Source organism: Arthrobacter sp. FW306-1B-G06A (assembly GCF_058781765.1).
Genome location: NZ_JBYSXB010000020.1, coordinates 45988 through 90760 on the forward strand (window position 1 = coordinate 45988; position 44773 = coordinate 90760).

42 protein-coding genes and 1 pseudogene are annotated in these 44773 nt (G+C 63.4%); 33 read left to right on the forward strand and 10 right to left on the reverse strand.

The window, feature by feature from the left end; translation table 11 throughout:
• Positions 1 to 92: 92 nt before the first annotated feature.
• Positions 93 to 1184 (reverse strand): polyprenyl synthetase family protein, encoded by a 1092-nt coding sequence (locus AC3WJM_RS12110; protein ID WP_059389150.1) that lies wholly within the window; start codon positions 1182 to 1184, stop codon positions 93 to 95.
• The gene (locus AC3WJM_RS12115) at positions 1181 to 1309 is read right to left on the reverse strand and encodes a hypothetical protein (protein WP_306963697.1); all 129 of its coding nucleotides are present in this window, start codon (positions 1307 to 1309) and stop codon (positions 1181 to 1183) included. Before AC3WJM_RS12115 ends, AC3WJM_RS12110 begins: the two co-directional genes overlap by 4 nt.
• An 82-nt stretch (positions 1310 to 1391) precedes the next feature.
• Here AC3WJM_RS12115 and AC3WJM_RS12120 point away from each other — a divergent pair, with 82 nt between their 5' ends.
• The 24 genes from AC3WJM_RS12120 to dnaE all read left to right on the forward strand — a co-directional run bounded on the left by AC3WJM_RS12120 (position 1392) and on the right by dnaE (position 28802).
• Positions 1392 to 1694: a hypothetical protein gene (locus tag AC3WJM_RS12120; RefSeq protein WP_306963698.1), complete on the forward strand. Its 303-nt coding sequence runs from the start codon at positions 1392 to 1394 to the stop codon at positions 1692 to 1694.
• A gap of 182 nt (positions 1695 to 1876) precedes the next feature.
• Positions 1877 to 3079: a DNA polymerase IV gene (gene dinB / locus AC3WJM_RS12125; protein WP_492271979.1), complete on the forward strand. Its 1203-nt coding sequence runs from the start codon at positions 1877 to 1879 to the stop codon at positions 3077 to 3079.
• Between the two features lie 235 nt (positions 3080 to 3314).
• Positions 3315 to 3680, forward strand: a complete 366-nt coding sequence (locus AC3WJM_RS12130; protein ID WP_059389148.1) for an SCO2097 family morphological protein — start codon at positions 3315 to 3317, stop codon at positions 3678 to 3680.
• Between the two features lie 377 nt (positions 3681 to 4057).
• A complete protein-coding gene (gene mraZ, locus AC3WJM_RS12135; protein ID WP_059389147.1) occupies positions 4058 to 4489 on the forward strand; it encodes a division/cell wall cluster transcriptional repressor MraZ in 432 nt (143 codons plus the stop codon).
• Positions 4490 to 4668: 179 nt separating this feature from the next.
• Complete coding sequence (gene rsmH / locus AC3WJM_RS12140) at positions 4669 to 5667, forward strand: 16S rRNA (cytosine(1402)-N(4))-methyltransferase RsmH (RefSeq protein WP_306963702.1); 999 nt, start codon at positions 4669 to 4671, stop codon at positions 5665 to 5667.
• Complete coding sequence (gene ftsL, locus AC3WJM_RS12145; RefSeq protein WP_492271967.1) at positions 5664 to 6329, forward strand: cell division protein FtsL; 666 nt, start codon at positions 5664 to 5666, stop codon at positions 6327 to 6329. Before rsmH ends, ftsL begins: the two co-directional genes overlap by 4 nt.
• Positions 6330 to 6383: 54 nt before the next feature.
• On the forward strand, positions 6384 to 8180 hold the full coding sequence (locus AC3WJM_RS12150; protein ID WP_492271968.1) for a peptidoglycan D,D-transpeptidase FtsI family protein: 1797 nt from the start codon (positions 6384 to 6386) through the stop codon (positions 8178 to 8180).
• 141 nt (positions 8181 to 8321) lie between these two features.
• On the forward strand, positions 8322 to 9959 hold the full coding sequence (locus AC3WJM_RS12155; RefSeq protein ID WP_492271969.1) for a UDP-N-acetylmuramoyl-L-alanyl-D-glutamate--2,6-diaminopimelate ligase: 1638 nt from the start codon (positions 8322 to 8324) through the stop codon (positions 9957 to 9959).
• Positions 9960 to 9965: 6 nt separating this feature from the next.
• Positions 9966 to 11456 carry a UDP-N-acetylmuramoyl-tripeptide--D-alanyl-D-alanine ligase gene (locus AC3WJM_RS12160; RefSeq protein WP_492271970.1) on the forward strand — a complete coding sequence of 497 codons (1491 nt, stop codon included), beginning with the start codon at positions 9966 to 9968 and terminating at the stop codon, positions 11454 to 11456.
• A complete protein-coding gene (mraY, locus tag AC3WJM_RS12165) occupies positions 11453 to 12562 on the forward strand; it encodes a phospho-N-acetylmuramoyl-pentapeptide-transferase (protein ID WP_236816883.1) in 1110 nt (369 codons plus the stop codon). The genes AC3WJM_RS12160 and mraY overlap by 4 nt, the downstream gene beginning before the upstream one ends.
• The gene (gene murD / locus AC3WJM_RS12170; RefSeq protein ID WP_306963710.1) at positions 12544 to 14145 is read left to right on the forward strand and encodes a UDP-N-acetylmuramoyl-L-alanine--D-glutamate ligase; all 1602 of its coding nucleotides are present in this window, start codon (positions 12544 to 12546) and stop codon (positions 14143 to 14145) included. Before mraY ends, murD begins: the two co-directional genes overlap by 19 nt.
• Positions 14146 to 14147: 2 nt before the next feature.
• On the forward strand, positions 14148 to 15452 hold the full coding sequence (gene ftsW / locus AC3WJM_RS12175; protein ID WP_492271971.1) for a putative lipid II flippase FtsW: 1305 nt from the start codon (positions 14148 to 14150) through the stop codon (positions 15450 to 15452).
• A gap of 6 nt (positions 15453 to 15458) precedes the next feature.
• The gene (gene murG, locus AC3WJM_RS12180; protein ID WP_306963713.1) at positions 15459 to 16565 is read left to right on the forward strand and encodes an undecaprenyldiphospho-muramoylpentapeptide beta-N-acetylglucosaminyltransferase; all 1107 of its coding nucleotides are present in this window, start codon (positions 15459 to 15461) and stop codon (positions 16563 to 16565) included.
• Positions 16562 to 17935, forward strand: coding sequence for a UDP-N-acetylmuramate--L-alanine ligase (gene murC, locus AC3WJM_RS12185; protein WP_492271972.1), 1374 nt, complete (start codon positions 16562 to 16564; stop codon positions 17933 to 17935). The genes murG and murC overlap by 4 nt, the downstream gene beginning before the upstream one ends.
• Positions 17928 to 18767 (forward strand): cell division protein FtsQ/DivIB, encoded by an 840-nt coding sequence (locus tag AC3WJM_RS12190; RefSeq protein WP_059389144.1) that lies wholly within the window; start codon positions 17928 to 17930, stop codon positions 18765 to 18767. Before murC ends, AC3WJM_RS12190 begins: the two co-directional genes overlap by 8 nt.
• A gap of 215 nt (positions 18768 to 18982) precedes the next feature.
• On the forward strand, positions 18983 to 20215 hold the full coding sequence (ftsZ, locus tag AC3WJM_RS12195) for a cell division protein FtsZ (RefSeq protein WP_284991578.1): 1233 nt from the start codon (positions 18983 to 18985) through the stop codon (positions 20213 to 20215).
• Positions 20216 to 20253: 38 nt separating this feature from the next.
• A complete protein-coding gene (locus AC3WJM_RS12200) occupies positions 20254 to 20949 on the forward strand; it encodes a purine nucleoside phosphorylase YfiH/LACC1 family protein (protein ID WP_492271973.1) in 696 nt (231 codons plus the stop codon).
• On the forward strand, positions 20942 to 21691 hold the full coding sequence (locus AC3WJM_RS12205; RefSeq protein WP_284991576.1) for a YggS family pyridoxal phosphate-dependent enzyme: 750 nt from the start codon (positions 20942 to 20944) through the stop codon (positions 21689 to 21691). The genes AC3WJM_RS12200 and AC3WJM_RS12205 overlap by 8 nt, the downstream gene beginning before the upstream one ends.
• Before the next feature lie 88 nt (positions 21692 to 21779).
• Positions 21780 to 22310 (forward strand): cell division protein SepF, encoded by a 531-nt coding sequence (locus tag AC3WJM_RS12210; protein ID WP_059389142.1) that lies wholly within the window; start codon positions 21780 to 21782, stop codon positions 22308 to 22310.
• A 102-nt stretch (positions 22311 to 22412) separates the two neighbouring features.
• Entirely contained in the window at positions 22413 to 22700 is a 288-nt protein-coding gene (locus AC3WJM_RS12215; RefSeq protein WP_284991575.1) for a YggT family protein, read from the forward strand.
• Positions 22701 to 22866: 166 nt separating this feature from the next.
• A complete protein-coding gene (locus AC3WJM_RS12220) occupies positions 22867 to 23550 on the forward strand; it encodes a DivIVA domain-containing protein (RefSeq protein ID WP_284991574.1) in 684 nt (227 codons plus the stop codon).
• Positions 23551 to 23643: 93 nt separating this feature from the next.
• On the forward strand, positions 23644 to 24264 hold the full coding sequence (gene lspA / locus AC3WJM_RS12225; protein ID WP_059389140.1) for a signal peptidase II: 621 nt from the start codon (positions 23644 to 23646) through the stop codon (positions 24262 to 24264).
• Positions 24257 to 25183, forward strand: coding sequence for an RluA family pseudouridine synthase (locus AC3WJM_RS12230; protein ID WP_307055747.1), 927 nt, complete (start codon positions 24257 to 24259; stop codon positions 25181 to 25183). The genes lspA and AC3WJM_RS12230 overlap by 8 nt, the downstream gene beginning before the upstream one ends.
• A gap of 61 nt (positions 25184 to 25244) precedes the next feature.
• A complete protein-coding gene (dnaE, locus tag AC3WJM_RS12235; RefSeq protein ID WP_492271974.1) occupies positions 25245 to 28802 on the forward strand; it encodes a DNA polymerase III subunit alpha in 3558 nt (1185 codons plus the stop codon).
• 71 nt (positions 28803 to 28873) lie between these two features.
• On the opposite strand, the gene AC3WJM_RS12240 is transcribed toward dnaE, so the two are convergent.
• Positions 28874 to 29332, reverse strand: coding sequence for a flavin reductase family protein (locus AC3WJM_RS12240; protein ID WP_113990687.1), 459 nt, complete (start codon positions 29330 to 29332; stop codon positions 28874 to 28876).
• A 158-nt stretch (positions 29333 to 29490) separates the two neighbouring features.
• Between AC3WJM_RS12240 and AC3WJM_RS12245 the strand changes: the two genes are divergently transcribed.
• The 3 genes from AC3WJM_RS12245 (at position 29491) to nrdR (ending at position 32108) form a co-directional block, all read left to right on the forward strand.
• A complete protein-coding gene (locus AC3WJM_RS12245) occupies positions 29491 to 30042 on the forward strand; it encodes a hypothetical protein (RefSeq protein WP_059389136.1) in 552 nt (183 codons plus the stop codon).
• A 9-nt stretch (positions 30043 to 30051) separates the two neighbouring features.
• Entirely contained in the window at positions 30052 to 31425 is a 1374-nt protein-coding gene (gene hisD / locus AC3WJM_RS12250; protein ID WP_492271975.1) for a histidinol dehydrogenase, read from the forward strand.
• 170 nt (positions 31426 to 31595) lie between these two features.
• Positions 31596 to 32108, forward strand: coding sequence for a transcriptional regulator NrdR (gene nrdR / locus AC3WJM_RS12255; RefSeq protein WP_084784530.1), 513 nt, complete (start codon positions 31596 to 31598; stop codon positions 32106 to 32108).
• Between the two features lie 50 nt (positions 32109 to 32158).
• Here the strand turns inward: nrdR and ppgK are convergent, their stop codons facing one another.
• Positions 32159 to 32962, reverse strand: a complete 804-nt coding sequence (ppgK, locus tag AC3WJM_RS12260) for a polyphosphate--glucose phosphotransferase (protein ID WP_492260561.1) — start codon at positions 32960 to 32962, stop codon at positions 32159 to 32161.
• Between the two features lie 72 nt (positions 32963 to 33034).
• Complete coding sequence (gene map / locus AC3WJM_RS12265) at positions 33035 to 33913, reverse strand: type I methionyl aminopeptidase (protein ID WP_059389133.1); 879 nt, start codon at positions 33911 to 33913, stop codon at positions 33035 to 33037.
• A gap of 113 nt (positions 33914 to 34026) precedes the next feature.
• On the opposite strand from map, the gene AC3WJM_RS12270 reads away from it, so the two are divergent.
• Complete coding sequence (locus AC3WJM_RS12270; RefSeq protein WP_113990679.1) at positions 34027 to 34191, forward strand: SPOR domain-containing protein; 165 nt, start codon at positions 34027 to 34029, stop codon at positions 34189 to 34191.
• Between the two features lie 12 nt (positions 34192 to 34203).
• On the opposite strand, the gene panB is transcribed toward AC3WJM_RS12270, so the two are convergent.
• Positions 34204 to 35115 (reverse strand): 3-methyl-2-oxobutanoate hydroxymethyltransferase, encoded by a 912-nt coding sequence (gene panB, locus AC3WJM_RS12275; RefSeq protein WP_284991571.1) that lies wholly within the window; start codon positions 35113 to 35115, stop codon positions 34204 to 34206.
• 190 nt (positions 35116 to 35305) lie between these two features.
• Between panB and AC3WJM_RS12280 the strand changes: the two genes are divergently transcribed.
• From AC3WJM_RS12280 to AC3WJM_RS12290, 3 genes are read left to right on the forward strand one after another with little or no spacing between them, the layout of a single operon-like run.
• Positions 35306 to 36646 carry a glutamine synthetase family protein gene (locus tag AC3WJM_RS12280; protein WP_284751784.1) on the forward strand — a complete coding sequence of 447 codons (1341 nt, stop codon included), beginning with the start codon at positions 35306 to 35308 and terminating at the stop codon, positions 36644 to 36646.
• 9 nt (positions 36647 to 36655) lie between these two features.
• Entirely contained in the window at positions 36656 to 39667 is a 3012-nt protein-coding gene (locus tag AC3WJM_RS12285) for a bifunctional [glutamine synthetase] adenylyltransferase/[glutamine synthetase]-adenylyl-L-tyrosine phosphorylase (protein WP_492271976.1), read from the forward strand.
• 50 nt (positions 39668 to 39717) lie between these two features.
• Positions 39718 to 40239, forward strand: coding sequence for a GNAT family N-acetyltransferase (locus AC3WJM_RS12290; protein ID WP_492271977.1), 522 nt, complete (start codon positions 39718 to 39720; stop codon positions 40237 to 40239).
• Between the two features lie 7 nt (positions 40240 to 40246).
• On the opposite strand, the gene AC3WJM_RS12295 is transcribed toward AC3WJM_RS12290, so the two are convergent.
• Complete coding sequence (locus AC3WJM_RS12295; RefSeq protein WP_059389129.1) at positions 40247 to 40507, reverse strand: hypothetical protein; 261 nt, start codon at positions 40505 to 40507, stop codon at positions 40247 to 40249.
• Between the two features lie 430 nt (positions 40508 to 40937).
• Between AC3WJM_RS12295 and AC3WJM_RS12300 the strand changes: the two genes are divergently transcribed.
• Positions 40938 to 41102, forward strand: coding sequence for a DUF2207 domain-containing protein (locus tag AC3WJM_RS12300; RefSeq protein WP_148667595.1), 165 nt, complete (start codon positions 40938 to 40940; stop codon positions 41100 to 41102).
• Positions 41103 to 41273: 171 nt separating this feature from the next.
• On the opposite strand, the gene glnA is transcribed toward AC3WJM_RS12300, so the two are convergent.
• Entirely contained in the window at positions 41274 to 42698 is a 1425-nt protein-coding gene (gene glnA, locus AC3WJM_RS12305) for a type I glutamate--ammonia ligase (protein ID WP_059389128.1), read from the reverse strand.
• A gap of 319 nt (positions 42699 to 43017) precedes the next feature.
• Here glnA and AC3WJM_RS12310 point away from each other — a divergent pair, with 319 nt between their 5' ends.
• Positions 43018 to 43455 carry an RDD family protein gene (locus AC3WJM_RS12310; protein WP_059389127.1) on the forward strand — a complete coding sequence of 146 codons (438 nt, stop codon included), beginning with the start codon at positions 43018 to 43020 and terminating at the stop codon, positions 43453 to 43455.
• A 66-nt stretch (positions 43456 to 43521) separates the two neighbouring features.
• On the opposite strand, the gene AC3WJM_RS12315 is transcribed toward AC3WJM_RS12310, so the two are convergent.
• Complete coding sequence (locus AC3WJM_RS12315) at positions 43522 to 44286, reverse strand: DUF4191 domain-containing protein (protein WP_059389126.1); 765 nt, start codon at positions 44284 to 44286, stop codon at positions 43522 to 43524.
• An 89-nt stretch (positions 44287 to 44375) separates the two neighbouring features.
• Positions 44376 to 44773: pseudogene (locus AC3WJM_RS12320) on the reverse strand (lipoyl synthase); the annotation flags it as partial.

Here is a 44773-nt window from a genome sequence, read left to right on the forward strand (position 1 = left end):
CCCCCCCCCCCCCCCCCCCCCCCCCCCCCCCCCCCACCACTGTATTTAAGGCAGGTATTTAGACTGCCCTTAACGCGGAATTATGAAAGAGTTCACGCGGCCCGGCTGACGGCGGCTTCGGCCAACTGCCTGAGCGCGGTGAGGGGGAGGTCCGCCAGGGGGAGGCGTTCCAAGGCCTCGAAAGCTTCGTTGCTGAGTTCCTCGATCATCGCCTCCGTGGCTTCGAGCGCTCCGCAATCCACAATGATCCGCCTGATTTCGGCGACCTCGGCCTCTCCAAGGTCCTGCCTTCCGAGCATCGTATCGATGTAGCTCGAATCATCCGCAGCGGCCTGGTTGATGGCGAATCCCACCAGGACCGTCCGTTTGCCTTCGCGGAGGTCGTCTCCCGCGGGCTTTCCAGTAGTCCCGGGATCCCCGAACACTCCCAAGACGTCGTCGCGGAGCTGGAATGCTTCACCAAGGGGCAACGCGAAAGCGGAATATCCTTGCAGGAGCTCTTCGCTGGCACCGGCCAAGGCGCCCCCAAGGGCCAAGGGGTGTTCCGTTGAGTATTTCGCCGACTTGAAACGGATGATGGACTGGGCGCGATCGACGGCCCCCGCGCGATCCCGCACCGGACCCGCGACTTCCTCGAGGATGTCCAGGTATTGGCCGGCCATGACCTCGGCGCGCATCAGGTTGAAGATCCGCCGCGCAGCCGTGCCGGAAGCGGCCCTGCTGCCGATCTCCGTGAACGCCTCCTCGCTGAACGACAAGCAGAGGTCTCCGGTGAGAATCGCGGCCGCGTGTCCGAAGCGTTCGCTGTCCAGGGCCCAGCCCTCGCCCTCATGGAGCTGGCTGAACCGCTTGTGCACACTCGGACCGCCGCGACGTGTATCAGAGCGGTCGATGATGTCATCGTGAATCAGGGCTGCGGCCTGGAAGAGTTCCAAAGCGCAGCCGGCCGTGATGATGTCGGGATGTGCGGACTCACCTCCGGCACCCCGCCACCCCCAGTAGCACATCAAGGCCCGGAGCCGTTTGCCACCGGTCACAAGGCTCGTGATTGAACCCATGAGGGGAGCGACATCTGGGGAGATGGTGGCCATCGTTTCTTGTTGCACCCCAAGGAAACCGTTGAGTTTGGCGGCGACATCGGCCACAAAACGGCTCTGCTCCGAACCCAGGCTCTCCGCGGTCACTTGATTGACCCGGCGGCCACGTTGGCACCGATGGTGAACGTGGATTTGCCCGCGGTTTCCACCACCGAGATATTCACTGTTTCATTGTCGCCACGCAGGAAGTCCTTTGATTTGATACTTCCCACGGTGCTTCCGGGGACTTCCTTGAAGCCTTGCGCCGTGAGCGCGGAGGTATAAAAGGCCACAACTGCGTCAGACGGGGACGCAATGGTGCCGACCAAGGCCACCGACGCCGGCGAGGAGTTCTTGTCGAAGCTGCTGGATTCCACAGCCGCCTTGGGCATCAAGGGAATCAGTTGCTGCGGGAATCCCGGGACCAGGGAGCCGACTGCCGCCGAAGCTCCTGAGGCAGCCGTGGACGCGGTGGCCTGTGCCGGACTTGCCGAGGCAGTGGCCGCCCCGGACGATGTTGGCGCCGCCCCTTGGGATGCCGTGCCTGCCGGGGACGACCCGCAAGCCGAGATGGTCAACGCGACGCCCGTGGCCAACAAGGCCAAGCTGACGGGTTGAGGCTTTCCAAAGAGCTTCACAGGGATTTCCTCCTGGGGACGACGCCGGATGCTGCCTCCAGTTTAGGGCGCCGGATGCGGCCACCAGTAACCAGTGCTGCGGCATAGGATTTCCTTGTGAGACCACGAGCAGAGAACAACGGGCGGGGTCCCGGACAGGAATTCGCCCCGGATCCCGCTGCCCTGCGGGAACTGAGGCGCACCAGCATCCTCCACGTGGACATGGATGCCTTCTTTGTCTCGGTGGAATTGCGCACCCGGCCTGAACTCAAGGGGAAACCCGTCATTGTCGGTTTTCCGGTGGATCGCTCCGTTGTGCTGTCCGCGTCCTACGAAGCGCGCGCGCTCGGTGTGAAGTCTGCCATGCCCATGGCCAACGCCATGCGGATGTGCCCCAACGCGGTCATCATCGAACCCCGCCATAGCCTCTACTACGATGTGTCCCGGCAATTGATGGGAATATTCGAATCGATAACGGACCTCGTGGAGCCCTTGAGCGTCGACGAGGCGTTCCTGGATGTCGGTGGCGCAATCAGGCGGCTTGGTCCGCCTCTCCAGATCGGCCATCTGATCCGGAGCCGCGTTGCCTCCGAGCTGGGGATCACTGCGTCCGTGGGAATAGCCACCAACAAGTTCGTTGCCAAAATCGCATCTACGCGCTGCAAACCCGACGGACTGCTGCTCATTGAGGAGGGGCAGACCGTAGCCTATTTGCACAGCCTGCCCGTGAACGCCTTGTGGGGAGTCGGGGCCAAGACCGCCGACGTTCTGGCCAGGCTGGGGATCCGTACCGTGGCTGACGTTGCGGCCACGCCGCTTGCTTCCTTGAAAAAGGTCCTGGGAGCTTCGGGCGAGCACGTCCACCGATTGTCGATGGGCTTGGATCCCCGGCCGGTCACGCCTATCCGGCTCGAGAAGAGCATAGGTTCCGAAGAAACGTTCGCTGTCGACACCCCGGATGACGCGCTCCTCCATCGCGAGTTGCTGAGGCTCTCCCACCGGACCGCGTCACGGCTCCGGACAGCCGGAATGCTGGCCCGGACCATCGCGCTGAAGTTGCGCTATGCCGATTTTTCGACAATCAGCCGGAGCAAGACAATGCATACGCCGGTCGATAGCGCCCAGTTGATCTATCAGGTGGCGAGCCAGTTGCTGGAGTCCTTGGGGGAGCGGCCCATGAGTGTGCGCCTTATAGGAGTCCGGGCCGAGCAGCTCGAAGCGGCGGAACACGCCTCGCTGCAGTTAAGCTTCGATCGCAGGGACGACAACTGGCGGGCGGCTGAACAGGCGCTTGACCGTGTCACCGAGCGATTCGGCAGCAAGACTGTCCTTCCGGCGACGCTTTTGGAGCCGCACGCGGAGCCCGACAGGCCGGGTTCTCCCTAGGCTTCGAAGGGCCCACGAGTGCCCTGCGGCGTGTCTTTCAGAACAGCGGCCAACAAACTATCCTAGAGATACACAGATTTAGACCGTCTGGATAAATTGCCATGTTGCGTCTGTTCCGTGAGACCGTGTTCACAAGACCCGGTCTTCGGGAACCCTTTTTTGGGTTCGTCCGTTCAAGGGAACAGAGGCAACGGCCGCGGCGTATCCAGACGCTGGCCGACTAAAGGAGGTCGCGATGCCCCTATCGGAGCACGAACAGAAGCTCCTCGAGCAACTCGAGAAGCAACTGCATGAGGACGATCCGAAGTTTGCCAATTCAATGGGCTCTGACCCCATTCGTTCATGGTCGACCAGGCACATCGTTATTGGCGTTCTAGGCACTATCGCCGGAATTCTCTTGTTGTTGGTAGGTGTGTCCTTGCAGAACATCTTCCTTGGCGTGCTGGGCTTCATCGTGATGGGCGCCGGCGTCTACTTTGCCACCCTGAGAAGGGCAGCCGGCGGGAAGTCGAAGAGCGCCAAGCCGGGCAAGTCGAAGAACTCGTTCATGAGCAACCTCGAAGAACGCTGGGACGAGCGCCGCCGCGGCGAGGAGAGCTGAGCGCTCCACCAAGGGGCTTGGCCTCCACTCGGAAGCCGAGTCCTCCACATTGCACCACCAGGCTCCGGCCTGATTGCGAAAAGACCCGAATATCGGGTCTTTTCGCATTTAACGCCGCGCTCGCACCGCGAGCGAGCCCATAGGCGCGACTCCCATGCCGCCGTCATGCACTTCCCTGCAGCGCCGCCGCAAAGTCTCCTCCACCACCAACCACCCCTGAGATCCACGTGTTTTCAGGCTCCTGCATTCGAATGTGGGGCAGAAACACGCCGGATTGCGTTGACTGTGGGGGCTTGTGGAGTAAAGTGGAGCAAGTAAGAGGGTAGTGGCGGCGTGGGGCAGGTACGGGCACCTTTACGGATGGGGGCGGTGGGCCAGTGTTTCTTGGCACGCATTCTCCCCGTCTGGACGAAAAGGGCCGGATCATCCTTCCCGCCAAGTTCCGCGAGGAACTTGCTGACGGCTTGGTGCTCACAAGGGGCCAGGAGCGTTGCATCTACGTCTTCAGCCAGCGGGAATTCGAACGTATTCACGAGTCCATGCGGGAGGCCCCCATCTCCTCCAAGCAGTCACGTGACTACATCCGGGTTTTCCTGTCCGGAGCCTCTGACGAGGTACCTGACAAGCAGGGGCGCGTGACGATTCCGCCGGCGCTCCGGAGCTACGCAGGTCTTGAGCGGGAATTGGCGGTCATTGGCGCCGGAACCCGCGCAGAGATCTGGGATGCCCAGGCTTGGGATGAGTACCTGGCCGAGAAGGAAGCCGCCTTCTCGGAGACCGACGACGACAACCTTCCCGGATTCATTTAGAAACCGGGACAGGAAGCAGCAATGCTTCTTGGACGGGATCTCCAGCCGCCCATCACATAGTTTTCCTGGCTCACCTTCCCCGGAGCCAGGCGGACGCTGCGATAGGCGCGGATGGGGATCCGGCTCAAGAAGCGACCCGCCCGACTGACAGACGAACGAATCAGCTCTGAGGAGGCCGCATGGAGGAGCACGACGCGCCAAAACCCACCTCGGAGCGACATGTACCGGTCCTGAAGGACCGGTGCATCAATTTGTTGGCACCAGGTTTTGAGGCCGCCCGCAACCGTGGCGAAACGCCCGTCGTCATCGACGCCACGCTGGGAATGGGTGGCCACTCCGAAGCGATGCTCCAGCGGTTCCCCGATCTGCATCTTGTTGGGATAGACCGGGACGAAGAGGCCTTGGCCCTCGCCGGTGAGCGCCTGCGACCCTTCGCGGCCCGCACCGACCTGGTACATGCCGTCTACGACGAAATCGAAGATGTCATCGCAGATCTCGGAATACCGGAAGTGCACGGCATCCTCATGGATCTGGGTGTGTCTTCCCTCCAATTGGACGAGCGGGAGCGCGGCTTTGCCTACTCCTACGACGCCCCGCTGGATATGCGGATGGACACGAGCCGCGGCCAGACCGCTGCCGACGTCGTCAACAACTATTCCGAAGAAGACCTGGTGCGGATTATCCGCAAGTGGGGCGAAGAGAAATTCGCCGGCAGGATCGCAAACCGCATCGTCACGGCGAGGGCGATCAAGCCCTTCGCCACCACCGGTGAACTCGTCGAGCAGATCCGCGGCGTTGTTCCTGCGGCCGCTGCGAAGTCCGGCGGGCATCCGGCAAAGCGGACTTTCCAGGCCTTGCGGATTGAAGTCAACGAGGAACTCGACGTCCTGGAGAGGGCAGTGCCTGCCGCTCTCGCGGCCTCGGCAATGGGCGGACGAGTAGTAGTGATGTCGTACCACTCACTCGAGGACAAGATCGTCAAATCGGTCTTCCAATCCCGGTCCAAGTCATCGGCCCCGCTCGGCTTCCCTGTGGAGCTGGAAGAACATAAACCCGAATTCAAGACCCTGACCAAGGGCACGGAAGTGCCCACACCTGAAGAAATCGCCGAAAACCCGCGTGCGGCATCCGCCCGCCTGCGGGCCGTGGAACGCATCAAAGCGAGGAGAACAGCATGAGCACCGCTGCCGCGAAGATCCTGCCGACCACGGTGGGGAACACCGCGCGTGCCCTGCCCACCCGGGGACCGGAACGCGACACGACCCGGAAGGCGCGGACGCCGCTCTCGCTCGTACAGAGTGTTCCCGGACGACGGCGGACTCCGTTCGTCGTCTTTTGCTTCGGCGTGCTGGCGGCAGCCCTGTTGACTGTCCTGGTGCTCAACATCTCCGTTTCCACGGCACAATACGACCTTGTGAAACTCAGGAATGACGCCGCGTCCCTGAACAAGCAGAACCAGGATCTGACACAGCAGGTCCAGAACTACCAGGCTCCCCAGAATCTTGCCGCCAAGGCCGCAGAATTGGGAATGGTAGCTTCCACTGCCACGGGACAGATCGATCTGGACAACTTGACAGTCACAGGAAAGGCCACGCCGGCAACCAAGGGACAGAATCCCGGTGCCGTCATCGCCGCCCCTGCGGTCGCAGGCCAGTCCAGCGTCACACCTTCGGCACCCGCCAAGAACGATTCACTGGACAGCCGCAAGCCCAACGGGGCCGCCGACTCCACGCCGGCCAAACCGCAGGCGCCCGCGGCTCCGGCGGCTCCCAAGCCGCCGGTTGTGGATCTCCACGGTGGTTCGGTCCCCGCTCCACAGCAGAAGGTACCAGGGCAGTAGCGTCCAGCCGACCTGATTTCAGGTAAACAGCAAGGCAAGCAGCAAGGAATCGACGTGGTGCAAAAAACCGGCAAATCGAAGAACAAGAGAACGCCGGCGGCGAAGAAGCGCCTGCGCCTCGGCCTCGGAATCATGCTGACGTTGTTGCTGGTGGTTGGGGGCAAGTTGTTCCTGGTCCAGGGACTCGACGTCGGCGGAATGGCCGAGGCTGCTTACAACAACCGGCTGACCACCACCGTCCTGCCCGCCGAACGCGGCAAGATCCTTGACGCCAACGGCACCGTGCTGGCCAGCAGCGTGATCCGCTACAACATCGTGGTCGACCAGACCGTCAACACCAACACCTCTGAGTTTTCGCGCTACAACACGCAAACCCAAGCCATCGACACGATCTCGAGGACCCAAGGGATAGCAGAACTTTCCAGCGCCCTGGGCATGGACGTCAACCAGGTAACGCAGGCAGTGACCGGCGACAAGAAATACAACATCGTGGCCAAGGAAGTGAAGCCCGATCTCGAAGACCGGATTTCCCAACTGCATATCCCCGGTATCGTCTCCGAGGGCATCAGCAAGCGCGTCTATCCAAACGGCAGCGTCGCGGGTGGCATTATCGGCTTCCTCAAAGATGGCACCACGGGCCAAGCCGGACTTGAGCAGACCCAGGACGACCTCCTGCGCGGCAAAGACGGCAAACGCGTCTTTGAGATCGGCGCCGACGGCCTCCGTATCCCCGTGGCAACCGATCTGCTGACCCCGGCCGTCAATGGCAAAGACGTCAAGCTGACGCTGAACACGGACATCCAGTACTTTGCGCAGCAGGCCATCCAGACCCAGGTCAACCAGCTCAATGCCGAGTGGGGATCGATCGTCGTCGAGGACATCAAGACCGGGAACCTCATTGCGATGGCGGACACGAATGCCCCGGATCCCAACGACCCGGGCAAAGTGGCGGCCGCGGACCGCGGCGTGCGGTCAGTGACGGCTGCCTATGAGCCTGGCTCGGTGGAAAAGATGATTACGGCGTCGGCCGCGATCAATGAAGGAAAGTCCAGCCCGCTGGACACTGTCACCATTCCGCCGGCTTTGACCATCGACGGTCAGACTTTTACCGATGCGTTCGACCATGGAACCGAGCAGAGGACCCTTGCCGGCATCCTTGGATATTCGATGAACACAGGTACCGTGATGATCGGCAGCCGCCTGAGCAAGCAACAGCGTTACGACTACCTCACCCGCTTCGGTATCGGGCAAGCTCCGGACATTGGCCTTCCCGCCGAAACCTCAGGCATCCTGGCCAAGCCCGATCAATGGGATGACCGCCAGCAATACACCGTGCTGTTCGGCCAAGGCGTTTCACAGTCCACGCTGCAGACCGTCCGGGCGTACCAAAGCATTGCCAACGACGGCGTGATGCTGCAACCGCGGCTGATCGACGGCTACGTCGGAGCCGACGGAGCCGAGGAGAAAGTGCCTGCCAAGGATTCCCAGCAAGTCGTTACCAAGGAAACCGCGCAGCAAGTGCGGGACATCCTGGAGAGCAACGTCACTATGGGCGAAGTGAAAGATGCCGCCATCGACGGATACCGGGTGGGCGCCAAGACAGGTACGTCCCAGGCACCGCGTGAAGATGGCCTCCCTGGCTTCGATGGCTACACCGCGTCGATCGTGGGCATGGCGCCGATGGACAATCCGCGCTTCATCGTGGAGGTCGTCCTCCAGCGGCCCAAGGGCAGCATTTACGGCATCACCCAAGGACCGATTTTCCGCTCGGTCATGGGCCAGGTCCTGCGTACCTACAACGTCCCGCCGTCCACCGGCACGCCGGCGCGGTTCCCCCAGTACGCCAAATAGGGCCAGCACGGCAAGTAGTTCAGTTTCGCCAAGTAAGCTTGTTGGGCATCTGTCCGGCCACATTTCGATCCAACCATGCCGTTCGCGGGAGCCCAGAGGGTTCCCGTGCGGCCAGTTTTACGAGTACCAACGGAGACCACCTTGTCAGAGCAGAATGATGCCGTATCGATCCCTACAGGGAACCCGCCGGCTACCGACAAACCCGGCTTCCGTCCAGCCGTCGTGGCGCCTGTTCCCCTGGAAGCCGTCGCCTCGTCCCTCGGAATCGCGCTGCCGCCGGACTCCGCCGACACGTTGGTGAAGGGGGTGTCCCTCAACTCGCGCACCGTGGAGCCGGGAGACTTGTACCTGGCGCTGCCCGGTGCCACGCGCCACGGGGCCGACTTTGTCAGCCAAGCGGTGGCAGCCGGTGCCGTGGCCGTCTTGACCGATGAGGACGGCGCACGTCAATTGGCCCTTGAGGATCTTGCTGTTCCCGTTCTGATCGTCGGCAATCCCCGCGCAGGCGTCGGTTCACTCGCGGCACTCGTTTATCGAAGCCAACCACTGGATGGGGTTTCGCCGACGCTTTTCGGTGTAACCGGTACGAACGGCAAGACGACGACGACGTATTTCATCAACTCCCTGCTCCGCGCCTTGGGCATGAACCCGGGATTGATCGGGACGATTGAAATTCTTGCGGGGGGTGAGGCCATCCCGAGCCTGCTGACCACGCCGGAATCAACGGATGTCCATGCCTTGCTCGCCCTCATGCGCGAACGCGGGCTGGAGGCGGCTTCCATGGAGGTCTCCTCCCATGCCCTGTCGTTCCACAGGGTCGACTCGGTGACGTTCGACGTTGCCGGCTTCACCAACCTGACACAGGACCACCTCGATCTCCACGGAAGCATGGATGAGTACTTCCGGACCAAGGCGGAGCTGTTCACCAGCGCGCGCGCACGGCGGGCCGTAGTGACCGTGGATGATCCGTGGGGGCGCCAGCTGGCCGATGAGGCGGGAATTCCCGTAACCACGCTGTCGGCCACCCCCGGGGGCGGAGCCGACTGGACGGTGGAGTCGGCCAAGCCGCGGGGGCTTGGAACGGACTTCGAATTGCGCCACCGCGACGGAACGGTCCTGCGCGTCCATACAGGATTGCCAGGGGACTTCAACGTCGCCAACGCGGCGTTGGCCACCATTATGGTGCTTGACTCCGGCATCGAGCCGTCGGCACTGCAGGCGGCTCTCGACGTGCACGATCCCTTCACCGTTTCCGTACCCGGCCGGATGCAACTGATCTCGGATGCCCCGGCTGCCGTCGTCGATTTCGCGCACAACCCGGACGCACTGGCGAGGGCCCTCAAGGCCGTGCGCCCGCAGGCCCCCGGATCCCGCGTGATCGTCGTATTCGGCGCCACAGGACAGCGCGACCAGGGCAAGCGGCCGACCATGGGCGCCATAGCCGCCCGGCTCGCCGACGTCGTGATTGTCAGCGACGACGATCCCCATGATGAAGACGCTGCTGCGATCCGTTCGGAAGTCATCGCAGGGGCCCGTGCCGCCCGCGAGTCGGAAGACCTTGACTGCGAGATCGTGGAAGCGTACCCCCGGGACGTCGCCATCCGCCAAGCCGTGGAACTGGCCACTGAGAAGGACACCATCCTGGTCGCCGGCCGCGGCCACGAGGTGTGGCAGGAAGTGAAGGGCGTCAACCTCGCCCTCGACGACCGGGTGGAACTGCGGGCGGCCTTGACAGCCAGGGGATTCAAGGTTTCCACGGACGAGCGGATAGAGTCCTAGACCGAGATGATTGCACTTACTGCGGCGGAGATCGCCGATATTACCCATGGCCGATTGGCAGCGGACCCGGGCATTGTCCCGGCGTCCGTCGTTACCGACTCCCGTGAGGCGGCCGCTGGATCGTTGTACGTGGCCAAGCCCGGAGAGAACGCCGACGGCCACGCCTATGTGGGCGCCGCCTTTGAACGCGGGGCTGTCCTGGCGCTGACCGAGCGCGACGTTTCCGACGACGACGGCCGGCCATACCCCGCCGTCGTCGTCGATGACGCCGTGCTCGCCATGGGTGCCCTGGCTGCGGAGTCCGTGCGCCGCATCCGTGCCGAACGTGCGGCCCAGGGAGAGCCCTTCACTGTCATCGGCATCACGGGCTCAGCGGGCAAGACCACCACCAAGGACCTGCTCGCGGGCATTCTTTCCCGGGCCGGTGCCACGGTGGCTCCGCAGGGTTCGTACAACGGTGAAGTCGGCGTGCCGCTCACCGTGTTCGGAGCCGATGCGGGCACCCGCTACCTGGTGATCGAAATGGGGGCAACCGGGATTGGCCACATCAAATACCTCGCCGAGATGGTCCAACCGGACATCGGCGTCGTTCTGTGCGTCGGCACCGCCCACGCCGGCGAGTTTGGTGGCGTGGAGAACATCGCGAAGGCCAAGGGCGAACTCGTAGAGGCGCTGGGGCGGGACGGAACCGCCGTCATCAACCTCGACGACGCGCGGGTCGCCGCCATGGTCTCCCGCACCCAGGCCACAGTGCTCGGAACCACCGCTACCGGCATTCCCGGCTCCGCAGTCGAGGCCCGGAACGCGGATATCGACGAAAACGGCCACCCGGAATTCGAGCTCTTCCTGCCCGACGGCGGGGCTCCCCATTCCGTCCACAGCAAGCTCATCGGTGCGCACCACATCACCAACCTGCTTGCCGCTGCGGCCGCCGCGTTCGCGGCTGGCCTCCCTGCGGCCGGGATCGCCGAGTCGCTGAGCGAGCAGTCGCCCGCCAGCCGGTGGCGGATGGAACGCACTGAGCGCGCGGACGGCGTCACCATCATCAACGACGCGTACAACGCGAATCCGGAATCCATGCGCGCAGCATTGCGCACCCTCGCCGACCTCGGGCAGGGACGCCGCACGTGGGCAGTGCTTGGCGCGATGTTGGAACTCGGCGAAGATTCCATCCGCGAACACACGGCTGTGGGTACGCAAGTGGTCCGCTTGAACATTTCCAGGCTCGTGGTGGTTGGCCGGGAAGCCCGGGCGCTGTATGTTTCCGCGATCCAGGAAGGCTCCTGGGGCGACGAGTGCATCTTCACCGAAACGGCCGACGAGGCCTACGAACTGCTGCAGGCTGAGCTCAAACCGGGCGACTTGGTGCTTTTCAAGTCCTCGAACGGGGTCGGCCTAAGGCATTTGGGGGATCGGATAGCATTACCTCCACAGACCGGTACGAGTGCGAACACCGCGGCTGCAACTGCCGCCAATGAAGGGAACGAGCTGCTGTGATTGCACTGTTGATCGGCGCGGGCGTCGCCCTCCTGGTGGCCCTGGTTGGCACGCCACTCTTCATCCGGTTCCTCGTCACCAAGGGATACGGCCAGTTCATCCGCGACGATGGACCCACCTCCCACCACACCAAGCGTGGTACCCCCACGATGGGCGGGACAGTCGTGGTGGCCGCGGTGCTCATCAGCTACGGGTTGACCCACCTGATCATGTGGATGATGAACCCGCGATCACCTGGCCCGTCCGCCTCGGGACTGCTCTTGTTGTTCCTGATGGTCGGTATGGGATTCGTTGGTTTCCTCGACGATTTCATCAAGATTTCCAAGCAGCGCAGCCTCGGACTCAACGCCAAGGCGAAGCTGATTCTCCAAGCGTTTGTCGGCATTGTCTTCGCAGTGCTCGTCCTGAACTTCCCCGACTCGCAGGGGATCACGCCGGCCTCCACGCATATTTCGCTTGTGCGGGACATTCCCTGGCTGAACTTGGCCTTCGGGGGCACCGTCCTCGGAGCCATCCTGTTCGTCATCTGGTCGAACCTGATCGTCACTGCGGCAACCAACGGCGTCAACCTGACGGACGGATTGGACGGCCTCGCGGCCGGTGCCTCCATCATGGTCTTCGGAGCCTACACACTCATGGGAATCTGGCAGAACAACCAGGCATGCGGTTCACCCCGCGAGGCGGGCAGCGGTTGCTATTCGGTCCGCGACCCGCTCGATCTGGCGCTGCTGGCAGCTATTTGCAGTGCCGCGTTAGTGGGCTTCCTCTGGTGGAACACGTCCCCGGCGAAGATCTTCATGGGCGACACCGGTTCCCTGGCAATCGGCGGTGCCGTGGCCGGCTTTGCGATCCTCTCCCGCACGGAACTTCTTTTGGGCATCATCGGCGGGCTCTTCGTCCTCATCACGCTGTCGGTCATCATCCAGGTGGGCTACTTCAAGGTCACCAAGGGTAAGCGGGTCTTCAAGATGGCCCCACTTCAGCATCATTTCGAACTCAAGGGCTGGGCCGAAATCACGGTGGTTGTCCGATTCTGGATTCTTTGTGGACTATTCGTGGCCGCAGGCCTTGGGATTTTCTATGCTGAATGGGTGGTGCTGCTGTGAGCGCAAGTCCTCAAACCAAGCCTTCTGCCAATGACCGGCTCAAGGACCTCGTCAGTTGGGATTCCGACTGGAAGGGCCTCCGTGTCGTCGTGACCGGCATCGGTGTGTCCGGATTCGCGGCCGCCGATACCTTGATCGAACTGGGCGCACGCGTGGTGGTTGTCGACGCGGCGACGAGCGCCAAGGCCCTCGCGCAGGCGGACACCTTGAAGATCGTCGGCGCAGCCGACGTCCTCCTCGGCCAAGATGCAGTCAAAACGCTGCCCCGGGTGGACGGTGAAAAGGCCGAGCTCGTCGTGACGTCGCCGGGCTGGCGCCCGGACCAGTCCCTCCTGGCAGCTGCCAAAAGGGCCCACGTACCGGTGTGGGGCGACGTCGAACTCGCTTGGCGGGTGCGCGAACGCCAGGGCCGCAAGACGGCGGACTGGCTCACCATCACGGGTACGAACGGCAAGACCACCACGGTGGGCATGACCGAGGCGATGCTGCAGGCAGCGGGGCTCAAGGCAATCGCCGTGGGGAATGTAGGCACGCCCATCCTGGACGCACTCCGTGACCCAGTGGAGTACGACGCCTTCGCTGTTGAGCTTTCCAGCTTCCAATTGCACTGGATCGAGTCGCTTTCCCCGGTGGCGAGCGTCTGCCTCAATGTCGCCGAGGACCACGTCGACTGGCACGGCTCCTACGAGTCCTACCTCGCGGACAAGGCAAAAATCTTCGAGAACACGCAGAAGGCGTGTATCTACAACGCCGAGCAGATCGAGACCGAACGCATGGTGGAAAACGCCGACGTGGTCGAAGGTTGCCGGGCGATCGGTTTCACCACCCTGACTCCGGCGGTCAGCATGCTCGGCGTCGTCGAGGGCTTGCTCGTGGACCGCGCGTTCATCGAAGAGCGCAAGAGTTCGGCAGAGGAACTCGCGTCCCTGGCGGACCTGGGCCCGGCCGCGCCGCGACACATGGTTGCGAACGCGCTGGCCGCCGCCGCGCTGGTGCGCGCCTATGGCGTCGAACCGGCCGCAGTGCGGGAGGGCCTCAGGAACTATCTCCCTGGAGACCACCGCATCCAGCCTGTGGCCAAGCAGAACGGCGTGCTCTGGGTCAACGACTCCAAGGCGACCAATCCGCACGCAGCTTCTGCTGCCCTGTCGGCGTTCGACAAGGTCGTCTGGATCGCCGGCGGTCTCTCCAAGGGCGTCAACTATGACGAGTTGGTCGAAAACAACGCGCACAGGCTCAAGGCAGTGGTGCTGATCGGCTCCGACACCGCGGACCTGGAAGCCTCCCTCAAGCGACACGCAGCGGATGTGCCCGTAATCGGGCAGCCCAAGGGCGACACTGAAATGGTGCAGTCCGCCGATTCAGCTGGTACCGCCGCGGAACCGTCTCCGATCTTCGGCGACACCGTGATGGCCCACGCTGTCGAGTCGGCAGCAAGTATCGCCGAGTCCGGCGATACGGTGCTGATGGCCCCGGCGGCTGCCTCCATGGACCAGTTCTCTTCCTACGCTCACCGTGGCGATGCTTTCATCCGGGCAGTGCGCGAGCTTGTGGAAGGCCAGGCACAGACCACCGAGGAGTAACAATGGTCAGCACGCCCACGCGCAGCGGGCCCGGGCGGACCCGGGCCGGCAAGGCAGACCCCCCCGGACGCGCGGGAGGCGTTGGGCGGGCTTCGCTGCCGTCCCGCATCCGCTCGGGGATTGCCGGGTTTTGGTCGACTCTCGAGGGAAGCGGTAAATCGAGCGGCGGGTCAACCTACTACTTGATTCTTGGTGCTTCGCTTGCGCTGACGGCCATCGGGATCATCATGGTCCTGTCGGCGTCGAGCGTCGAAGCGATTGCGGCCGGCGAATCCCCATACTCCATCGCCACTAAGCAAGGCATGTTCGCCGCTATCGGCATCGTCGCGATGCTGGTGCTTTCGAGGGTCAATGTCCTGTGGCTCAAGCGATTCGCGTGGCCCTCGATCATTCTTGCCGGCGCCTTGCTGGTGCTGGTTCTGGTCATCGGCAAACGTGTGCTGGGCAACCAGAACTGGATCGAGATCGGCGGCTTCACCTTCCAGCCATCGGAGTTCGCCAAGTTCGCGCTGGTGCTCTGGATGGCCACGGTTCTTTCCGTCAAAGCAAAGCTTCTGGACAAGTGGACGCACGCGCTGATCCCGGTCGTTCCGGTCTCCGGCGCCATCATCACCTTGATTGTCCTCGGACATGACCTCGGAACCTCCCTGGTGGTCATGCTCATCATGGCTGCCGGATTGTTTTTCGGCGGCGTCAACTTGAGGCTCTTCGCTGCGGCCGGCGGAGTTGCCGCAGCTGCCGCCCTGATCCTGGCGTTCACGAGTGGAAACCGGATGTGCCGGATCACCTCATGGATGGGGCAGAGCTGCGCGGGGGCGAGCGACATCGGCTTCCAGAGCGAACAGGGGCTCAGCGCCCTTGCTTCGGGAGGTTGGCTTGGTGTCGGACTCGGCCAGAGCCGGCAAAAATACCAGTGGATTCCCGAAGCCCACAACGACTTCATCTTCGCTGTCATCGGGGAAGAACTCGGGCTTGTGGGGACGATCGTGGTCCTGGTGCTTTTTGCCTTGCTCGCGGTTGCGATCTACCGGGTCGTCAGCCACCAGGAAGACTTGTTCGCCCGGGTGCTCGGCGGCTCGATCATGGCGTGGATGCTTGGACAGGCTGCGATCAACATGGCCATGGTGGCAGGGTTGCTCCCCGTGATCGGCGTTCCTCTGCCTTTCATTTCCTATGGCGGTTCAGCGTTGGTGATGTCGCTATGTGGCGTGGGCGTAGTGTTGTCTTTGGCCCGCGCCCAAATGGCTCCTGCCAGCCGTTCCAAGCCGCGCTGGCGATTTGCGAAAACTGCACGAAAGCGTACATAGCACTCCATGAATTCCCAGCCCAAGCCCCTCTCCGTGGTCCTCGCCGGCGGCGGGACCGCCGGACACATCAGCCCCCTGCTTGCCATCGCCGACGCCATCAAGTCGCTGCGGCCGGACGCGAAGATCCTTGCCGTCGGCACGCCCAACGGCATGGAAACGCGCCTCGTGCCGGCCGCCGGCTACGAGCTGGCCACGATTGACCGGGTTCCCTTTCCCCGCAAGCCTTCCGCGGATCTGCTCAAACTGCCCGGCAGGCTCGCGGCGGCCGTCAAGCAAGCCGGTCGCATCCTGGACGACGCACAGGCCGACGTCCTCCTCGGCGTCGGCGGCTATGTCTGCACTCCCATGTACCTCGCGGCCTGGCGTCGCAGGATCCCCATCGTCATCCACGAGGCCAACACGCGCGCAGGGCTTGCCAACCGGGTAGGAGCCATGTTCACCAAGCACGTGGGTGTGGCCTTCCCGGAAACCCGGCTACGGCACGCCCGCCATGTCGGGATGCCCATGCGCAAGGCCATCGCCGGTTTGGACCGGGCGGCCTGGCGCGCGGATGCCCGGCAGTCGCTTGGCCTGGACGCCGGACAACCAGCACTCATCGTGACGGGCGGTTCCTCGGGCGCCCAGAGCATCAACCGCACCATCGCCGGTGCCGTCGCCGCTTTGGCGGATGCCGGTATCCAGACACTGCACATCACCGGCCGGGGCAAGGCAGTGACGAACGACGACGGCGCCCCCCTGGCTGCCGACGGCTACCACCAGGTGGAATACGTCGACGGCATGGAAAACGTCTACGCGGCAGCAGACGTCCTCCTTGCCCGATCCGGCGCGGCAACCGTCAGTGAGGTGGCCGCCGTCGGGCTCCCGGCAGTCTTCGTTCCACTGCCCATCGGAAACGGCGAGCAGGCAATGAACGCCTCCGCACTGGTCAAGGCCGGGGCAGCGCTTCTGGTCGACGACCGGGCCTTGACCGCGGAGTGGCTCAAAGCCGAGTTGATTCCCTTGCTCACGGATCAAGCCCGCCTTGAGGACATGGCCAGCAAGGCAAAGGAACTTGGCATCAGAAATGCTGATCAGCGGATGGCTGATCTCGTCTTGGAAGCGGTATCCGAATGACCCAGCCCCACGCAGACATCAATTCCCTCGGCAGGGTCCATTTCATCGGCATCGGCGGCGTGGGCATGTCCGCCGTCGCACGCATCATGGTGGCCAGGGGCGTTCCCGTGAGCGGTTCCGACGCCAAGGACCTGCCCGTCATGCAGGACCTCCAGTCGGCCGGGGCGCGGATCGCTGTGGGCTACGCCGCAGAAAATCTTCGTGACGCCCAGACCGTCGTCGCCGGTTCGGCCATCAGGGCGGACAATCCGGAGCTGGAAGCGGCCCGGGCGGCCGGTCTGCCGGTGCTCCACCGCTCCGAGGCCCTCGCAGCAACCATGGGCGCCGACCGCGTGGTGACCGTGGCCGGGACGCACGGCAAATCCACCACCACGTCAATGGTTGCCGTGTTGCTCAAGGAAGCGGGCCTGGATCCGTCGTTCGCCATCGGCGCCAACGTACCTGCCCTCGGTGTCAACGCCGCGCACGGCGCGTCGGATATCTTCGTTGCCGAAGCCGACGAATCGGACGGTTCCTTCCTCAACTACCGGCCCCTCATCGCCGTCGTCACCAACGTCGAGGCCGACCACCTGGACTACTACGGCACGCCTGAGGCCGTCTACGCCTCTTTCGACAGTTTCGCGGCACTCCTGCCCGCCAACGGCGTGCTTTTCGCCTGCGCGGACGACGACGGCGCCCGGGCCCTCGCGGAACGGACCCGCGCCGCAGGCAATACCCGGGTACTGAGCTACGGGACCGCGGAGGACGCCGATATCCGGCTGCGCGACGGGGGACCCGGCGACGTCAGGGTCTCCGTGGGCGGACAGGAATACCGGCTCGACCTCCAAGTGCCCGGGCGGCACAACGCCTTGAACGCGGCGGCCGCGTTCGGCGTCGCCGTCGAGCTCGGCGTGGCGCCCGGGGTTGCCGCGGCCGCCCTCGGCCATTTCACCGGAGCCTCGCGGCGATTCGAGTTCAAGGGGCAGGGGAGGGGCGTGCGTGTCTACGACGACTACGCCCACCACCCCACGGAGGTCCGGGCCGCCCTGTCCGCTGCCCGTTCCGTCGCAGGCGGCAACAAGGTGCATGTGCTCTTCCAGCCACATCTGTTTTCCCGCACGCGCGAATTCGCGGAGCAGTTTGCTGAAGCGCTTGGCGAGGCGGATACGGCCCTCGTGCTGGATATCTACCCTGCCCGCGAGGATCCCATTCCCGGGGTCACGAGCACCCTGATCACAGGGCGCCTCAAGAGCGGCAGGCTCGTTGCCGGCGGGCAGGAAGCGCTGGACGCGGTTCTCTCCGCGGCCGGCGAGGGCGACATCGTCCTCACCGTCGGAGCCGGTGACGTCACGGCCTACGGGCCCCGGATCGTGGAGCTGTTGGGTGGCTGACACCCGGAAGCCGACTTTCAAGCCGCAGGCGGGCACCCGGCCGGGAGTCGTCAGTGCTGAACGCAGCCTCGACGATCCCGTCGGTGGCCCTTCGGAGGCCGCCCGTGCGAAGGACAGCAACGTGCTGGCCTTTCCGGAACCCAAGGGACGCAAGCGCCGGAGGACAGTGCTCACGGCCTTGGCCATCATCGTCGCCCTTGTCGCCGGAATTATCGTTGCGGCGATCTACTCGCCGGTGTTCGCCGTGCGCACAGTGTCGGTCGACGGTACGAAGCTTCTCCAGGCGGGGAGCGTCCAGAAGGCACTCGAACCGGTGAAGGGAAAACCCCTTCCGCAAATCAACGACGCCGAGATCGCCGCGCTGCTCAAGCCCCTCGTCCAGGTACGTTCAGTCAGTACCGAAGCCCGGCCGCCGTCGGAACTCCTGGTCCACATCGTGGAGCGGGTACCCGTGGCCCTGGTGAAGAGCGGTGACAACTATTCACTGGTTGACGTCGACGGCGTCCAGCTCGGATCAACGGCCGATCCCGCATCGGTTGCCTTGCCGCTCATCGATGGGCAAGGAGCCAACCAGAATCTCTTCAAGGCGATCACGGCCGTTCTTGCGACGCTGCCGGCGGATGTCCTGGCGAAGATGGCCAACGCGTCGGCCTCGTCGCCGGACGCCGTCGAGCTCAAGCTCACGGACGGCAAGATCGTGGTGTGGGGGAATGCGGACGAGAAGGAGCTGAAGGCCCGCGTCCTCGAGGCCTTGCTCAAGGCTCCCGCCAATCCAAAAGTTCCGGTGAATGTCTACGATGTCAGCGCACCGAGGCACCCGTTCACCAAATAGACCATTTCAGGAAGTAACTTCTCTGACGTAGAGGGCTATTTTTCGGACTTTCACACGACACGCGGAGGCGGTCATTGAATGTCGGATTCATAGCCCATACCGTCACTTAAGAGTTACTTGACATAACTATAACCTTCAACTAGAGGGTTAAGGTCCAAGAATTCAAGTTGGACTCGATCTGTTTCGCTATAGGACACAAGCAAGGGGCACGAAACGTGGCAGCACCGCAGAATTACTTGGCCGTCATCAAGGTCGTCGGCATCGGCGGCGGTGGCGTGAATGCAGTTAACCGAATGATCGAAGTCGGCCTCCGCGGCGTCGAGTTCATCGCCATCAACACCGATGCCCAGGCTCTCCTCATGAGCGACGCGGACGTCAAGCTCGACGTCGGACGTGAACTCACCCGCGGTCTGGGAGCCGGCGCCAACCCCGACGTCGGACGCCAGGCAGCCGAGGACCACGCCGACGAGATCGAAGAGGTCATCCGCGGAGCCGACATGGTCTTCGTCACCGCAGGCGAAGGCGGCGGAACCGGAACCGGCGGCGCCCCCGTCGTGGCCCGGATCGCACGCTCGCTCGGCGCACTGACCATCGGTGTGGTCACGCGTCCCTTCACCTTCGAAGGCCGCCGGCGCGCCGGCTCGGCCGAGGCCGGAATCGACGCCCTGCGCGACGAAGTCGATACCCTCATCGTCATCCCCAACGACCGCCTCCTGTCCATCAGCGACCGTAACGTCTCCGTCCTGGACGCTTTCCGTTCCGCTGACCAAGTACTTCTGTCCGGTGTCCAGGGCATCACGGACCTCATCACCACCCCTGGCCTGATCAACCTCGACTTCGCCGACGTCAAGTCGGTCATGCAGGGTGCAGGCTCAGCGCTGATGGGTATCGGCTCGGCACGAGGAGAGGACCGCGCTGTCAAGGCCGCCGAACTCGCCATCGCTTCTCCGCTTCTGGAAGCATCGATCGACGGCGCCCACGGCGTCCTGCTTTCCATCCAGGGCGGCTCGGACCTCGGCCTGTTCGAGATCAACGAGGCCGCGAGGCTCGTGCAGGAAGTGGCCCACCCCGAAGCCAACATCATCTTCGGTGCCGTCATCGACGACGCCTTGGGTGACGAGGCGCGCGTCACGGTTATCGCCGCCGGTTTTGACGACCTCAAGGCCACCTCACCCTCGATGAACCAGCCTGCAGCCCAGCAGCCGGGTCAGCACCAGGCCCCTGCCGCTCCGGACCGTCCCGCGGCACCAACAGCTGCTCCGGCCTACTCTGCGCCGCAGCATGTTTCCGCCGGTGTCGGAGCTTCCGGCTTGAGCAACTGGGGCCAGCAGCGCCCGTCCGCCTTGCCCGCCGACTCGGGCTTCGACGTCGACCTCCCGGCCGTCGTCGAACCGGACCTTTCGGGAAGCCGCACCGACGACCTCGATGTTCCGGACTTCCTGAAGTAGCAGCTCTGTTCAAACCCACCCAGGAGAGTTAGCCAGTAGTGTTTTGGTGGCGAAAAGAAGTGCGGCCCGGAATTTCGGTTGCCTTCTCCGATGACGATGCGGGCAACCTTGCACTGCACGTAGCGGACAATCCTGACGACGTCATGGTGCGCCGGGCCCGGCTGGAAGCAGCAGCGGGGCTCGGCGGACGCCGTTTCCAATACATGAACCAGGTCCACGGAAAAGCCGTCGAATTCATCTCCGTGCCCGGGGACGGACCAACGGTGGACGCCATGGTGTCAAGGGGGCAACCCCTCGCGGTCATGGTGGCCGATTGTGTCCCCGTTGTGCTCTTGGGCAAAGTGCCGGATGACGTCAATCCCGTCCTTGCGGTGGTCCATGCCGGCCGGCCCGGGGTTGCCGCCGATATCGTTTCGGCCACTGTGGTGGAGATGCGAAACCGCGGCGCGGCGGCCATCAGCGCCTGGGTGGGCCCTTCCATCTGCGGTGAATGCTACGAAGTTCCGGAACAGCTGCGGACGGACGTGGCTGCCGCGGTTCCGGAAACCTGGTCCACAACCTCGTGGGGCACGGCCGCACTGGACCTGCCTGCCGGTGTGCGTGCCCAGCTGCAGGCACTCGACGTCACGGTCGAGTACTCGGGGGAGTGCACGCGGGAGACCGCCCGGCTCTTCTCGTACCGGCGCAATCAGAAAACAGGGCGGTTTGCAGGTTTGGTGTGGACGCATGAGTGAGGATTTCCCCACGGCGGAAAGCGCCGCGGGCGATCGGCGTACGGCCGAGCTGCGCGAACGGCTCTCCGCGGTCCGCCAAAGGATTTCGGCGGCAACCGCGGCCGCCGGGCGAAGCGAAGAGCCGCAACTGATAGTCGTCAGCAAGTTCCATCCCGCAGCGGACGTAGCGCGGCTAGCGGCACTTGGCGTGACGGATGTCGGCGAAAACCGGGACCAAGAGGCGGCCGCGAAGTCCGCCGAGCTCGCCGGACTCCCGGTGCGTTGGCACTTCATTGGCCAACTGCAAAGCAACAAGGCCAAGTCCGTCGTGAAGTACGCGTTCTCCGTGCAATCGATCGACCGTCCGCAACTCGCCGAGGCACTTGCAAAGGCCGTTGCGCGGCAACAGTCCGAGTCCGGCAGGCCGGACCTCGACTGCTACATCCAGGTCAGTCTTGAGGACGACGGCGGCGCCCACCGCGGCGGTGCCGCTCCGTCCGACGTCGAGCGCCTCGCGGAATCCATCGCAACCGCCGCCGGACTGCGCCTGGCCGGCGTGATGGCGGTCGCGCCGCTCGGTGCGCCCCCGGAGGAAGCGTTCGAGAAACTCGCCAACATTTCACGGGATCTTCGGGGACTTCATCCGGACGCCGTGGGGGTATCCGCCGGGATGAGCCAGGACCTCGAAGCTGCCGTTCAATTCGGTGCGACACACCTGCGAATTGGCTCGGATATTCTCGGTTCGCGCCCGCGCGTGGGGTAGCGTCAAAGTATTGGAAGCGACGGGCCGGGATTTCAGCGATGTCAAGTCATGGGCGGCCCGCCCACTGCAGACACGATAGGAGTCCAGCATGGCTGGCGCACTGCGCAAGACAATGGTTTATCTTGGGCTCGCCGATGGCGATGAACACTACGAGTCTGAGCAGCACGTGCAGCACACGGACGAGGACCGGTCGGTCGACCACAATCGTGAAGAGCGCCGCGCCCCAGCACCTGTACGTGAAGTAGTTCGTGAAGTCCCCCCTGTCGCCGAAGAGGAATACCGCGCACCCGTGACACCTATCAAGCGTGCGGCGTCCAGCCGCGAAGACGCCTCCGGTCTGAGGCAGATCACCACTGTCCATCCCCGCTCCTACAATGACGCCAAGATCATCGGCGAGAGTTTCCGGGATGGCATCCCGGTGATCATGAACGTCACGGACATGGGCGAGGCAGATGCCAAGCGCCTCGTCGATTTTTCCGCCGGTTTGGTCTTCGGACTCCACGGCAGCATTGAGCGCGTCACCAGCAAGGTTTTCCTGCTGTCGCCGTCGTACGTCGAAGTTCTCGGCGACGACAAGAAGGTCAGCGAAGCGCAAGCAACGTTCTTCAACCAGAGCTAGCGCGGTCAACCCGGATGCCAGGCAGAGCGATCTGCCTGGCATCTGTGTTGCAATAGAGGGACTGACCGGAAAAATGGCGAACTAGGAGATCTGAGCTAACCCGTGGGCATAGTTTTCGGCCTTTTGTACATTGCATTGCTGCTGTTCCTGGTCACCCTCATCATCAGGCTCGTTTTCGATCTGGTGCAGATGTTTGCGCGCCAGTGGCGCCCCCGCGGTGGCGCCTTGGTGGCCGCGCACGTGGTCTATTCCGTGACTGATCCGCCCTTGAAACGGATCCGCCGGCTCATTCCACCGCTGCAGCTTGGTGGGGTGTCCCTTGACCTGGCATTTCTGATCGTGTTTATTGTCGTCAGCATCGCGATGGGATTCGTCTACTCGCTGGCGTAGCTCTTCCGCAGTCCATGTGCCGTCAATCTGTTTTCTTCGGCTAGTGGGCTGCAAACCTCCGACCCAACACGATGGTGTTGAATTGGGGGAATCAGATGATATTTAGGTACCGTAGTTTTGAACGGCCGGAAGGCCTACTGACTAACTAGACCAACGAGGTGACCAGATGGCTTTGACGCCAGAAGACGTTGTCAACAAGCGCTTTCAGCCGACCAAGTTCCGCGAAGGCTACGACCAGGACGAGGTCGACGACTTTCTCGACGAAATCGTCGTCGAGCTGAGGCGCTTGAACCAGGAGAACGACGAGCTCCGCAAGAAGCTCGCCGAAGGCGGAAACCCGGTCCCTGCCAGCGCGGCATCGGCACCCGTGGTCGAGAAGGTGCCCGCTCCGGTGAAGGCCGACAAGGACGCACAGGCCAAGGCGGAAGCCGAAGCGAAGGCCGCCGAGGCCGAGAAGAAGAAGGAGCCGGCCGTTGCCGCCGCTCCGGCCCCGGCCGCACCTTCCGCAGGCTCTCCTTCCGCCGAGTCCGCAGCCGGCCTGCTGGCCATGGCCCAGCAGATGCACGACAAGCACGTGGCCGATGGCGAGCAGCAGAAGGAAAAGATCATTGCCGAGGCACAGATCGAAGCCTCCAGCCTCGTCAACGACGCGCAGGATAAGTCCCGCAAGATCCTCGGTGCCCTCGAGCAGCAGCGCAGCGTTCTCGAACGCAAGGTGGAGCAGCTCCGCGGCTTCGAGCGCGACTACCGCTCCCGCCTGAAGGCCTACATCGAAGGCCAGCTGCGTGACCTGGATGCCCGCGGCTCGGTTGCCGCTCCTGAGGTCGGCGAAGCCGCCGCAGAGGTCTAGCAAGTATTCTGAAAGCCGGTGGCTGGGGATTCCTCGGCCACCGGCTTTCGCCTGTTAAGGCGCCAGAAGCCACGGTTACCGAATGAAAGTACTATGAGCGACGAACAAACTGACGGCACAGAACAAACGAACGGCACCACGGAGCCGGTCCGCACCAAAGCCCACACGTGGCGTCCGGCACTGCTTTGGGTCTTTGCCGGCTTCGCCGTATTCGCGTACGCCTTCGATCAACTGACCAAGCTCTGGGTCACCAGCACCATGGTCGAAGGCGAGCGGATCCCTGTGCTTCCTCCGCTCCTGCATTGGTACTACATCCGAAACTCGGGCGCTGCGTTCTCCATCGGTGAAAACGTCACGTGGGTCTTCACGATCGTCATGGCCGCCGTTTCGGTGGTGATTCTGTTCCAAGTGCGTCGATTGGGGTCGGTCTGGTGGTCACTGGCGCTCGGCCTGCTGCTGGGCGGCGCGCTCGGGAACCTTACGGACCGGCTTTTCCGCGAGCCTTCCTTCGCCATGGGCCACGTGGTGGACTTCATCCAGTTGCCCAACTTCGCAATCTTCAACATCGCCGACTCCGCGGTGGTTTCCGGCGTCGTGATCATCTGCCTGCTGACCATACGGGGGATCGGACTCGACGGCTCCCGCCATCATTCCGCCGATTCCGCGCCGGCAAAATCCGGCACGCCGGAAGAACAGGCTCCGGGCGATGTCTGAGCAGTTCGTGGTGCCCGAAGAATTGGGCGGGGCAAGGGCCGACGCGGGCTTGGCGAAGATGATGGATATCTCCCGCTCCGCGGCCGCCTTGTTGATCGCCGAGGGCAATGTCACAGTCTCCGCGAACACAGTGGGCAAGTCGGCGAAACTCATTGCCGGGTCCGTGTTGGAAGTCACCGTTCCCGAACGCAGGGATCCCTTGGAAGTCGTGGAGGAAGTCGTGGAAGGCCTGAATATCCTGTTGGACGATGACGATTTTGTCGTCATCGACAAACCGGTCGGCGTGGCGGCGCACCCGTCTCCGGGTTGGGTTGGTCCTACCGTGGTGGGTGGCCTCGCCGGTGCGGGATACCGGATCTCGACGTCAGGCGCGCCTGAACGTGCCGGCATCGTCCACCGCCTCGACGTCGGAACGTCGGGAGTCATGGTCGTGGCCAAGAGCGAACACGCTTACACGGTGCTCAAGCGGGCCTTCAAGGAACGCACGGTGGACAAGGTGTACCACGCAGTGGTCCAGGGCCTGCCGGATCCCCTGGAAGGCACCATAGACGCGCCCATCGGGCGCCACCCCGGGCATGATTGGCGATTCGCGGTGATCGAGGATGGCCGTCCCTCAGTGACGCACTACGAAGTCCTCGAGGCCTATGGCAAGGCGACCCTCGTGGAAATTCATCTTGAGACAGGCAGGACACACCAGATCCGGGTTCACTTCTCGGCCCTCCGGCACCCCTGCGCCGGCGACCTGACCTATGGGGCGGACCCCCGTTTGGCTGCCAACCTGGGACTGACCCGGCAGTGGCTGCACGCGCGGCGGCTTGGCTTCAACCACCCCCGGACCGGCGAGTGGGTGGAAGTCACCAGCCAGTATCCGGCGGACCTGCAATACGCGCTCGAGCTTCTGGAAAGCGGCAACGCGTAGCGCGATCCACGCTTCCAGCGCGCCACTCCAACCGCGGGGTCCCTGCCGGTAGACTGTCGTGGTGACTTCCAGCAATGACTCGTTCGTCCATCTGCACACCCACACCGAATACTCCATGCTGGATGGTGCGGCCCGTCTCACTGAGTTGTTTGACGAGACCGAGCGGTTGGGCATGCCGGCACTGGCCACCACGGACCACGGGTACTTGTTCGGTGCCTTCGATTTCTGGAAGAAGGCCACCGACAAAGGCATCAAGCCGATCATCGGCGTCGAGGCCTATGTCACGCCGGGCACGGCGCGCGGCGACAAGGAGCGCGTCCGTTGGGGCGACGAGAGCCAGCGGGAAGACGACGTGTCCGGTGGTGGTTCCTACACCCACATGACGTTGTTGAGCTACAACAACGCGGGCATGCGGAATCTGTTCCGGGCATCCTCGATTGCTTCGCTCGACTCGGTGTTCGGCAAATGGCCACGCTTGGACCGGGAGTTGCTGAACACCTATTCCGAAGGCCTGATCGCCACCACCGGTTGCCCTTCCGGTGAAGTCCAGACCCGCCTCCGGCTGGGACAATACCGGGAGGCGCTGGCTGCGGCATCCGAGTTCCGCGACATCTTCGGTGCGGAAAACTACTTCTGCGAACTGATGGACCATGGCCTGGACATCGAGCGGCGGGTCACCGGCGATCTGCTGCGCCTGGCCAAGGAACTGAAGCTTCCGCTCGTGGCCACCAACGACCTCCACTACACGCACGAGCATGATGCGAAGGCCCACGAGGCGCTTTTGGCGATCCAGTCGGGCTCCACTCTGCTTGAGCCCACCTATGACAACGGCGGCTCCCGGTTCGCTTTCTCCGGCAGCGGCTACTACTTGAAGTCGCCGCAGGAGATGCGCGAGCTGTTCCGCGACCATCCCGAGGCCTGCGACAACACCTTGTTGATCGCCGAGCGCTGCGAAGTGTCCTTCAACACGGGCGCGAACTACATGCCGCGGTTCCCCTGCCCTCCCGGCGAGGACGAGACGTCCTGGCTCGTCAAGGAAGTGGCCACGGGACTCGATTACCGCTACCCGGACGGCGTCCCGGACAAGGTGCGCAAGCAAGCCGACTATGAGCTTGACGTCATCACCTCCATGGGCTTCCCGGGCTACTTCCTCGTGGTGGCCGACTTCATCAACTGGGCAAAGAACAACGGAATCAGGGTGGGCCCGGGCCGTGGTTCGGGTGCGGGCTCCATGGTGGCGTACGCCATGCGCATCACCGACCTCGACCCGCTGGAACACGGCCTGATTTTCGAGCGCTTCCTCAACCCGGACCGCGTATCCATGCCCGACTTCGACGTCGACTTCGATGATCGTCGCCGTTCCGAGGTGATCGACTACGTCACCCGGAAGTACGGCGACGAGCGCGTTGCCATGATTGTCACCTACGGAACCATCAAGACCAAGCAGGCGCTCAAGGACTCCTCCCGCGTGCTTGGCTACCCGTTCAGCATGGGTGAACAGCTCACCAAGGCCCTGCCACCGGCCGTGATGGCCAAGGACATCCCGCTGGCGGACATCCAGAACCCGGAGGCCAAGCGCTATGGCGAGGCCGGCGACTTCCGCCAGCTGATCAGCACCGACCCGGAGGCTGCCAAGGTCTTCGAGACCGCGCTGGGCATTGAGGGGCTGAAGCGGCAGTGGGGCGTGCATGCCGCCGGTGTCATCATGTCCTCGGACCCCATCATCGACGTCATTCCTGTCATGCGCCGCATCCAGGACGGCCAAGTCATCACGCAGTTCGATTACCCGACGTCCGAAGGCCTTGGCCTGATCAAGATGGACTTCCTCGGCTTGAGGAACCTGACGATCATTTCCGACGCGCTGGAAAACATCAAGATGAACCGGGGCGTCGACCTCGATCTTGAGCACCTGGCGTTGGACGACCCGGCGTCGTACGAGTTGCTGGCGCGCGGCGACACTTTGGGGGTCTTCCAGCTCGACGGCGGACCCATGCGGTCGCTGCTCAAGCTCATGAAGCCTGACAACTTCGAAGACATCTCCGCCGTGTTGGCGCTGTACCGGCCAGGTCCCATGGGTGCCAACGCGCACACCGACTACGCCCTGCGCAAGAACAAGATCCAGGAAGTCATCCCGATCCATCCGGAGCTCGAGGAACCGCTCTCGGAAATCCTCGGCGGAACCTACGGCCTGATCGTGTACCAGGAGCAGGTCATGGCCGTGGCCCAGAAGCTGGCCGGCTACTCACTGGGTCAAGCCGATATCCTGCGCCGTGCCATGGGCAAGAAGAAGAAATCCGAGCTGGACAAGCAGTTCGCCGGCTTTTCCCAAGGCATGCAGGACAACGGCTACTCCATGGAGGCCGTCAAGACCCTGTGGGACATCCTGCTCCCGTTCTCCGACTACGCCTTCAACAAGGCGCACTCCGCAGCGTACGGTGTCATCTCCTACTGGACTGCGTACCTGAAGGCCCACTACGCCCCCGAATACATGGCTGCCCTGCTCACGTCCGTGGGCGACGACAAGGACAAATCGGCGATCTACCTCAATGAGTGCCGGCGCATGGGCATCACGGTCCTACCGCCGGACGTCAACGAGTCAAGCCTCAACTTCACTCCTGTGGGAACCGACATCCGCTTCGGAATGGGGGCCATCCGCAACGTCGGCGTCAACGTGGTGGAAGCCATGGTGGCGGCCCGTGCGAGCGAGGGCGCCTACACCTCCTTCAAGGACTTCCTCATGAAGGTCCCGGCGGTGGTCTGCAACAAGCGCACCATCGAGTCCCTCATCAAGGCCGGCGCGTTCGACTCCCTCGGCCATCACCGGCGTGCTTTGGCCATGGTGCACGAAGAAGCGATCGACTCCGTCATCACGCTCAAGCGCAATGAGGCGATCGGCCAGTTCGATCTCTTTGCCGGATTCGAGGACCAGGAGCCGCAGGCCTCCCTGAGCACGGAGATCCCGGACCTACCGGAATGGGAGAAGAAGGACAAGCTCGCCTTCGAGCGGGACATGCTGGGACTCTATGTTTCGGACCACCCCCTGCAGGGGCTTGAGGGCGTGCTGAGCCAGCATGCAGAGCAATCGATCACGTCTATTCTCGGAGAAGACGGACCGCACGACGGCGCCATCGTCACCATTGCGGGTATGATCACTTCACTCAGCCGCAGGATCGCCAAAGCAAGCGGCAACGCCTACGCGCGGGCGGAGATCGAAGACCTCGGTGCTTCCATCGAGGTCATGTTCTTCGGCCAGGTGTACGGGCCCATCGCTTCGGTCCTCGCGGAGGACCTGATCGTGGTGGTCAAGGGCCGCTTGCAGCGGCGCGACGACGGTGCGGTCACCTTGAACTGCATGGAGCTCTCGGTTCCGGACCTGAGCGAGAGCACCAACGGTCCTCTCGTCATCACGATGCCCACCTACAAGGCAACCGAAGCCGTCGTCACCGATCTTCGCGATGTTTTGACCACCCACCGGGGAAACTCCGAGGTCAGGCTCCACTTGCAGGGCGACTCCAAGGTCGAGGTCATGGGCTTGCCCGTGCACCTGCGCGTGAATCCCACCCCGTCACTTTTCGGTGACCTCAAGGTACTTCTTGGCCCGACCTGCCTGGACACGTGACCGGTCGGCTACCTGAGCCAGCCGGCCGGTAACGCTGGATTTCCTGCCCTCACCGGATTTTCCTGCCCTGACTAAATTTCATAGTCGAGCGGAACCGGCTGGCCGTAGGAGCCCGAGTGGTACAGCAGGGGAGTGTCGTCCTCGCCGACCAGCCCGTCGACAACCTCCACCACCACGATCGCGTTGTTTTCGAAGGACAGGCGCATCTGGATCTTGCCGATCAGCCAGCCGGCCACGTTCTTGAGGATGGGGACATCGAAGGGCCCTGGCTCCCAATGATCGCCTTCAAACCTTTCCTGGGTGCGGGCGAAGCGGTCCGCGAGGGCCTGGTTCTCGAGGCCGAGCATGTGCAAGCCGATATACGTCGAATTCGCCACCGCCGGCCAGGAACTGGAACTGCGGGACATGTTGAACGTGAAGCGGGGCGGCTCGGCCGACAGCGAAGCCACGGAGGTCGCAGTGAACCCGAAAGGCTTGCCGTTGAGGTCGGCAGTGATGATGGCCACGCCGGCGGCATGCCGGCGGAACATTTGCTTGAATGTTGCTTCAAAAGCTGGATTGTCCGAAGCCACTTTGCCGATCTCCTGCGTGAGCTATTGGTATTAACGCTGGTGGATTCAGCGTATTCCGCTGCTCGCCGGCACGCTTGCTTGTTGGGCGTCCAGAAACGTTTGTTAATGTTTGTGTCATGACCAAGCCAACATCGAACCTTCTCGTCTCCGGCCCCGCGGGGGATACTGACCCGGACACCGGAACGGACACGCGGGACCGCACATGGTGGCTTTGGCTCGCGGTGCCCGCCGCCTCGGGCGTTGGGCTGGGCCTCGCTTGGTGGCTGTTGGCTCCGGGTGGCCTCAACGTGATCTCGGGAAATCCTGCCCTCGCCGATCCGACGGCTTCGGCGGGGCGGCTCCCGAGGGATTTGGTCCTTGCCGGGCTTCTGCTGCTTTCCGGCTGCTTCACCGCGGTCCTGCTCGACAGCAAGGTCCGGAGGCCGGGGCACGGCCTCCGCACGTTCCTGGCCGTTCTCGGTGGTGCCGTAGGGGCCTTGGTGGCCTGGCAGGTGGGTCTGCTGGCCGCGCAATGGTGGGGCTCCGCCTCGAGTGGAAGTGACGGCTTCTCATTACGGTCGGTGACGGCCCTCTTGCTGTGGCCAGGGGCGACGGCCCTTGTGACATTCCTCCTGACGCTTTTCAGCTTGATGGGAAAGCAGCCGGAGGGACCGCCGCTTGCCCCGTAAAATGATCTGGTGACCAATTTCCCGGAGAATCCTGCCGAAACCGCCGCCCAGTCCCTGGACTTCCACCGCATTGACTTGCGCGGACGGTCCCTGACCTTGGCGGAACTGCGCGCCGTGGTGCCCCGGGCGAAACATCAGACCATGGCGGACGCCGAGCAAAAAGTCCTGGACATCATTGCGGCCGTCCGTTCCCGCGGCTTCGAAGCGCTTGGGGAGTTCGCATTGGCGTTCGACGGCGTGGAACAGTCCCATCCGCGAGTGCCGGCTGCCGCCCTTGCCGAAGCCCTTGAAAACCTGGATCCTTCAGTGCGCGCAGCCCTGGAGGAATCCATCCGCCGTGCCCGGCGTTTTGCGGATGGCCAACGGCCTGCGAACGTCGACGTTGAACTGGGGGACGGCGCCGTCGTCAGCCAGAACTGGGTACCCGTGGGCCGCGTGGGTTTGTATGTTCCCGGCGGCCTGGCCGTCTACCCGTCCTCCGTCATCATGAACGTTGTTCCGGCGCTGGCCGCCGGGGTTGCCTCGATCGCCTTGGCTTCCCCGCCCCAGAAGGACTTCGGAGGCCTGCCCCACCCCACCATCCTGGCAGCTGCCGCTTTGCTCGGCATCGACGAGGTCTATGCCATTGGAGGCGCCCAGGCGATTGTTTCCTTTGCCTACGGCATCCCCGGGGCTGCCGATGATCAGGCGATCGAACCGGTGGACGTTGTGACCGGTCCGGGAAACATTTTCGTGGCCACCGCGAAGCGTCTTGTGAAAGGCGTCGTGGGGATCGACTCCGAGGCCGGCACCACCGAGATCGCCATTTTGGCTGATGCTTCGGCCCGTCCGGCGCTCGTGGCCGCTGACCTCATCAGCCAGGCAGAGCACGACCCCAAGGCGGCGTCTGTCCTGATCACCGACTCCGAGGAACTCGCCACCGCTGTGCAGCGGGAACTCACGGTGCAGGCAGGAACCACGAAGCATGGCGAGCGGGTCACCACCGCATTGTCGGGACCCCAGTCGGGCGTGGTGCTGGTGGACGATATCGAGCAGGGCATCGCGGTCTGCGATGCCTACGCGGCAGAGCACCTGGAAATCATGACGGCGGACGCAGCAGCGGTCGCCGCAAGGATCCGCAACGCGGGCGCGATTTTCGTGGGGGACTACAGCCCGGTCAGCCTCGGAGACTACTGTGCAGGATCCAACCACGTTTTGCCCACGAGCGGCACCGCAGCCTTCTCTTCCGGACTGAACGTGACAACATTCCTCAGGGCCGTACAGGTGATCAACTACGACAAGGCTGCCTTGGAGCAAGTCAGCAAACACATCGTGAGCCTCTCCGATGCCGAAGACCTGCCCGGCCACGGCGACGCCGTCAAGATTCGTTTCGCGGGGGCCTAAACCACTACATGTATGGGTCACAACCACTACATATAGTAATTACAGTCTTGTCATTAGGCCTTATATAGCCGTAAACTGGTGCCGGAAGTCAAACTTCCGGCACCTTTTGCGTTCCCGGCCGATCCCGCCGCGGGGACAGGTGGCCGGGAACCGAGCAGGGGAGGCCCAGCGTGTATTGTCCGTTCTGCCGAAACCCCGACTCACGTGTTGTGGACAGTCGAATGGCCGACGACGGCTCGGCCATCCGCCGTCGGCGCCAGTGCCCCGAGTGCGGACGCCGTTTCACCACCGTGGAGACCACCAGCCTTTCCGTCATCAAACGCTCAGGCGTGGGGGAACCCTTCAGCCGGATCAAGATCATCAACGGCGTTCGCAAGGCCTGCCAAGGCCGTCCCGTGACCGAGGACGACCTTGCGATGCTGGCCCAGGAAGTCGAAGAAAACATCCGCTCTTCCGGTGCGGCGGAGATCGATGCCCACGAGGTCGGCCTGGCCATCCTTGGACCACTCCAGAAGCTGGACGAAGTCGCCTACTTGCGATTTGCCAGCGTTTACCAGGCCTTCGAATCGCTTGAGGACTTCGAGTCGGCCATTTCGCTGCTCCGCCACGAGGCCGAAACCGCAGCCGCGGATAATGCGGCGAAGGGCGCCAAGGGCAAGAGCTCCGAGAAGAGCCCCATCTAGCTCCGGTGGCGGCAGCGGAGGGGAAGCCGCAGCCGCCACCGGCACCACGTCTACTTGGCGAGCTTGTGGTGGAGGGCGACGTCCAGCGCGGCCCCCACGATTCCGGCGTCGTTCTTCAGTTCCGCCGTGACGATGCGTGTCCGCAGATCCAAGTGCGGGAAGTACTCGTCCGAACGCTTCGAGATACCGCCACCGATGATGAAGAGCTCGGGGGAGAACAGGAACTCGACGTGGGAGAGATAGCGCTGCAGCAGCACGCTGTACTCTTCCCAGCTCAAGCCGTCGCGTTCACGCGCGACGGCGGATGCCTTCGTCTCGGCGTCGTGGCCGTCCACTTCGAGGTGGCCGAGCTCGGCGTTGGGCACCAGGTGCCCGTTGAAGATGAAGGCCGAGCCGATGCCCGTTCCGAGGGTGATCACCAGAACTGTGCCGTCGACGCCTTCGCCTGCGCCGTAGCGGGCTTCAGCGAGACCGGCTGCGTCGGCGTCGTTGATGACCTCGACGGGACGGTCCAGGCGCTTGGTGAGGAGCGAATCAATGTCCGTGTTGAGCCAGGACTTGTCCACGTTGGCGGCAGAGCGGACCACGCCGTGCTGGATGATTCCGGGGAAAGTGACTCCCACGGGCGAACCCTTGGCCGGAGCATCCTCACGGGCCGACAACTCTTCGACGATCTGTGCGATCACCTCGGCGACGGCTTCGGGAGTGGCGGGTTGCGGCGTCGGTATGCGGAGGCGGTCCCCGAGCAGCTTGCCTTTCTTGAGATCGACGATGCCGCCCTTGATGCCGGTGCCACCGACGTCGATGCCGATCAGCGGGCCGTTCTTGTGGATCTTCTCATCCTTCTTGGTCAATGCGTTTCCGTTCATGGCAGGAGGGGTGGGCATGTCGCAGCGCGAACGGCTGCAGGTGACCTTCCGGAGAGCTTAGGGAAGAGTCAGGATTTCGGCGCCGGTCTCGGTGACCAACAGGGTGTGTTCAAATTGTGCGGTCCGCTTGTGGTCCCGGGTGACGACGGTCCATTCATCGGGCCACATGTCCCACTCGATCGTTCCAAGGGTGAGCATGGGTTCAATCGTGAAGACCATTCCGGCTTCGATGATGGTGTTGTAGGCCGGCGCGGCGTCGTAGTGGGGGATGATCAGGCCGGTGTGGAACGCCTCGCCGACGCCGTGGCCCGTGAAGTCACGGACCACGCCGTAGCCGAAGCGTTTCGCGTACGACTGGATGGCACGGCCGATCACGTTGATTTCGCGGCCGGGCGCTACGGCCTTGATGGCCCGGTTGAGCGACTCCTGGGTGCGTTCCACCAGGAGCCGGGACTCGTCGTCGACCTCGCCCACCAGGAAGGTGTAGTTCGTGTCGCCGTGGACGCCGTTGATGTAGGCGGTGATGTCGATGTTCAGGATGTCGCCGTCCCGGACGACGGTGCTGTCCGGGATGCCGTGGCAGATGACCTCGTTGAGCGAGGAGCACAGGGACTTGGGGAAGCCGCGGTAGCCAAGCGTCGACGGGTAGGCCTGGTGGTCCAGTATGAACTCGTGGCCGATCCGGTCCAACTGGTCGGTTGTGACGCCGGGCTCGATGTGCTTGCCCACCTCGACGATCGCCTGGGCCGCGATTTTGCTGGCGATGCGGATCTTCTCGATGGTTTCCGCAGACTTGACCTCTGAACCGGTGAACTTCGCGGGTCCCGGCTTGCCGACATACTCCGGGCGCGGGATGGACGCCGGAACAGGCAGCTGTGGGCTGACGGTCCCACGGGTCAGCGTGCCGATGGGTGCGGTCAGAGCGGGAGAAGGCATAGATTGATCATATAAGGGACGCACGAGACGCAAGTAACTAAGAAGCTAAATATCGGCCCGTGCGAAGGCACCGGCCCCGCCGGGCTTGCGGCGGGATTCGAAAAGGAGAAACCGTGGCGGAGTTCTGGTACAACGTTCAGACACACCAAATCGAAGAGGACGCGATGTCCGACTGGTCCCAGCTGATCGGTCCCTACAAGACCCGCGAAGAAGCGGAGCACGCCCTCGAAAAGGTCAAGGCCCGCAACGAAGCCTGGGACAAGGACGAGGAGGACTGAAGCTGCTTCCTCCTAGAAGGAGTGTTCCGGGCCGGGGAACTGGCCGGACCTGACGTCGTCGGCGTAGGCCTTCGCCGCGGCGCCCAGGGTGGTGCGAAGATCCGCGTATTGCTTGACGAACTTGGCCATCTTGCCGCCGCGCAGTCCGGCCATGTCCTGCCACACCAGAACCTGTCCAGTGGTCGCGTTGCCTGCGCCGATTCCGATAGTCGGTACGTCAATGGCTGCGTCGACGGCGGCAGCCGTTTCCGCGGGAACCATCTCCATGAGCACACAGAACGCTCCGGCGTTTGCGAGGGCAACGGCGTCTTCGACGAGGCGCGCGGCGTCGTCGCCCCGGCCCTGGACGCGGTAGCCGCCCAGCGAGTGTTCGCTCTGGGGCGTGAAGCCGATGTGCGCCATGACGGGAATGCCTGCCTGGACCATGGCCCGCACAGTTCCCGCATAGAACGCGCCGCCTTCGATCTTGACGGCGTGGGCCAAACCTTCCTTCAGGAAGCGGACGCCTGTTGCCACTGCCTGCTCCGGCGACACTTCGTAGCTGCCAAAGGGAAGATCGGCCACTACCAAGGCACGCTTGGCGGACCGGGCCACCGCGCGGCACAAGGGGAGGAGCTCGTCGACGGTCACGGGGAGGCTGGTTTCGTTCCCGAAGACGTTGTTGGACGCCGAATCGCCGATCAGCAGGACCTCGATGCCGGCCTGGTCGAAAATTTCCGCCGTGTATTGCTCATAGGCGGTCAACATCGCAAAGCGCTCACCCTTGGCCTTGGCCTGCTGCAGATGATGGGTGCGGATCCTCGCGGCGGGCTTCGGCGTTGAAGCATCCGCTGAAGCCCCGGAACCTGCCGCGGCAGGTCCCGTTCCGTAAGGCGCGGGAATTTCGGCGGGCATGCTGGAATCGGAACTGTTGCTTGGGGCCATGGATAGAGCGTATGCGGTACCGGCCGTCCTAGCCACCGGCGCATGGGGAGCCTCACATTTGTAAACGCTGTGTTACGCGAACCGGGGGTGCAGCCAATCCGGGCCAATGCTTAGTAGAGTGAATGCTGAGTTGTCGTCGGCTTCGAATCCCGAATCCGCGGCATGGACGTTGACCCGGAAATGAGGCCCCATGGACCGCCAGCAAGAGTTCGTTCTGCGAACTATCGAAGAGCGTGATGTGCGCTTCGTACGCTTGTGGTTTACCGACGTCGTCGGTTCCCTGAAATCGGTGGCACTTGCGCCGGCAGAAGTGGAAGGCGCCTTCGAAGAAGGCCTGGGTTTCGACGGTTCGGCCATCGAGGGCCTCGCCAGGGTGTTCGAATCCGACATGCTTGCCCAGCCAGACCCCTCCACGTTCCAGATCCTCCCGTGGCGTGGTGAAACCGAGCAGACCTCCAGGATGTTCTGCGACATCCTGACCCCCGACGGCGAGCCGTCGGCCGCAGACCCCCGGAACGTGCTCAAGCGCACCCTCGCCAAAGCCGCGGACATGGGCTTCACGTGCTACACGCATCCCGAGATCGAGTTCTACCTCCTCAAGTCCCAGGACCTCGATGCCAACGGCGTTCCTGTTCCCGTTGACGAGGGCGGCTACTTCGACCACGTGCCCGGCGGCGTGGCACAGGACTTCCGTCGTACGGCCGTCACCATGCTTGAATCCGTGGGCATTTCCGTGGAGTTCAGCCACCATGAGGGCGGACCCGGCCAGAACGAGATCGATCTCCGCTACGCGGACGCCCTCCAGACGGCGGACAACATCATGACCTTCCGCACGGTCATCAAGGAAGTGGCCCTGCAGCAGGGCACCTACGCCACCTTCATGCCCAAGCCGTTCACCGACCACCCGGGGTCAGGCATGCACACCCACTTCTCGCTGTTCGAGGGTGACACCAACGCCTTTTACGAAGCCGGCGCCGAATTCCAGTTGTCCAAGACCGCACGCCAATTCATTGCCGGTATCCTCCGCCACGCGCCGGAATTCACCGCCGTCACCAACCAGTTCGTCAATTCGTACAAGCGTCTCTGGGGCGGCGGCGAAGCGCCGAGCTACCTGAGCTGGGGGCACAACAACCGTTCGGCCCTGGTTCGCGTGCCGCTCTACAAACCGGGCAAGGGCCAGTCCGCACGGATCGAATACCGCGGCATTGACTCTGCCACCAACCCGTATCTCGCCTACGCAGTGTTGCTCGGTGCCGGGCTCAAGGGCATCGAGGAAGGCTACGACCTTCCTGCCGCCGCGGAAGACGACGTTTGGTCGCTGACTTCGGCCGAGCGCAAGGCGATGGGTCACACTCCGCTTCCGGCCAGCCTCCACGACGCCATCCGCGCCATGGAGGATTCGGAACTCGTAGCGGACATCCTCGGCGAACAGGTCTTTGACCACTTCCTGCGCAACAAGCGTGCGGAATGGCAGGACTACCGGCTCCAGGTCACGCCTTATGAGCTCAAGCGCAATCTCGGCATTCTCTAGGCTGTGAGTGTGAGCCTGGCCCGCCGGCTCATCTCGGCCGGTTTCAGCGACCTTGAAAAGGGTGAGCGGTTCCTTGCCGCGCGTGAACTCGACGGCATCGACCAAGACACGATCTTCGCCGGTCTGCACCTGAGCGCCAACCCGGACACCGCGTTGCAGTCGCTGGTCCGTCTGATTGAGAAGCATCCCTCGCTCAGGCAGCTCGCCGGGGAGCACCCGGATCGGAGCGAGCCGCTTTACCGCTTGCTGGGGGCATCCGAAGCCTTGGGGGAGTTCCTGATCAGGCATCCGGAACACCTGGACGTCTTCGATGTCCGCGTCAGCCCGGAGCCCTTGTCCGCCGATGCCAGTGAGCTCCGGACGAAGCTGCTCCGATCGGTCAAGGCAGACCCCAACTCTCCCCGGCCCGTTGCCGCGATGACCGGAGCCAGCGCCTACACGGCTCTCCGGACGGCTTACCGTCGCGGGCTCACCGAACTAGCCATCAAGGACCTCTGCGCCGCCAGTCCGCAGGACTTCATGCCCGCCGTCGGTGCCGAACTGGCCGACCTCGCCGGTGCCGCGATAGAGGCGGCCCTCGCCGTTGCCAGGGCCGAAGCCGCGGCGACTTTCGATCCCGCCGATATTGCCGGCGTCGGGCTGGCCGTCATCGGCATGGGCAAGTGCGGTGCCCGGGAGCTCAACTACATCTCCGACGTCGACGTCATCTACGTGATCGAGGCACCGGACCTGGAGGACGCCGAGGCCGCGACCATCGGCACGGCCTTGGCCGCCGGGATATCCCGTGCCATTTCATCCACGGGGACCGAACCGGGTCTGTGGGAGGTCGACGCGAACCTGCGGCCCGAGGGGAAATCCGGTCCCCTCGTCAGGACGTTGCCCTCGCACTTGAGCTACTACGCGAAATGGGCTGAAAGCTGGGAGTTCCAGGCGCTCCTCAAGGCCCGGACCATCGCAGGAGACAGGGACCTGGGCTCGCGTTACGAGCAGGCTGTCCAGCCGCTCGTGTGGGCTTCCGCCGGCCGGGAAGGGTTCGTGGAATCGGTGCAGGCGATGCGCCGCAGGGTGACGAACAACATCGCCCCAGCCGAAGAGCAGCGCCAGATCAAACTCGGTCCCGGCGGGCTGCGCGATGTCGAGTTCACGGTCCAGCTCCTCCAACTTGTCCACGGAAAGTCCGATGAAACGCTCCGTTGCCGGGATACGACGTCGGCAATATCCGCGTTGTCCGCGGGCGGCTACATCGGCCGGGTGGACGCCGCTGCCTTCGACGCGGCCTACCGCTATCTGCGGGTACTTGAGCACCGCATCCAGTTGTTCCAGATGCGCCGTACCCACCTCATGCCCACAAGCCAGGAGTCTTTGCGGTTCCTCGCCAAGGCCGTCCTGGGGCCCTTTTCCACAGGCAGGCCGCATCCGGACGCGCTGGTTGAAACCTGGCAGAAGACCAAACGGTCCGTTCGTGAACTGCATGACCGCATCTTCTACCGGCCGCTGCTCAACACGGCCGCGAAGTTGAGCACCGAAGACGCCCGGCTCACTCCGGAAGCCGCCCAAGGGCGGCTTGCGGCACTCGGTTACCGCGACCCGCAAGGCGCCATGCGCCACATCGAGGCCCTCACGGCCGGGGTCAGCCGGCGCGCCGCATTGCAGCGGCAGTTGCTCCCTATCCTTCTCGGCTGGCTCGCCGAAGGTGTGGATCCCGACGCCGGACTGCTTGCCTTCCGCCGTGTCAGCGAAGCACTCGGTACCACCCATTGGTATCTCGGGATGCTCCGGGACTCGCAAGCGGCGGCCGAGCGGCTTTGCCACGTGCTCTCCAACTCACGGCTCATCGCGGATCTCCTGGAGGTTTCCCCGGAGTCCGTTGCGTGGCTTGGTTCCGACAAGGAACTCATGCCGCTGAGCTTCGAGGCGCAGTGGCAGGAAATCCAGTCCAAGATGTCGCGCCACGCCGATCCGGAAAACGCGATGCGGCTTATCCGGCTCATCAGGCGCCGGGAAATCCTCCGGATCGCCATCGCGGACAGTTCCGGCCTCCTGGAACAGGACGCAGTGGGCACGGCGTTGGCCGATGCCGACCGGGCTGCGGTTCTGGGCGCCTTGCATGTCGCCGAGTCCATCGTGGCTTCCGAGGGGCCCCTCACGACGCACGTGTTGGTGGTCGCCATGGGCAGGCAAGGCGGACGCGAGATCGGCTACGGCTCGGACGCCGACGTCATGTACGTCCACCGTGCCCTCCCCGGGGCGGGTGAATCCGAAGCCCAGCAACAAGCCCTTGCCATTGTGGGACACATTTCCACCTTGTTGACCCAACCCCTCAAACCGGCCATCCTGGCGGAGCGGGTCCTCACCGTCGACGCCGATCTTCGTCCCGAGGGGAAGAACGGGGCCATGGTCCGTTCCCTCGAGTCATACGCGGAGTATTACCGGCGATGGTCCCTCATCTGGGAAGCCCAGGCGCTGTTGCGGGCACAACCCATGGCCGGCAACGACGAATTGGCCGCGGAATTCCTTTGGCTCATCAACCCGATCCGGTACCCCGAATCGCTCGCCGAGACGGATGTGCGCGAGATCCGGCGCGTCAAGGCACGGGTTGAGTCGGAACGGCTCCCGAGAGGCGCCGATCCAGCCAGGCACGTCAAGCTCGGCCGGGGCGGACTGAGCGACGTCGAGTGGCTGGTGCAGCTGTTGCAGCTCCAACACGCCGGGAAGCATCCACAACTGCGGACCACGTCAACCCTGCAGGCCCTCGACGCGATCGAGTCGTTGGGCCTGATCGACAAGGGCGACATCTTGTTGCTTCGCGAAGCCTGGCGGCTCGCGAGCCGCATCCGCTCGGCGAATGTGATCTGCACCGGGCGTGCCTCGGATCTCCTCCCTGCTTCCCGAAGGGACCTGGAGGCCGTTGCCAGGTGGTGCGGTTACCCTCCCGGGCAGGCTGCGGTGTTCGAAGAAGACTATCTTCGCTTGAGCCGGCGGACCCGGGCGGTGTTCGAAAAGGACTTCTACGGCCAGTGAGCTCCAGGCCGGGCCGTCCCGCGAAGTACGGAGGCGGCTAAGCTCGAAGGATGCTGGAAACCGTGTGGCTCATTCCCCTGAAGGATCTCGACGACGATGCCCGCGCCATCACGCTCGGCGACGTCGCCGTCATGGAATTGGCCGCGGGGCAGGAAGACTTCGTCGGAGACCCGTTCAAGATGATGCTCATGGGGTTGGAAGACGAAAGCCGCCTGCCGTACGTGATCGAAGCGGCAGGCGCCGCCATCGGAGTATTTACCTTGCAGGCTGGTGCCGCAACCCTGGCAGGATGGCACGACGACGATTCCGCCTGGCTCTTGCGCGGGTTCCTGATCGACCAGAAGTGCCAGGGGAGAGGCCTGGGCTCCCTGTCTGCTGTGGCCGCTGCCCGGGAAGCGCAGAAGCTGACAGCAAGGCTGGGTGGCGGGCAGGCCGGCGTCGTGCTTTCCGTCAACGAACACAATCCGGCCGCCAAGGCTGCCTACGCAAACGCGGGTTTTGTCGAGACCGGCAGGTATTTGGGTGGTTCCGCCGGTCCGCAATGGACCATGTACCGGGGTTTCGGCGACTAGGCGGTACCTAGGACTCGACCAGCGTCACGATTGTTTCCGGGCGCACGCCGTCGAATTTCATCGCCTCGGCGGCAGCTTCGGACTCCAGCGTTCGCTGGAACGTCTCCATGTCCGGGACGTCGACGATCAAACCAACCCGGTTGGTTTTTTCCGGGTCCACGAACGTTCGAACTGTGAAGCCCAGGGGTCCGAAGAGTTCTTCCCGTTTCGGCGAGCTAAGCCAGTGCTCAACGTCATCGACCTCGTGGAAGATCATCAAGGTTGTCATCGTATGCCTCCGCTTTGAGTAGGTGCGTCAGGAGCCGGAAGGGATGAGGACTCTCTCTCAAGCATCCTGATCAGGCTGAACGTACCACGGCGTCCGCGCCCGCGACAGGGGCGTTGGAATGGCAGAACCGGGCGTGAATGCCGGTTCCGGTAGGCACGCCGGATTGCCCCATGGTTTTGGCTCTGCGGCGCGCCGCGGACACAGACGCTCGCTCACTTATGTGGGTGTTTGGCCGGACGCTCGCTCACCTATGTGGGTGTTTGGCCGGACGCTCCTGCAGACATGACCTCAAGGTGGACGTGTCCCTTTATGTGAGCGGGCGTCCCGGGAAGGATTAGAGTAATAAGCATGCTTATAGTAAGGTTGCTGAGGTTTGCACAGCGATAAAGGCAATCATCAGAATGTTTACGACTGAAACTGGAGCTACATCATGAATGTCATCCTCGGAATCGTCGCGGTCATCGCGATCCTTTTCTTTATCATTGGCGGCACCGTAAAGGCCCTGGGATTCCTTCTCTGGATCGCCCCGATATTGATCGTCTTGGCGATCATCGTCTTCCTCTTCCGGTTGATTAGCGGGCGCCGGCGGGTGTAGGAAAAATTGGGGGTCCGGCCCCTGCGATCCGGGGTCTTTACCAAAAGAACGGCTGTGTCTTTGCGGGCACAGCCGTTCTTTTTTGTGGGCACGAGTCCGACGGCGTTAAAGGGAAAGGGCCGCAGTTCACAAAAATGAACTGCGGCCCCTCATTTGCCTCGTGCGGTGTTACTAGACGCCGTAGTAGAGCTCGAACTCGTACGGGTTCGGGCGCAGCGACAGCGGACGGATCTCGTTCTCGTACTTGTACTCAATCCACGTGTCGATCAGGTCCTGGGTGAAGACACCGCCGGCCTGCAGGAACTCGTTGTCCTCGCGCAGGGCCTCGAGTGCTTCCTCAAGGGAGCCCGGAGCCTTGGGGATGTCCTTGGCTTCCTCTGCAGGCAGTTCGTACAGGTCCTTGTCGATCGGAGCCGGGGGCTCGATGCGGTTGCGGATACCGTCGATGCCGGCCATGAGCTGGGCGGAGAACGCCAAGTACGGGTTGGACGCGGCGTCCGGAGCGCGGAACTCGATGCGCTTGGCCTTCGGGTTGGAGCCCGTGATCGGGATGCGGATGCCGGCGGAGCGGTTGCCCTGCGAGTAGACCATGTTGACCGGAGCTTCGAAGCCCTTGACCAGGCGGCGGTAGGAGTTGACCGTCGGGTTGGTGAAGGCGAGCACGGCAGAGGAGTGCTTCAGCAGGCCGCCGATGTACCAGCGTGCAGTGTCGGACAGGCCGGCGTAGCCCTTCTCGTCGTAGAACAGCGGGTCGCCGTTGCTCCAGAGCGACTGGTGGCAGTGCATACCAGAGCCGTTGTCACCGAAAATCGGCTTCGGCATGAAGGTTACGGACTTGCCGTACTCCCACGCGGTGTTCTTGATGACGTACTTGAACTTCTGCAGGTCATCGGCTGCGTGGACCAGCGTGGTGAACTTGTAGTTGATCTCGGCCTGGCCGGCAGCGCCGACTTCGTGGTGCGAGCGCTCGACTTCGAGGCCTGCTTCGTCCAAGGCAATGCACATGGCGTCGCGGAGGTCAGCCTGGTGGTCAACCGGGGAAACCGGGAAGTAGCCGCCCTTGAAGGGGGTCTTGTAACCGAGGTTTCCGCCTTCTTCTTCGCGGCTCGTGTTCCAAGGTGCTTCAATCGAGTCGACCTTGTAGAAGGAACCCTGCGGGGAGGATTCGAACTGGACGTTGTCGAAGACGTAGAACTCAGCTTCGGGAGCAAAGAATGCCGTGTCCGCAATGCCGGTGGAGGCCAAGTAGGCTTCTGCCTTTTCGGCAACGCCGCGCGGGTCGCGGTGGTACGGGTCGCCGGTGCGCGGGTTCACGATGGAGAAGTTCAATGCCAGGGTCTTCTCGATGCGGAAGGCGTCGATGAAGGCCGTGGTGACGTCCGGGATGAGCTGCATGTCGGACTCGGCGATGCCCTGGAAACCGCGGATGGAAGATCCGTCAAAGAGCTGGCCGTTGACAAAGAAGTCAGCGTCAACGCTCTTGGCCGGCACATTGAAGTGCTGCTGGACGCCCGGAAGATCGGTGAAGCGGATATCGACGAACTTAACATCTTCGTCTTTGATGAACTTGAGGACTTCGTCCGCAGTCTTGAACATCTATGCTCCTAACGCATAACAGGTAACAGGCCCCTCGGGCCGTCTGGTCCAGCGCAAACCGAAAGCAGGGAAACAAAAAAGTATCCCTGATGCGGCGGCTAGCAACTTCTCCAACCATAGGGAAATGGGATTTCCCCGGAGTGTCAGTATTGTTTCGAGCAGGTTACAGAACTGCCTGCCGTGTAAACGCTACTGGTCTACTGCAGTGCCAGTCTATGTCTTTCGCCTGTGTGTCTGTTTCCTTGTGAAGACAGCCAACAGCCCGCCGGCGCCACCTCCCGCCGTCGGGCGTGCGATGGTGAAGCCGTAAGCTTGAAGTGTGGTTGATCGTAAAGATATTGGTTCATGGCTCACAGGGCCGGACACGTCCGGAATTTCCAAGTACCCGGGAGCGCGGCTCGGCCTCCCTGAATCCGGTCCAGGCTCCATGGCCCGGGCCGGCCGTCGCATCCTGGCAATCTGCATCGACTGGGTCATTGCCCTGGTGATCAGCAACTTTGCCTTCGGCGGCAACCAATGGGCGACACTCGCTGTCTTTGCGGTGGAACAGGTCCTTCTCATCGGCACACTGGGCTACAGCATCGGACACCGGGTTGCGGGCATCCACGTGGTACGGCTCGGAGGAGCGCAGGCAGGACCCTTGGCCGCTTTGGTCAGGACGATCCTCTTGTGCCTGGTGATTCCCGCGGTTGTTTTCGATCCTGACCAGCGTGGCCTCCACGACAGGGCCATGAACACGATCCTCATTCGGATGTAACTTTTTGCGCAGGCAAAAAAGCCGCCCGTTCCTGGAGATTCCAGGAACGGGCGGCTTTTGTCGTGGTTAGCGTCCGCGTGCGGCCTTGCGGTCAGGGCGTGCCTTGTATGGGTCGATGCCCTTCGGGATCGGCAGGCGGTTGCCCAGCGAAGAGATTCGCTTGCTGACAGCGCCGACCTCAACCTTGGTGAGTTCGTTCTTGTATTTGTTCATGGTCTTTGCGATCTGGCTGATGGGCACTTGGCCTTCGCCACGACCGCTTTCGATCACGTGAATGGTGACGTTCGGCAGGATACGGGCGAGCTTCTTGCGCTCGGCGTCAACCAGCGGCTTGACGCGATGCGACGGTCCCTCGCTGACCAGCACGACGCCGGGCCGGCCGATGGCGCGGAAGACGGCGTCCTGCGTACGCGGGTTGACGGCGACCGGCTGGTCTTCCGTGATCCAGCCGCGGCGCAGGGTTCCCAAAGCCGCACCGGAAGCTCCGGGCTGGTTCTCGATCTGCGCGAAGGCCGCACGTTCCGCGCGCCGCGAGAGGATGAAGACAGCTGCCAGCAGGCCCAAGGGGATGCCGATGATCAGGCCGGTGACCCAGTTGTTCAGGAAGAACCCGACGACGAGGCTGACAGCAACGACGCCAAGGAACGCCAACAGCATGAGCCACACGACGATGGGGTCATTGCGGCGGGTCATCTTGAAGACCTCGCCGATCTGCTTCAGCTGGCTCGGCTTCTTGGCCTTGGCTTCCTTGGGCTTGCGGGAAAACAAGCCGCGCTTGGGAGCGTCGGCAGCCGATGTTGTCGAGTTGCTGGAATCAGGGGATTTCGCCATAGTGCCTTAATTCTACGTGATTTATGCCAAAGGACCGGACGCCGGATTTGTCCGGGGTCCGGTCCTTTGACCGTGCTTTAGCCGACGTGCTATGCGTGGTGTGCGAGGAGGGTGCGGGCTTCCTGGCGGGTGGTGCCGGAGTCCTGGATGCCTTCGGCGATGTGTGCCAGGTGCGTGGGGATTTCGCGGCCTTTTTTGCGCATCGCGGTGGCCCAGAGGCGACCGGCGCGGTAGGAGGAGCGGACCAGGGGGCCGGACATGACGCCGAGGAAGCCGATTTCCTCGGCTTCGGTGGCGAGGTCGACGAATTCCTGGGGTTTGACCCAGCGGTCCACGGGCAGGTGCCGTTCGGAGGGGCGCAGGTACTGGGTGATGGTGATCAGGTCGCAGCCCGCGGCGTGCAGGTCGGTCAGGGCTTCGGAGATCTCTTCGCGGGTTTCGCCCATGCCCAGGATCAGGTTGGATTTGGTGACCATGCCGTGGGCGC

Bases quoted from the DNA above. Each gene is read 5' to 3' on its own strand.
- AC3WJM_RS12120 (WP_306963698.1), top strand. From the start codon at position 1,392: ATGGTGCCGACCAAGGCCACCGACGCCGGCGAGGAGTTCTTGTCGAAG.
- AC3WJM_RS12130 (WP_059389148.1), top strand. From the start codon at position 3,315: ATGCCCCTATCGGAGCACGAACAGAAGCTCCTCGAGCAACTCGAGAAG.
- rsmH (WP_306963702.1), top strand. From the start codon at position 4,669: ATGGAGGAGCACGACGCGCCAAAACCCACCTCGGAGCGACATGTACCG.
- ftsL (WP_492271967.1), top strand. From the start codon at position 5,664: ATGAGCACCGCTGCCGCGAAGATCCTGCCGACCACGGTGGGGAACACC.
- AC3WJM_RS12160 (WP_492271970.1), top strand. From the start codon at position 9,966: ATGATTGCACTTACTGCGGCGGAGATCGCCGATATTACCCATGGCCGA.
- murD (WP_306963710.1), top strand. From the start codon at position 12,544: ATGGGTGGTGCTGCTGTGAGCGCAAGTCCTCAAACCAAGCCTTCTGCC.
- ftsW (WP_492271971.1), top strand. From the start codon at position 14,148: ATGGTCAGCACGCCCACGCGCAGCGGGCCCGGGCGGACCCGGGCCGGC.
- murG (WP_306963713.1), top strand. From the start codon at position 15,459: ATGAATTCCCAGCCCAAGCCCCTCTCCGTGGTCCTCGCCGGCGGCGGG.
- murC (WP_492271972.1), top strand. From the start codon at position 16,562: ATGACCCAGCCCCACGCAGACATCAATTCCCTCGGCAGGGTCCATTTC.
- AC3WJM_RS12205 (WP_284991576.1), top strand. From the start codon at position 20,942: ATGAGTGAGGATTTCCCCACGGCGGAAAGCGCCGCGGGCGATCGGCGT.
- AC3WJM_RS12210 (WP_059389142.1), top strand. From the start codon at position 21,780: ATGGCTGGCGCACTGCGCAAGACAATGGTTTATCTTGGGCTCGCCGAT.
- AC3WJM_RS12220 (WP_284991574.1), top strand. From the start codon at position 22,867: ATGGCTTTGACGCCAGAAGACGTTGTCAACAAGCGCTTTCAGCCGACC.
- lspA (WP_059389140.1), top strand. From the start codon at position 23,644: ATGAGCGACGAACAAACTGACGGCACAGAACAAACGAACGGCACCACG.
- AC3WJM_RS12230 (WP_307055747.1), top strand. From the start codon at position 24,257: ATGTCTGAGCAGTTCGTGGTGCCCGAAGAATTGGGCGGGGCAAGGGCC.
- AC3WJM_RS12240 (WP_113990687.1), bottom strand. From the start codon at position 29,332: ATGTTCCGCCGGCATGCCGCCGGCGTGGCCATCATCACTGCCGACCTC.
- AC3WJM_RS12245 (WP_059389136.1), top strand. From the start codon at position 29,491: ATGACCAAGCCAACATCGAACCTTCTCGTCTCCGGCCCCGCGGGGGAT.
- map (WP_059389133.1), bottom strand. From the start codon at position 33,913: ATGCCTTCTCCCGCTCTGACCGCACCCATCGGCACGCTGACCCGTGGG.
- panB (WP_284991571.1), bottom strand. From the start codon at position 35,115: ATGGCCCCAAGCAACAGTTCCGATTCCAGCATGCCCGCCGAAATTCCC.
- AC3WJM_RS12280 (WP_284751784.1), top strand. From the start codon at position 35,306: ATGGACCGCCAGCAAGAGTTCGTTCTGCGAACTATCGAAGAGCGTGAT.
- AC3WJM_RS12290 (WP_492271977.1), top strand. From the start codon at position 39,718: ATGCTGGAAACCGTGTGGCTCATTCCCCTGAAGGATCTCGACGACGAT.
- AC3WJM_RS12295 (WP_059389129.1), bottom strand. From the start codon at position 40,507: ATGACAACCTTGATGATCTTCCACGAGGTCGATGACGTTGAGCACTGG.
- AC3WJM_RS12300 (WP_148667595.1), top strand. From the start codon at position 40,938: ATGAATGTCATCCTCGGAATCGTCGCGGTCATCGCGATCCTTTTCTTT.
- glnA (WP_059389128.1), bottom strand. From the start codon at position 42,698: ATGTTCAAGACTGCGGACGAAGTCCTCAAGTTCATCAAAGACGAAGAT.
- AC3WJM_RS12315 (WP_059389126.1), bottom strand. From the start codon at position 44,286: ATGGCGAAATCCCCTGATTCCAGCAACTCGACAACATCGGCTGCCGAC.